Source organism: Pseudomonadota bacterium, from assembly GCA_018817425.1.
In the GTDB taxonomy this organism is placed as follows: domain Bacteria; phylum Desulfobacterota; class Desulfobacteria; order Desulfobacterales; family RPRI01; genus RPRI01.
Window position 1 is genome coordinate 1 of record JAHITX010000099.1, and the last position, 49,793, is coordinate 49,793.

At 38.9% G+C, this 49,793-nt stretch carries 46 protein-coding genes and 1 pseudogene; 20 read left to right on the forward strand and 27 right to left on the reverse strand.

All coding sequences use genetic code 11. The features are described from left to right. Window positions 1-683: 683 nt before the first annotated feature. Window positions 684-2,648, reverse strand: a pseudogene (locus KKC46_17250) (HAD-IC family P-type ATPase). A gap of 87 nt (window positions 2,649-2,735) precedes the next feature. Here KKC46_17250 and KKC46_17255 point away from each other — a divergent pair. Continuing rightward, on the forward strand, window positions 2,736-2,978 hold the full coding sequence (locus KKC46_17255; protein ID MBU1055547.1) for an NAD(P)/FAD-dependent oxidoreductase: 243 nt from the start codon (window positions 2,736-2,738) through the stop codon (window positions 2,976-2,978). Between the two features lie 112 nt (window positions 2,979-3,090). On the opposite strand, the gene KKC46_17260 is transcribed toward KKC46_17255, so the two are convergent. The 3 genes from KKC46_17260 to KKC46_17270 all read right to left on the reverse strand — a co-directional run bounded on the left by KKC46_17260 (window position 3,091) and on the right by KKC46_17270 (window position 4,817). Next, window positions 3,091-3,321: a hypothetical protein gene (locus KKC46_17260; protein ID MBU1055548.1), complete on the reverse strand. Its 231-nt coding sequence runs from the start codon at window positions 3,319-3,321 to the stop codon at window positions 3,091-3,093. A gap of 94 nt (window positions 3,322-3,415) precedes the next feature. Beyond that, on the reverse strand, window positions 3,416-3,706 hold the full coding sequence (locus KKC46_17265; GenBank protein ID MBU1055549.1) for a hypothetical protein: 291 nt from the start codon (window positions 3,704-3,706) through the stop codon (window positions 3,416-3,418). 304 nt (window positions 3,707-4,010) lie between these two features. Next, the gene (locus KKC46_17270; GenBank protein ID MBU1055550.1) at window positions 4,011-4,817 is read right to left on the reverse strand and encodes a hypothetical protein; all 807 of its coding nucleotides are present in this window, start codon (window positions 4,815-4,817) and stop codon (window positions 4,011-4,013) included. Window positions 4,818-5,314: 497 nt separating this feature from the next. Here KKC46_17270 and KKC46_17275 point away from each other — a divergent pair, with 497 nt between their 5' ends. The 9 genes from KKC46_17275 (at window position 5,315) to KKC46_17315 (ending at window position 12,291) form a co-directional block, all read left to right on the forward strand. Then, window positions 5,315-6,568, forward strand: coding sequence for an NAD(P)/FAD-dependent oxidoreductase (locus KKC46_17275; protein ID MBU1055551.1), 1,254 nt, complete (start codon window positions 5,315-5,317; stop codon window positions 6,566-6,568). A 25-nt stretch (window positions 6,569-6,593) separates the two neighbouring features. Continuing rightward, the gene (locus KKC46_17280; protein ID MBU1055552.1) at window positions 6,594-7,001 is read left to right on the forward strand and encodes a threonyl-tRNA synthetase editing domain-containing protein; all 408 of its coding nucleotides are present in this window, start codon (window positions 6,594-6,596) and stop codon (window positions 6,999-7,001) included. Window positions 7,002-7,016: 15 nt separating this feature from the next. Continuing rightward, entirely contained in the window at window positions 7,017-7,730 is a 714-nt protein-coding gene (locus KKC46_17285; protein ID MBU1055553.1) for a class I SAM-dependent methyltransferase, read from the forward strand. Window positions 7,731-8,055: 325 nt separating this feature from the next. Next, entirely contained in the window at window positions 8,056-8,205 is a 150-nt protein-coding gene (locus KKC46_17290; GenBank protein MBU1055554.1) for a hypothetical protein, read from the forward strand. After that, window positions 8,202-8,606, forward strand: coding sequence for a hypothetical protein (locus KKC46_17295; protein MBU1055555.1), 405 nt, complete (start codon window positions 8,202-8,204; stop codon window positions 8,604-8,606). Before KKC46_17290 ends, KKC46_17295 begins: the two co-directional genes overlap by 4 nt. A 108-nt stretch (window positions 8,607-8,714) precedes the next feature. After that, window positions 8,715-9,041: a zinc ribbon domain-containing protein gene (locus KKC46_17300; protein MBU1055556.1), complete on the forward strand. Its 327-nt coding sequence runs from the start codon at window positions 8,715-8,717 to the stop codon at window positions 9,039-9,041. A gap of 17 nt (window positions 9,042-9,058) precedes the next feature. Further along, window positions 9,059-10,303 (forward strand): DUF4153 domain-containing protein, encoded by a 1,245-nt coding sequence (locus tag KKC46_17305; protein ID MBU1055557.1) that lies wholly within the window; start codon window positions 9,059-9,061, stop codon window positions 10,301-10,303. A gap of 120 nt (window positions 10,304-10,423) precedes the next feature. After that, on the forward strand, window positions 10,424-10,948 hold the full coding sequence (locus KKC46_17310) for a hypothetical protein (protein MBU1055558.1): 525 nt from the start codon (window positions 10,424-10,426) through the stop codon (window positions 10,946-10,948). 17 nt (window positions 10,949-10,965) lie between these two features. Beyond that, on the forward strand, window positions 10,966-12,291 hold the full coding sequence (locus KKC46_17315) for a class II D-tagatose-bisphosphate aldolase, non-catalytic subunit (protein ID MBU1055559.1): 1,326 nt from the start codon (window positions 10,966-10,968) through the stop codon (window positions 12,289-12,291). Here the strand turns inward: KKC46_17315 and KKC46_17320 are convergent. The 3 genes from KKC46_17320 to KKC46_17330 form a co-directional block, all read right to left on the reverse strand. Further along, window positions 12,275-13,042: a Sir2 family NAD-dependent protein deacetylase gene (locus KKC46_17320; GenBank protein ID MBU1055560.1), complete on the reverse strand. Its 768-nt coding sequence runs from the start codon at window positions 13,040-13,042 to the stop codon at window positions 12,275-12,277. The genes KKC46_17315 and KKC46_17320 overlap by 17 nt on opposite strands. Window positions 13,043-13,293: 251 nt before the next feature. Next, window positions 13,294-14,193 (reverse strand): quinolinate synthase NadA, encoded by a 900-nt coding sequence (gene nadA, locus KKC46_17325; GenBank protein ID MBU1055561.1) that lies wholly within the window; start codon window positions 14,191-14,193, stop codon window positions 13,294-13,296. A gap of 13 nt (window positions 14,194-14,206) precedes the next feature. Then, on the reverse strand, window positions 14,207-14,869 hold the full coding sequence (locus KKC46_17330) for an outer membrane lipoprotein carrier protein LolA (GenBank protein MBU1055562.1): 663 nt from the start codon (window positions 14,867-14,869) through the stop codon (window positions 14,207-14,209). 265 nt (window positions 14,870-15,134) lie between these two features. Between KKC46_17330 and KKC46_17335 the strand changes: the two genes are divergently transcribed. Next, entirely contained in the window at window positions 15,135-16,097 is a 963-nt protein-coding gene (locus KKC46_17335; protein ID MBU1055563.1) for a sulfite exporter TauE/SafE family protein, read from the forward strand. 205 nt (window positions 16,098-16,302) lie between these two features. After that, entirely contained in the window at window positions 16,303-18,882 is a 2,580-nt protein-coding gene (locus tag KKC46_17340) for a PAS domain S-box protein (GenBank protein MBU1055564.1), read from the forward strand. Window positions 18,883-18,926: 44 nt separating this feature from the next. On the opposite strand, the gene KKC46_17345 is transcribed toward KKC46_17340, so the two are convergent. The 8 genes from KKC46_17345 to KKC46_17380 all read right to left on the reverse strand — a co-directional run bounded on the left by KKC46_17345 (window position 18,927) and on the right by KKC46_17380 (window position 30,200). After that, window positions 18,927-22,148, reverse strand: coding sequence for a tetratricopeptide repeat protein (locus KKC46_17345; protein MBU1055565.1), 3,222 nt, complete (start codon window positions 22,146-22,148; stop codon window positions 18,927-18,929). Window positions 22,149-22,464: 316 nt separating this feature from the next. Continuing rightward, a complete protein-coding gene (gene trxC, locus KKC46_17350) occupies window positions 22,465-22,926 on the reverse strand; it encodes a thioredoxin TrxC (protein ID MBU1055566.1) in 462 nt (153 codons plus the stop codon). A 16-nt stretch (window positions 22,927-22,942) separates the two neighbouring features. Further along, a complete protein-coding gene (locus KKC46_17355) occupies window positions 22,943-24,304 on the reverse strand; it encodes a sigma-54 dependent transcriptional regulator (protein ID MBU1055567.1) in 1,362 nt (453 codons plus the stop codon). Between the two features lie 27 nt (window positions 24,305-24,331). After that, window positions 24,332-25,711 carry a GHKL domain-containing protein gene (locus KKC46_17360; protein MBU1055568.1) on the reverse strand — a complete coding sequence of 460 codons (1,380 nt, stop codon included), beginning with the start codon at window positions 25,709-25,711 and terminating at the stop codon, window positions 24,332-24,334. Between the two features lie 428 nt (window positions 25,712-26,139). Next, on the reverse strand, window positions 26,140-26,895 hold the full coding sequence (locus tag KKC46_17365) for a 3-oxoacyl-ACP reductase FabG (protein MBU1055569.1): 756 nt from the start codon (window positions 26,893-26,895) through the stop codon (window positions 26,140-26,142). A 230-nt stretch (window positions 26,896-27,125) separates the two neighbouring features. Further along, window positions 27,126-28,322 (reverse strand): transglycosylase SLT domain-containing protein, encoded by a 1,197-nt coding sequence (locus KKC46_17370; protein MBU1055570.1) that lies wholly within the window; start codon window positions 28,320-28,322, stop codon window positions 27,126-27,128. Next, entirely contained in the window at window positions 28,288-29,019 is a 732-nt protein-coding gene (locus KKC46_17375; protein MBU1055571.1) for a hypothetical protein, read from the reverse strand. Before KKC46_17375 ends, KKC46_17370 begins: the two co-directional genes overlap by 35 nt. Before the next feature lie 74 nt (window positions 29,020-29,093). Further along, window positions 29,094-30,200, reverse strand: a complete 1,107-nt coding sequence (locus KKC46_17380) for a DUF362 domain-containing protein (GenBank protein ID MBU1055572.1) — start codon at window positions 30,198-30,200, stop codon at window positions 29,094-29,096. Between the two features lie 249 nt (window positions 30,201-30,449). Between KKC46_17380 and KKC46_17385 the strand changes: the two genes are divergently transcribed. Further along, window positions 30,450-31,130 (forward strand): hypothetical protein, encoded by a 681-nt coding sequence (locus KKC46_17385; protein ID MBU1055573.1) that lies wholly within the window; start codon window positions 30,450-30,452, stop codon window positions 31,128-31,130. A 65-nt stretch (window positions 31,131-31,195) separates the two neighbouring features. On the opposite strand, the gene KKC46_17390 is transcribed toward KKC46_17385, so the two are convergent. The 3 genes from KKC46_17390 to gap all read right to left on the reverse strand — a co-directional run bounded on the left by KKC46_17390 (window position 31,196) and on the right by gap (window position 34,691). Beyond that, complete coding sequence (locus tag KKC46_17390) at window positions 31,196-32,596, reverse strand: hydroxylamine oxidoreductase (protein ID MBU1055574.1); 1,401 nt, start codon at window positions 32,594-32,596, stop codon at window positions 31,196-31,198. Window positions 32,597-32,781: 185 nt separating this feature from the next. After that, entirely contained in the window at window positions 32,782-33,333 is a 552-nt protein-coding gene (locus KKC46_17395) for a NapC/NirT family cytochrome c (protein ID MBU1055575.1), read from the reverse strand. A 347-nt stretch (window positions 33,334-33,680) separates the two neighbouring features. After that, window positions 33,681-34,691 carry a type I glyceraldehyde-3-phosphate dehydrogenase gene (gene gap, locus KKC46_17400; GenBank protein ID MBU1055576.1) on the reverse strand — a complete coding sequence of 337 codons (1,011 nt, stop codon included), beginning with the start codon at window positions 34,689-34,691 and terminating at the stop codon, window positions 33,681-33,683. Between the two features lie 400 nt (window positions 34,692-35,091). Here gap and KKC46_17405 point away from each other — a divergent pair, with 400 nt between their 5' ends. The 5 genes from KKC46_17405 to KKC46_17425 all read left to right on the forward strand — a co-directional run bounded on the left by KKC46_17405 (window position 35,092) and on the right by KKC46_17425 (window position 41,164). Further along, the gene (locus KKC46_17405; protein ID MBU1055577.1) at window positions 35,092-36,123 is read left to right on the forward strand and encodes an ABC transporter permease subunit; all 1,032 of its coding nucleotides are present in this window, start codon (window positions 35,092-35,094) and stop codon (window positions 36,121-36,123) included. A 4-nt stretch (window positions 36,124-36,127) separates the two neighbouring features. Continuing rightward, window positions 36,128-37,171 carry an ABC transporter permease subunit gene (locus KKC46_17410; protein MBU1055578.1) on the forward strand — a complete coding sequence of 348 codons (1,044 nt, stop codon included), beginning with the start codon at window positions 36,128-36,130 and terminating at the stop codon, window positions 37,169-37,171. A gap of 206 nt (window positions 37,172-37,377) precedes the next feature. After that, the gene (locus KKC46_17415; GenBank protein ID MBU1055579.1) at window positions 37,378-39,204 is read left to right on the forward strand and encodes an extracellular solute-binding protein; all 1,827 of its coding nucleotides are present in this window, start codon (window positions 37,378-37,380) and stop codon (window positions 39,202-39,204) included. 6 nt (window positions 39,205-39,210) lie between these two features. Next, window positions 39,211-40,188: an ABC transporter ATP-binding protein gene (locus KKC46_17420; protein ID MBU1055580.1), complete on the forward strand. Its 978-nt coding sequence runs from the start codon at window positions 39,211-39,213 to the stop codon at window positions 40,186-40,188. Then, complete coding sequence (locus KKC46_17425; protein ID MBU1055581.1) at window positions 40,181-41,164, forward strand: ATP-binding cassette domain-containing protein; 984 nt, start codon at window positions 40,181-40,183, stop codon at window positions 41,162-41,164. Before KKC46_17420 ends, KKC46_17425 begins: the two co-directional genes overlap by 8 nt. Window positions 41,165-41,248: 84 nt before the next feature. On the opposite strand, the gene KKC46_17430 is transcribed toward KKC46_17425, so the two are convergent. After that, window positions 41,249-41,959, reverse strand: coding sequence for a hypothetical protein (locus KKC46_17430; protein MBU1055582.1), 711 nt, complete (start codon window positions 41,957-41,959; stop codon window positions 41,249-41,251). A 272-nt stretch (window positions 41,960-42,231) separates the two neighbouring features. Between KKC46_17430 and larE the strand changes: the two genes are divergently transcribed. Next, on the forward strand, window positions 42,232-43,053 hold the full coding sequence (larE, locus tag KKC46_17435; protein MBU1055583.1) for an ATP-dependent sacrificial sulfur transferase LarE: 822 nt from the start codon (window positions 42,232-42,234) through the stop codon (window positions 43,051-43,053). Between the two features lie 226 nt (window positions 43,054-43,279). Here larE and KKC46_17440 read toward each other — a convergent pair whose 3' ends face one another. The 8 genes from KKC46_17440 to KKC46_17475 form a co-directional block, all read right to left on the reverse strand. Further along, window positions 43,280-43,729: a hypothetical protein gene (locus KKC46_17440; protein MBU1055584.1), complete on the reverse strand. Its 450-nt coding sequence runs from the start codon at window positions 43,727-43,729 to the stop codon at window positions 43,280-43,282. A gap of 225 nt (window positions 43,730-43,954) precedes the next feature. Continuing rightward, entirely contained in the window at window positions 43,955-45,316 is a 1,362-nt protein-coding gene (locus KKC46_17445; GenBank protein ID MBU1055585.1) for a sodium:solute symporter family protein, read from the reverse strand. A 315-nt stretch (window positions 45,317-45,631) separates the two neighbouring features. After that, a complete protein-coding gene (locus KKC46_17450) occupies window positions 45,632-45,766 on the reverse strand; it encodes a hypothetical protein (GenBank protein MBU1055586.1) in 135 nt (44 codons plus the stop codon). 125 nt (window positions 45,767-45,891) lie between these two features. After that, window positions 45,892-46,290: a type II toxin-antitoxin system VapC family toxin gene (locus KKC46_17455; protein MBU1055587.1), complete on the reverse strand. Its 399-nt coding sequence runs from the start codon at window positions 46,288-46,290 to the stop codon at window positions 45,892-45,894. Beyond that, window positions 46,287-46,493 (reverse strand): AbrB/MazE/SpoVT family DNA-binding domain-containing protein, encoded by a 207-nt coding sequence (locus tag KKC46_17460; protein MBU1055588.1) that lies wholly within the window; start codon window positions 46,491-46,493, stop codon window positions 46,287-46,289. Before KKC46_17460 ends, KKC46_17455 begins: the two co-directional genes overlap by 4 nt. Window positions 46,494-47,347: 854 nt before the next feature. Then, entirely contained in the window at window positions 47,348-48,076 is a 729-nt protein-coding gene (locus KKC46_17465; protein ID MBU1055589.1) for a hypothetical protein, read from the reverse strand. Between the two features lie 40 nt (window positions 48,077-48,116). Further along, window positions 48,117-48,656, reverse strand: coding sequence for an AhpC/TSA family protein (locus KKC46_17470; protein ID MBU1055590.1), 540 nt, complete (start codon window positions 48,654-48,656; stop codon window positions 48,117-48,119). 227 nt (window positions 48,657-48,883) lie between these two features. Then, the gene (locus KKC46_17475) at window positions 48,884-49,078 is read right to left on the reverse strand and encodes a hypothetical protein (GenBank protein ID MBU1055591.1); all 195 of its coding nucleotides are present in this window, start codon (window positions 49,076-49,078) and stop codon (window positions 48,884-48,886) included. 149 nt (window positions 49,079-49,227) lie between these two features. Here KKC46_17475 and KKC46_17480 point away from each other — a divergent pair, with 149 nt between their 5' ends. Then, entirely contained in the window at window positions 49,228-49,479 is a 252-nt protein-coding gene (locus tag KKC46_17480; GenBank protein ID MBU1055592.1) for a hypothetical protein, read from the forward strand. The last annotated feature ends 314 nt before the right edge of the window (window positions 49,480-49,793 follow it).

Here is a 49,793-nt window from a genome sequence, read left to right on the forward strand (position 1 = left end):
GCTGGTAGAGTTCGTTAAATCGATTTGTTTCAGTTTTATTCATGGTACACTCCTTTATAAATTGTGCCCTGAATTGGGCAGATAAGGGAGTATACACTAATTTTAATTTTTTCCTGCCGCATCAGCGGCTTCGTTCAACAATGATGCTTAGTGATTTTAAAAGAGAATGATTGTGGTTGGTATAAATAAGAGGTTCAACCTACAAGGTTGAACCAGCAAAGTGCTGGTAAATCACAGAGCATAAAGTTTTCCCCTGTATCGTCTTTCTGGCTTGTCCAGAATCTGTAACTGTTAGGTTTACTTGAACTGAATCATAACTGTTAGGTTCAAGATTCTGGACAAGCCAGAAAGACCGACTATTACTTTTTTGTTGTGTGTTGGTGATAACACCAATAGAGGACGAAAAGTCTACCAATGATGCTTAGTGATTTTAGAAGAGGATGATTGTGGTTGGTATAAATAAGAGGTTCAACCTACAAGGTTGAACCAGCAAGCGACTAGCAAAAAGCGAGGTCGCATGGATCCCCGCTTTCGCGGGAATGACACGAACACAAGCGCAAGCTACAAACACCCCCTGAATCCCCGATTAGTCGGGACAGGCTCCCCTCTGCTTTGCAGGGGGACTGCTCTAAACTACCTTCTACTTCTCTACCAACTACCAACTACCAACTACCAACTACCCTCTACCAACTACGAACTATCTTCCTCACTTCCTCAAAAACCAACACACTCAAACTCACTCCAATCACAATTGTCCAGTCTTTTAAGGAAAGAGCGGTGGTGTGCATTTTGTCTGTGAACCAGGGGATGTAAACCATCATTGCGACCATAATGGCGGAAATTGAAACGGCACCCCAAAGGAAAAGATTTCTCTTGAGTTTAAAGACGGAAAATTTAGCGGAACGGGCATTGAAGGCGTTGACCATTTGAATCAGCACCAAGGTCGCAAAAGCCATCGTGGAAGCATGCAGATGGATGTTGTCTTCATCGCTGAGAATTTCTCCCCATTGCCAACCGGCTTCAAAAAGGTCGTAAATATAGACACCGATTACGAGCAATCCCATCAAGATTCCAAGGAAAAGAAAATGCAGGACGAATTTTTTTTGCATAATATGTACATTTGAGTCGCGTGGAGGGTCTTCCATAATTTTCGGTTCGCGTCGGTCAATTCCCAGAGCAATCGCAGGTAAAACATCCGTTCCCAAGTCGATGGCTAAGATCAGGATTGCGGTTAAAGGCGCAGGAACCCCCAGTAAAATTGCAACAAAGATGGTAGTGAGTTCGCCGATATTGCAAGAAAAAATATACCAAACGAATTTTTTTAAATTCTGATAAATACGCCTTCCTTCTTCCACGGCTGTGATAATGGAAGCAAAACTGTCATCGGTTAAAATCATATTAGCGGCTTCTTTGGAAACATCCGTTCCCGTAATTCCCATCGCTATTCCGATATCGGCGCGTTTTAACGCGGGTGCGTCATTTACGCCGTCTCCCGTTACCGCCACAATTTCACCCAGTTCTTTCAAGGCGTTGACGATGCGTTTTTTATCTTCCGGAGCGACGCGCGCAAAAATAATGTCTCTATTTTTTTGCAGTTTTTTCTTGAGTTCACTTTCACTTAATTTTTCAAGTTCTTCTCCCGTGATTACAGGTGTGTCCTTTTGCGCCAGTTTGATTTTTTGGGCAATTGCTTTCGCGGTCAATCCGTAATCTCCGGTTATGATAATAACGCGAATACCGGCTTTATGACAAAGTTCAACGGCCGGTTTAACTTCGGGACGCGGAGGATCAATCATGCCAACCAGTCCTACGAAGATTAAATCTTTTTCCGCTGTGGCATTGTCTTTGAATTTGTCGGAAACATTTTTACGATAAGCGATTGCCAAAACACGCAAAGCTTCTTCCGCCATTTGGCTGTATTTCCCTTCAATCTTCTTTTTAAGTTCCGCGGTTAATTTAACAATTTTACCGTTTTCCTGAATGTGTGTGCAAAGCTTAAGAATTGAATCGGGCGCGCCTTTGACCAAAAGTTCTTGATTGACCAAAACACTCATACGCTTTCTGAAGCTGTCAAAAGGAAATATTTTTAGCTTTTCGGAAGGATTATTTTTTAAATCAAAACCGCCTTTTTGCGCGGCAACCAAAAGCGAGCCTTCAGTCGGGTCGCCCAAGATTTGCCATTTATTTTTGACTTGAACCAGTTTTGCTTCATTACAAAGCGCGGAGATAAAGAGTAGTTTTTGAAAATCATCTTGATTGTAATTTTTTGGGAAAATGATTTTTCCTTCCGGTTTATAACCGACACCTTCGATTTTAATTTCCTTCTCAGAACCAAGTAGAATTTGCGTAACGGTCATTTCATTTTTGGTCAGCGTGCCTGTCTTATCACTGCAAATAACCGTGGTGCTTCCCAATGTTTCGACGGAAGAAAGTTGTTTGATAATCGCATTCTTTTTGGCCAGACGTTGTACGCCCAGCGCCAAAGCGATGGTGATTGTAGCAGGCAAACCTTCCGGGACGGCGGCAACGGCGACAGCAACGCTGAATAAAAGCGAGTCTTTCTTTTTAACGTCAATTTTATTAAAATCGTAAGTTTCAAGTCTTGAGTCTACTTCTTTTTGAGAAAGACCTTCTTCAGAGGTTTGGAAGTTGGGGCGTCTGTATTATTATGTTTTGTTTTTAATACTGCATATGATAAGAGATAGTTATGCATAGGAAAGCGAGGATAGATTTACATGATATACTTCATTGGGAGAATCAAACGCAAAAATATCTTTAGATCCGAAGGACTTATGGCTTCGGGACAGGCAGCACAAGCGGGACCTGGAATACTTCTACTTGAAAAAATGAGACGTACCGGACTCAAGCTTTGTATTACAGGAAAGGGCCGCTGCAACATCACAAATATCGTCGGGATATCCCATAATAGAAGGGAGAAGTTGAAAAAGAAAAGTGGTTTGTGGAAAACAGCCCGTTGATTATTGAATAAGAAGCCCAAACGTACAGCTGTTGGAGATTTCTTCTTTAAACGCTTTTATATTTGCCATGATAATACTTTCGAGATACAAGTTTTCTTGCTTAAATCACAATTCAAGGTTTGACCTCAAACGCCAGTAATGCACGGAGGCCGGCGTTTTGCATCCCCACTTCAATGGCCAGGGTTCGCTTTCTCTTTAAATCAAAACGATAGACTATAGCGGCCCCATATCCTAGTCGAATGCCAAGAAGATTATGTACAAATACGGCAAAAAATACGATTCCGGTTAGAGTCAGAAAGTAATCCCGGTTCATAGCAACCACCATGGCGCAGATTATAGCCACGAATGCGGCCGAAAAGGCAGGGGGGCATAGCTGAACCGATTGATCTGTTTTTTAAAAAAGTTCCTCAGGAGAAAATCGATGAATAGTGGGGCAATCAACGTAATGATCGTAAGAAACATCTTAAAAAACGGTCAAGCAATGTATGGGCATAAAAGAGCAACAGCGCAGGCGCAAGCACGGGCGAGATCAGGATTGCAATACTTGTCAGTGTAATGGAATAGGCCACATCTGTACGGGCAAGGTATGCGATGACATTGCTTACCATTGCCCCCGGTATGCAGCCCACAAGGATCGGACCCAGTTTCGGTGGGATTGAAAGATACAGGAGTTCACCGATCATAAACCCCAGGGCAGGCATGATTAAAATCTGGGAAAAGATGCCCAGACCAACGACATAGGGTCTTTTAAGGGTGGTTTCGAAATCGGAAAAATTTTAGACCGCGCCGATTCCCACCATTGTGCAAAAAACATCAGGTATAGGTAGGGCCATAATATGTGAAACCCGCCGGGATAAAAAAATCCTACTACCCCCAGCAAAACCTCCCAGAGGGGCGTGAGACGAGAAAAACCTTCAAATATTTTTTTGCCCTTGTCAGGATATTGCCTTTGAAGGAAATTTCGCTTTGGGCCAATAAAAAAAGCAAAGGCCGCTACAACCTTTGCTTTTTAAAATAGTATTTCGTACAGAGTTAATTGCTGCGCCTTCTTATGAAAGCGATCATTCCCAAAAAGCCTGAGCCCATCAACCATATGGCTCCTGGAATGGGAACGGTTGTAGCACCAAGCGCTAAATCCGTGGTGTCATCAAAGGTTAAATTAAGGGTGTTGTATGCATCAGCCGATGAATTGGAGCCGACGGCTGTGGCATTTAGAGTAGAAACTACGTAGAAAGACTGGCCTGGATCCAGGTCCAGAAAAATCGAGTTCGAAGTAGAACCATTCGTGATGGTATCTAAAAAACTAAGAGCCATTGATGAATTATCATAATCTTCATCATAAAACAATTTGGCCCCAAGCTCAAATAAAAGGGTTCCTGGATCATAACAGTAATCAAAATTAATCGGTTGATAAACATAAATTTCGGCACCTATAATAACGCTATCACTCGCAGCCGGGTCGTAAAGGCTTCCGGTTAGAATTGCGTTTAGGGTAAGTGTTGTTGAAGCAGCGCCGGTATAGGTATAGCCTTGAATGGTCCTTGCGTTGGCCCAGGCTCCGTTTATGCCATCAAAATGTTCTGCCTTGGCTTTAAGCGTAGATGCAATACCCAGAACAGATTCAGCATCTGCCGAGCCTCGTGAATCTGTAATACTACTTTGTGCGTAGGACACTCCTTGCCCGCCATCGTTAGTGGGATTAAAATCTGTATAATAACTAGGCGCATAGAATGTGGCGGCGGATGTTTCCGTGCCGTAAATGTTACTCCCCAATGCCGCAGATACATATGTCAGTTCCCCAAGAAACAGGGCGAAGACCCCCAAGAATAAAATACCCAAAACCCTTTTTTTCATTGTGCCTCCTTTTAATATTAATTGATTTTTCTGAATGATACCCCAAGCTCACCAAAATTACGGCTGGCGAGAGTTTCTCCCATAAATCCATAGATTATGTTGTATATAAAAAATAGGTACGCCGATATGGTTTAATTAATTGGAAATAATGTAATAATTTTCTATAAGAAAATAACTATAAAAATAATAGTGTGTCAAGAAAAATATTAAATATATTAAAAGATGTTAAAGGAGAAATAGGGCCAAACATAGAATGGGGCCGGAATGCTTATGTAATTATGCTTTATATTTAATACTGCATATGATAAGAGATAGTTATGCATAGGAAAGCGAGGATGGATTTGCATGATATACTTCATTAGGAGAATCAAACGCAAAAATATCTTTAGATCCGATAATAGATGGGATATGTTAAAAAAGAAAAAGTAATTAAAGGTCAAATATAGACCCCATTTTATAGGATTAAAGATGGCAAAGAATATATGAAGGCGCGAAAAATAATTGTTATAGGCGGTGGCCCTGCAGGACTTATGGCTGCGGGACAGGCAGCACAAGCGGGAGCTGAAACACTTCTACTGGAAAAAATGAGACATACCGGACTCAAGCTCTGTATTACAGGAAAGGGCCGCTGCAACATCACAAATATCGCCGGGATATCCGACTTTATTTCCCATTTCGGCAAAACCGGCTCTTTTCTTCGTCAAGCCTTTGCCAGGTTCTTCAATACCGATCTCATGGAATTCTTCAATGAGCTGGGTTTAGAGTTGGCAACAGAAAGAGGCGGCCGGGTTTTTCCTGCAAGCGGCAAAGCGCCGGATGTCCACAGAGTTCTTCTGCAATGGAATAAAAAAGCCGGAGTCGCTATAAAAAATTCCTCTTCTGTTGATAAAATACTGATACATAACAAACGCATCATTGGTGTTGTTGCTCAAGGCAGGGAAATCTCCTGTGATGCCGTTATCTTGGCATTGGGCGGAGCCTCCTATCCGGCTACAGGTTCAACCGGAGACGGCTACAGCCTTTCTGAATCCGCAGGACATACAGTAATACCGGTCCGCCAGGCGCTTGTTCCACTTGAAACCTCCGGAGATGAAGCAAAAAGGATGACTGGTCTTAATCTTCGCAATGTGAAAGCCAAAATGTTTGTAAACGGTAAGAAAAAAAGGGAAGAATTTGGTGAGATTGTTTTTGCCGAATTTGGATTGACAGGACCTGCAATTCTCACCCTGAGCGGTGAGGCGGTGGACAGCTTGCGCAATGGGCACAAAATCACCCTTTCACTTGATCTCAAACCTGCCCTTGATGAAAAAAAACTTGATGCACGTCTTTTGCGAGACATTGCTTCCAGGGGCAAGGAGCAAATCAGCAGTTTTCTGCGGGGGGTAATCCCGAGAGAAATGGTTCCTGTCTGCCTTGATTTCATCCAAATACCAGCCGATTATCAGGTTTGCAATATCTCAGCAAAACAACGCTTGCGCATTAGGACCTGGCTCAAGGATTTCCGGCTGGATGTCGTTGGATACAGACCGTTTGCTGAGGCAATTATTACAGCTGGTGGAATAGACACCCGCGAAATTGACCCCAGAACTATGGAATCCAAGAAAACAAAGGGTCTCTTTTTTGCCGGAGAGCTGATAGACATTCAGGCTGACACAGGTGGATACAATCTGCAGGCGGCATTCTCAACCGGCTGGATAGCGGGACGTAGTGCTGCGCAAATAACTAACGAATCTTAAAGTTGATAATAAACGAGGATAAATAATGCGCTTACTGTTCTGGTATTGCGACCGATTCGCCTGGAATCCGTCAATGAAAACCCTTGACAACGCTCCTGATGCATTTCCCATGGCTTACGAACAAACGGTAGTGGCCTTCATCCATGTGGAACCACCAGACGTGTTGGATAAAAGCTCAGCCGAAACCAAACTGGTAAAAAACGCCAAATGGATGGCCAGAAAATGGGAAACCCAAAAAATTGTTTTGCACTCGTTCACCCATCTGGGAGAACAAAAGGCGGACAATGAGGAGGCCGGAAAGCTTATCGACCGGGTGCAGAAGCGATTGGAAACGGCCGGGTATGCTGCGGTTCAGACACCTTACGGCTATTTCAATGACCTTTCCATGGATGCGCCGGGGCATCCGCTGGCAAGGATTTACAAGGAGTTTTAGCGTACAGGAGATACTATGAGCCAAAAACCTGACAATACTTTTCAAAAAGATAAAAACAATTCAAACGGCATATACTGCTTCATGGATGTGGTTGCCAAGGAAGCAGAGAAATATGCGGCGGTTCATACATCTCCCATGTCGCCTCTTCTTGAAGAGATTGAACAGTTCACCCTGACCAATACCACCTATCCCAGCATGCTTACCGGCCGGGTCGAAGGCCGGTTCCTGCAACTGATCGTTCAACTTTCCGGTGCCAAAAACATCGTCGATATCGGCACCTTTACCGGTTATTCCGCCCTCGCTATGGCCGAGGTGCTACCACAAGACGGCAGTATTATCACTATTGAACATAATCCGGAGCATGAGAAGTTAGCGCAGAGTTTCTTCGACCGGCACCCCGATAAAAATAAAATCACAATTCACCTGGGTGAAGCTCTGGAAATTCTAAAAACCCTGCCGGACGGTCAGACCGATTTGGTCTTTATCGATGCCGATAAGCAAAACTACATTGCATATTACGAAGAATCCATGCGGATTTTGCGAAACAGCGGTCTGATTCTTGCTGATAATACCCTGTGGTATGGGAGGATATTTGATCCACAGGACGATGACAGCCGGGCAATGGCAGACTTTAATGAAAGGGTGAACACAGACGAACGTGCCCAAAAGCTGTTTTTGACAATTCGTGACGGTATATACCTTATAAGGAAACACAGCAGTATGGTATGAAGAGTTATTATGGCGAAAGCAAGAGAGCCAGTTTCAAAACGCCCCATTTTGGCCGATCTCTGCGTTGGGCTCAAATTTCAATCCTCGAAATACTCTATGTATTTCTGTGGTTGAAATTTTCTCCCGCCTTGAGCTTGACCAAACTGAAACGTTTTGAAAGTGGCTCATTGGATAAATATTTTTATGGTACCTGGCTTTATAACTAGTGGCATTGTTATAGATAACATGGTATATATAATAAATCACTAGCGCATAATACATCGTACGATAAGGCAAAAATCCGCGGTACCTCATATCGGTTATTATCTAAAAGGAGGACATATCAATGAGCCAGTTTCAAAACGCCCCATTTTGGCCGATCTTGGCGTTGGGCTTAAATTTCAATCCTCGAAATACTCAATGTATTCCTGCGGTTGAAATTTTCTCCCGCCTTGAGCTTGAACAAACTGAAACGTTTTGGAAGTGGCTCCAATGAGAAGTTTAAAAACAGCTCTATGGATTTGTGCTTCAGGATGTCTGGCAGCCATTCCATTTGTTGTATTGCCATGGGAAATAATTCAAGATCTCTTTGTTTGGTTTGGGATAGAGCCAATTCCTGATACCCCGCTATTAATTTATTTCTTCAGAGGTGCTTGTGGTATAATTGGATTGATCGGAATTTATTTTATTATACTTGCAAGAAATCCTGTAAAGTATGGCCCAATGCTGAATTTGGGAGCTTATGGTTTAATGGCTTTTGGTTTGCTGAGTTTAATTCTTGGATTGAGTCTTCAAATGTCTCTGAAAATTTATTTGGGAGACGCTATTTTTGGGATAGCGCTTGGGCTTATCGTTGCTATTCTTTCTCGTAGAGCACAAGAAATCTCAAAGGTGTGAGAGCAAGTTGTTTTTTTACACACAACTTTTTGTTTAACCTGGGCTTACTCATAACTGTGTTTCTTCCCAATGTCCGGTAAGTATTATGTTCTGTCAAGGGAGATAATAATGAAAAAATGTCCATTCTGTGCTGAAGAAATTCAAGACGATGCTATAAAGTGTAAACATTGTGGTGAGTTTCTAAATTCCTTCTATCCTCCACGATCAACAGAGGAAAAGCTTCCATGGTATTTTCGAAAATCCTTTATTATAATTGCAGTCTGTAGTGTTGGGCCTCTGGCACTGCCTCTTATCTGGTGGCGTCCGCAAACGACTTTATCATGGAAGATCATACTTACAATAGCAATTATTGTTTTCAGTTGGGTTTTATTCCAAATGACTATGGAATCCATTCAAACTTTAAAGGAATATTACAAACTGATTGAAGGTCTATGAGAGGCGGGGCATCAAATATGAGCAACAACGAACTTTTAGAATTGATGGGAAGTCCGGAGAAGCTCGAATTGCTTTACCGTAACAAGCCGGAGCAATTTCGTAACTGGCTTAACGAAGCTATAATAAAGCACCCTGAATCAGAGACATTAAAAGTTTGGAATGCCCGTATTAATTTTACCAGGCTTTCATTTATTCCGGAAACTAAGGTACCTCTTTTCATTGTTGTTATTCTATCTCTGGCATCCGGTTTTTTGATGAAACTACCGGCCTTTTTACCAATAACAGAAAAATGGTTTTACCCCCGATTCGCACCATTGATTGTTATATGTGCTCTTATTTGTTACTTTCTGCCTGTAATCAACTCTTTTAAAATTAAAAGTATAATTATCGTAGGGCTTTTGCTGTGTACAGCAGTACTGTTGCTGCTACCTGATAACCCGATGTCTCCTTCTATAATAATGTCCCAGATTCATATGCCGTTAGTATTAGGCTCATTGTTAGCTCTGGCCTTTATGGCCGATGACTGGACAAAGCCGGACGCAAGATTGCTTTATGTTCGTTATGTGGGTGAAGTAATAATATATTCAATTCTTATACTTATTGGAGGTATAGTTTTAACCCTGTTGACATTCGGCTTGTTTGGTTTGATCGGACTGTCAATCCGGGAATGGTATATCAGTCATATCGTTGTTTTTGGTTTGGTAGCCATTCCTATAGTTGCTACCTTTTTATATGACTCGGCATTGAAAAGAGTCAGCAAGATCGCAATATTAATCTCTAATGTATTTTCACCTCTTTTATTAATTACTGTATTTGTTTACCTTTTGGCCATATTGTACCAGGGTAAAAGCCCGTATGCGGATCGTGATTTTTTTATATCGTTTAATGGTCTGTTAGTTATTGTTTTGGCGATTACTGTTTTTTCAATATCCGGAAAAAGCAAGCCGGAGACTTCGAGAGTGGTGGATAAAGTTAATATATCTCTTGTATCAGTTACATTGCTGATAAACACTGTTGCGCTTTCTGCAATTTTATTTCGACTTTCAGAGTATGGGATCACGCCCAATCGTGTAGCTGTAACAGGATCAAATATTTTAATTTTTATACACCTTGTGTTAATTCTTAAAGCATATATACATCAATATAAAAATTCAGATTCTCCGGACAAACTAAAAAAGGTTGTTGCAAATTATTTGCCAATTTATTCGACCTGGTCAGTTTTTATAGGGGTCATATTGCCTGTAATGTTTGCTTTCCGATAACATTACCTTATAATGTTTTATTGCGAATCTGCGCACTGATTAATTTTGCAAGCAAATATTTTGTTTACTTTTAACGATTGTAATAAGAAAAATATCTTAGCAGTATAAATAGAGGAAGTTGTGAAACAAAAAATCCATAGGTATAAAATGATTATTTTTATATCCATAGCCTTGCCGATTCTCCTGGTATTCATTTATAATTGTACTCCAGGTACTAAGCAAATAGCCTATGCCGAAACAAAGCATAGTGCTGTTATGAAGAAAATTGTTGCAGAAAAGGCTATGCTAAGAGAACAGGCCGAGCAAAGAATGAAGGCTGGTGAAATTATTCCGCCGCGAGTTAAAGATCCGGGATACCCGGTGGCCAACTGTATTCTTCCCGATAACTTTCCGTCGGACAATGGATTTGTTTCATTTGACACAGGCTTTTTAGGCAAAATACAGTACACTTGCTTCAATCAGAAAGCAGGCAAATTAATTGTTGCAAGGAGAGCTTGGTATTGTGAAGGAAGTAATAAAAGGAAATCTTGTATATTGGGTAAATGGGTAAACGGGGAACCAACTTTTAGGGACATGCTGGTAGGTACTCATGAAACCGGCCTTGGCAATATTACTTTTTATTTTAAAAGATGCAGTATTAAATGATAAGATAGTAAGTTGAAATGACAGATTATCTGCTAAAACTTTTGGCAGCACATAAACAAGGCGATCCGGTAGGGATCACTTCAATATGTTCGGCTAATAATTTTGTTGTCAGTGCTGCAATGGAATATGCCCGAAAACGGAATCGTTTAGTGTGCATAGAATCCACGGGGCGACAAGTAAATCAGTATGGTGGTTATGCCGGTATGCAGCCGGAGCAATTTGCTAAATACGTTAGAAGCATTTCTGAAGCGATGCGACTTGATGGTGATCAGGTTGTTTTAGGTGGTGATCACTTGGGACCAGACGCCTGGCGTTTCGAGAATTCAGATGTGGCTATGGCAAAAGCTAAGGATCTGATTCGTAATTGCGTTTATGCGGGTTACCAAAAGTTGCATTTGGATCCAAGTATGCCTTGTCAAGATGATATGCAAAACGGTCGCACACACCTTTCTATAACAACGATAGCGGATCGAACGGCATCTCTTTGCGAAATCGCCGAGCAAGCCGCAAAAGCACATACGGGAAACAAAGCTCAACTCGTGTATGTTGTGGGTGCTGAAGTACCAACACCTGGCGGAATGCTTGAAAGCGGAAGTGATGAGATACGTGTATCATTTGCCAGGGATGTTGAAGAGACGATAAGCATTATGCACCGGGCCTTTGTTAAAAGAGGGCTTGAATCTGCCTGGGATCGTTGTGTAGCACTTGTTGTGGAGACTGGCACATCATTTGGCCCGGAAACAGTGTGTGACTATGACAGCAAGAAAACAAAAGATCTTAAGTTGTTAATAGAGGGTGAGGCAAATATGGTTTTTGAAGCCCATTCCACCGATTTTCAGACCCTGCCATCACTTTCCAATATGATTTATGATCACTTCGCAATCCTTAAGGTAGGCCCGTGGCTTACATTTACCACACGAGAAGCACTTTATGCTTTGGCATACATCGAGCGGGAATGGCTGGCAGAAAGACGGGGAGTAACCCTTTCCAGACTTCCCGAACTGATGCAAGAACTTATGGATGCAGACAGTAAGCACTGGCAGGAGCACTACCAAGGTGATAAAGCATACTTGCGATATATTTCAGCCTACGGCTTTAGTGACCGTATCCGATATTACTGGTCAGACCACAGATGTTCGGAGGCTATAGAGCGTTTGTTTGAAAATCTGACAAAATATGGGATTCCATTGCCACTTCTTAGTCAATACATGCCCACTTTGTATGAAGCAGTAAGAGAAGGGCGTATTCAATGTATCCCGAGTCGTTTGGTTTATGGCAGAATTGAGGAAATACTGGATAAGTATGCAAAAGCCTGTGGTAATTATGCTACAGTCTCATCTTGACTTCTTCTACTATACGATTAAGAGTTTCACCGGTTTTTGCATGAATTACTACATCGGCAAGCCTGTCCATCGAAGTTTCGGTCATATTAATGATAATCAGCTTAGCTCCGGCCTGAGAAGCATACTGAGGCAGATAGGCTGCGGGATATACTACTAAAGAAGAACCGAGTGTTAACATTAAATCACAGGATTCTGCCCTGCGGTTAGATTCAGCCAGTTCTCTTTCCGGCATAGATTGGCCGAAAGAAATAGTGGCGTCTTTTAAAAATCCGTTACAATCAATACAATGGGGTACTTTGATAGACTCATCTGCTTCCAATTGTTGCTGAATCTCGTTTCTGGGATAAATCTTTTTGCATTTCAAGCAGATTGCAAAAGCATTGGTGCCGTGGATCTCAATGATTTTTTCATCGGAGTTGCCTGCTTTGTGATGCAAACGGTCTATGTTTTGAGTAACTATGCAATCAAGCTTTCCCATTTTCTCAAGTTCAAACAAAGACAGATGGGTAAGATTAGGTTTGGCGCTGCTTATAAGCGGATAAATTACTTTACTTCTTAACCAGTATTTCTCACGGGCTTCTTCACTTTCAACAAAATCCTGAAAATATACAGGTTCAAATTTATCCCAAATTCCACCTGGGCTTCGAAAATCCGGAATTCCGGATTCCGTGCTTACTCCTGCACCAGTGAAAACTACTATTTTTTTTGAGTTATGTATTAAATAGGCTGCACGGTTAATTAATTCTTCCATAGTGATTGCTCCCCTGATTATTTGCGGCTATTTTGAAAAAGGGGTCGAGGATTCGAGGGGTCGAGGGGTCGAGGGTTCAAGTGTTTATCTTCTCATTCCTATGCTCTCTGGGTCGGAATGCCCCGAAACGATGCTCTCAGTCCGTTATCCATAGTGTGAGACTCTGTATATGCATTTCACTTGAATCCTTGAATCCTGGAACCCTGGAATCCTAATAGGATTACCAACTCTTATGGAGGTGATCCTGTTTTTTATCCTAGTGAAAACTCTATCATCTTACTTACAGCTTCTTTTGCCTTTATCCTGATATCTTCAGGAACCTTTACTTCCCCTTCCATAAATTCCAGGCTTCTTGCTACATCTTCCAAAGTTATTTTCTTCATATCTTTGCATTCCATATCCTCTGAAACAGGATAAAATATTTTATCCGGGCAGGCTTTTTTCATTGGATGAAGTATTCCTATTTCAGTGCCTATAATAAAAGTCTTGTTTTCAGATTCTGCTGCATATTTTATCATTCCGGATGTGCTTAAAATAAGATCTGCAAGTTCAAGAACTTCCATGCGGCATTCGGGATGAGCCATAAAAAGTGCTTCAGGATGCTTGCTTTTTGCTTTTAGCACTTTTTCTGCTGTAAGGCTGTCATGTATAGGGCAATATCCTTCCCAAAGATGTAATTTCTTTTTTGTATGCAAAGCTGCATATTTTGCAAGATTTCTGTCCGGCACCATTAAGATCTCATCAGCGTCAAGGCTGTTAACAATACCTACTACATTAGCAGATGTACAGCATATGGTAGAAAGCGCCTTCACTGCCGCAGTTGAGTTCACATATGTAACAACCGGCATGGAAGGAATTTCTTTAAGCTTATTTGCAAGTGCTTCGGGTGTTACCATATCAGCCATAGGACAGCCTGCATCTTTTCCGGGAAGTAAAACTATTTTTTCAGGCGACATTATAGAGGCTGTTTCAGCCATAAAATGAACCCCGCAAAACACAATAACCTTAGCATCGGTTTGTGATGCCTTTATACTCAGCTCAAGAGAGTCTCCGCAAAGGTCGGCCACATCCTGTATTTCAGGCGGCTCATAATTATGTGCAAGCATAATCGCCTTTCTTTGTTTCAAAAGACTCCTGACTTTATCTTTCATTTAAATCCTCCAATTACTCACCCATTTTCAGGACTTCAGTACCTTTAGGTATCTTAAAACTAAAAACCGAATCCGGGTTGTCAACAAACTTTGAATCAATAAGTTCGATTTCGGTTTCATCATCATATAAATTATAAATTCCGATTTTTGCAATTTCAAAAGTTGTTTTTAAAATATAAAGATGTACATAAGCTAACTCGACCCTTTTTTCATTGGGTATTAATTTTAATGCAAAATATTTATCGTTGTCATTTTTTATTGTAACCGAAAAATTATGCCGGATAATACTTATATCCGATAAAAAACTTGCTCCCTTACCTGCACCAAAAAATTCCGGAGCTTTGCCTACCATAACCTGGTTGTCATCCGGTCTGTAAATCCAGATGCTTTCTCCGTCTGTAACAACAGTCTGTTTATCGGGTTTCTCGTATTCCCATCTCATCATACCGGGACGCTTAACCAGTATCCGGCCTTCTGCGACATCTGATATTCCCATAGCCTTTAATGTTGACATCTGGATAAACTTAGCAACAAAACCGGGAACTGAATATTTTTTTTCCAGCTTTACCATAATCTGATTGGCTGTTAATGAATCTTCTTTTACTTTAGCATAAGAAAAAAAACAGGTCAGACAGAATATAATGGCAAAGCTTATAATTATTGCTCTTAATTTCATATGATATGTTTAACCTTTACGAGTTAGTTTATAAACCGCCACATAATTTATTTACCATCTAGAAAATTATTTTATTTACTGATTCCTACAATAAAAAAAAGATGCTTGCAAGATATAAGGTTGGACGAAAATATTCAACAATATATGAATATAGCCGGAAACACAGCGTAAATTGGCTTGACACATATAAAGCCTGCTTATACGATAAGTAAAAAATTTATTATTATCTAATCTAAAACCTTAATGTTGCAACAGGAATTATGCAATGTTTTTCCAAACAGCAGGTATTGAAGTTTCTTTATGGGTTCCACCGCTTGTAGCTTTTGTTATCTCATTTTTCACTTCTATGGGTGGTGTGTCCGGTGCTTTTTTGCTGCTTCCTTTTCAGGTTTCCGTTTTAGGCTATTCAAATCCATCGGTAAGCGCAACCAATCAGTTGTTTAATATCGTAGCTATTCCAAGCGGAATCTATCGTTATTGCAAGGAAGGAAGAATGGTGTGGCCGCTTGCATGGGTTATAGTGGTCGGCACTCTTCCAGGGGTATTTATCGGCGCTGTTGTGCGGGTTGCATATCTTCCTGATCCGAAGAATTTCAAGCTGTTTGCGGCTTTTGTTTTGTTGTACATTGGTGCAAGGTTGATACGCGATCTTTTATCAAAAAACGCTAAAGGTGCAGACAAGACCTTGAGCGAAAACCGTTTTCAGGATATGGTTCGCAATCATCTATTAGAGGCCGCACAATCTGACAAGTCAGGCTGTGAAGCAATTCCGGCTGTAAAGGTTACGCATTTTAATTTAAAACGATTGGGGTATAAATTTTACGGCGAACAGTTTGATGTATCCTTCTGGGGGATATTTATTTTAAGCTTTGTCGTTGGCATAGTAGGTGGAATATACGGAATCGGCGGCGGAGCAATTATTGCACCCTTTTTAGTAACATATTTCGGATTGCCGGTTTACACCATAGCCGGGGCAGCACTTATGGGTACATTTGTCACCTCAATAGCAGGCGTTGCTTTCTATCAGGCTATTGCACCGTTTTATCCCAATATATCCGTTGCTCCGGATTGGTTTTTGGGAATTTTATTCGGGCTGGGAGGAATGGCCGGAATATATCTTGGTGCCCGCTGCCAGAAATTTGTTCCGGCTAAAGTTATCAAATGGATGCTTGCGGGTATAATTACGCTTACGGCATTGAAATATCTGGCAGGGTTTCTGGGATTCTGATTATAACAGTTTGTCTGGTTTTATACTCTTTCAACATCTCTGCGCTCCCATATTTCTTGGTTTAACTCTTGAGTATAACTAAAAAATATGGCATATTAATCAATAAAATATTTGCGTTCTTTTTATGTAACCAGATAATGATACATAACTTAGCATAATTACTTATATTAGATAGATATAACTTAACTGCACGGGAGTAATAATTATGGCGATGACAGCCGATAAAGCTGAAGAACTCCGCCGGATTGAAGTTTTACAGTATCGTGTCTTAGAGTTGGAAGAAACTCTACGTAAGTATGAATGCAGTACCCGTCATGAATTTAAAACCATAAATCCTCCGGTCCACCAGACAGATGAATTGCAACGAGGAAATGATGCTTTATTGCATCTTGCACAGTTCACCATCCATAATGCTATGGACGCAGCATACTGGATAGATTCAGATATGCAAATTCTGTATGTAAATGATTCTGCATGCAAGGCACTGGGCTATTCCCGTGAAGAACTGCTTACCATGTCCATAGCCGATATCGACCCTAATTATTCTGAAGAACTTTTGTCGGCTTTTCGGAAAGAGTTTAAAGAAAACAAATATTTTATTTCGGAATCAATTCATAAAAGAAAAGACGGGAGTGTTTTTCCGGTAGAAATTGCAATTAATGATATCCCGGTCGGGGACAGAAAATATCATTGTACCTTTGCCCGTGATATTACCGAGCGCAAGCAAGCCGAGCTTGAGCGATTGGCCAGTCTGAAGTTTTTTGAAAGCATGGATAAAATTAATCGGGCAATACAAGTGGCACAGGACCCCAACAGTATGATAAGCGGTGTGCTCGATATTATGCTGTCTGTATTTGATTGCGACCGGGCAATTCTACAGTATCCATGCGATCCCGAAGCCGAATCATGGGAAGCACCAATGATCAGCAATAAACCTGAATATCCCAGGATATCAACGCCGGGAATAATGATACCTATGGATACCGATATCGCAAAGATTCTTCGTACTACCCTGGATTCCAACGGTCCCTTTAGATTAGGCCCCGGGAGCACTTGCCCGGAATCGTCTTTGGTGCTGGAAGGTTTCGGATTAAAAAGTTTTATGATGAACGCTCTTTACCCGAAAGTTGGTAAACCCTGGCTGTTCGGCATACAGCAGTGTTCTCATGCAAGAGTCTGGACACCCGAAGAGGAAAAACTTTTTCAGGAAATCGGAAGACGCCTAACCGATGCACTTACCAGCCTGCTGACCTATCGCAATCTTGTAAAGAGTGAAGAATTTCTTAGTAATATATTGGAAAATATTCCATACATAGTAATAGTAAAAGATGCCTATGATTTGAGATATTTAAGAAGAAACAAGGCTAGTGAGCATTTTGCCGGACGTCCGAATAAAGAAGTGATAGGTAAAACCAATTATGACTTATTGCCGAAGGAAATAGCTGACGCTGTTACTGCAAATGACTACGACGTGCTTCGCAATAAAAAGCTTGTCGATATACCGGAAGTTATGTTTAGAAATAAAGATAATGAAAAACGGATATTGCATACAAAAAAAATCCCGCTTTTGGATAAAACCGGAACCCCGCAATATCTGTTAATTATAGCTGAGGACATTACGGATCATAAAAAGTTGGAAGCGCAGCTACGTCAAGCTCAGAAGATGGATGCCATAGGGCGTTTGGCTGGTGGTGTAGCACACGACTTCAACAATATGATAGGTGTTATTATAGGCCATGCGGATCTGTGTCTGGAGAAGCTGGATATTTCTCATCCATTCTTTGACAATTTGAAGGAAATACAAACAGCCGCCCAACGCTCCGCCAACCTGACCAGACAGCTTCTGGCTTTTGCACGCAAGCAGACTATTACCCCCAGGATTCTGGATTTGAATGAGACAGTGGAAGGTATGCTCAAAATGCTGCGGCGATTGATCGGCGAGGATATCGATCTTGCATGGCTGCCGGATACAGGAATTTGGCCGGTCAAGATGGATCCATCCCAGATAGATCAAATATTGGCTAACCTTTGCGTTAATGCCCGTGACTCAATTCCGGGTGTCGGAAAAATTACCATAAGTACAGAAAATATTACTATAGATAAAGCCTATTGCAATGAGCATGCCGGCTTTGTTCCGGGTGAGTTTGTGCTTCTGACGGTAAGTGATAACGGCAGCGGCATGGATAAAAAGATTTTAAGTAATTTGTTTGAACCATTCTTTACTACCAAAGCAAAAGGTAAAGGTACCGGCCTTGGATTGGCCACGGCATATGGTATTGTTAAGCAAAATAACGGCTTTATCAATGTTTATAGCGAACCGGGTCAGGGTTCGACTTTCAAAATTTATCTTCCCCGGCAAGCTGCCCATATCATGCAGACAAAAAAGAAACAAAAAACAGCTCCCGCATTGCAGGGCAACGAAACCGTCTTATTAGTGGAAGATGAGTCCGCGTTGCTGGATATGGGAAAGGAAATACTCGAGATATTAGGATATAAGGTTCTGGCTGCTTCGACACCGCAAGATGCCATTAGGATAGCTGAGGCCGACTCCGCCATAATCAACCTGATTATAACCGATGTCGTTCTGCCAAGTATGAATGGGCCTGATTTGGCAAGAAAGATAATGTCTATTCATCCTGACATCAAGTGCTTATTTACCTCCGGTTACACAAGCGACATAATCACTCATCATAGTGTACTGGACGAAGGTGTAAATTTCATTCAGAAACCGTTTTCATTAAATACTCTGGCCGCAAAGGTTCGCGAAGTAATAGATAATACATAGCGATTGTCAGAATACTACTTGTAATAGTATGAGCATAAAATATACTATAATAATCGGTTCAAATAAGCACTGATATCATCGGATACTTTTTTATGCCTGTTTGTTGTTCCCATATGTGCCCACCAGAACAACTCATCCGATGCCCAGTGATATTCCCCGTTATTAGAAAGCCCGGTTTCCAAACATATCTGGTACCAGTTGGCCGCCTCTCTGAAATTACCCTTCATTCGCTCTGAAAATCCGATATAATATAAAAACTCACAACGCTGTTTAGGGCTCTTGATAAGCCGCAAAAGATCAGAACGCGATATTAAACCCATCATGTATTTACCTATTGAATGGTAGTAGTCAGGTGAGTTGTTTTCATAATGGCGGGTAAATTCTGGAAGATCTTGTTCAGGCTGATTGCACGCCTGCCAAGCCATCAGCTTCATTAACCACATAAATTCTCTGAAGTCTTCTTGATAATCATTCGGATTCTTTAGTTCGGTCAAAATCAGATCGAATTGTCCTTCTTTAAACAAGATCATAGACAAGGGGCCCATTGATTGAGGAGTTAAATTCGGCGCTAAAAATTTTCCGGCTTGATCAACTCCTTTCCACTTACGTAATACTTTATAAATATTAACAGTATTTTCAAGTTGCTGCATTCGGGTTGCTGCCTTAACTTTTGTTAAAAGCCAGTATGCAATTTCAGGCCTTTTTACTTTTTCAAAATAAAAGGCAAGTGAACTTATCTCCCATACTCCTGCTCCTGCGGCAATGTGATCAAATGCCTTCATGATTCTTTCTTCAGTTGCCTGGGAAAAGATTTTCATATAGTCGTCAAAGTACCACCTTGAAAACTTACCGTTTAATAAACGTCCTTTCTCTATATATTCTGCGGCCTCTTTGTCCCGGCCAAAACGCCACATAAATGCTGCAGCACCTGAAAGTATATGACTTCCAGTCGGATATCGCGTCAGGGCTTTATGATAAATTTTTTCGGCTTCCTCAGGTTTTTTCAGATCTTCATATGTTCTTGCAAGACTCATCATAAAACCGCCCTGATAGGAATCTATTTCATCGGAAAGTACTTTAAACGCTATCTTTGGTTTACCCATATCCAGATATATGTTTGCCAGTTTCGATTTATAAATAGTTGTAACCAGGTCATTTCTGCCGTATTTTTTAAGCCATTTTTTTAAAACCTCTGCGGATTCTTCGTATCTTTTAAGATTTTGTAAAATCTTGGCTTTTTGTTTCCATAGACGATTTCTTGAGGGTGCCAATTTAAGCGCTTTGTCATAACAATCCAAAGCCTTGATTTTATAAACAGGTTCTTCGTGCCGGGCTAAATAATCTCCGGCCTTTTCTAAAAATAAAAAATTATAAGAAAAGTTTTCCAGATTGCAAGTAATGGGAACATGAGTACCCGCAACTTTTGCAAGAGACTGATAGTTGGAAAAATAAAACGGGTCTTTTTTAAGGGCAAGAGAATAAAAATCCCCGGCCATGTCATAATTGTATATCTGTTGAAAGACACGCCCCATGCGGGTAAGATTAACAGGCCTGCCATCAAGTTTTTTGAAAATGGCTGGAGCAAATTTCAATTTTACCTGATAATCATCGACACAAAGATATGCCTTCATTGCGAGTGATGCGCTGGTTTCAGGATGATTAACAATTTTTTCACAAATCGATTTTACCTGCTCAAAGTTGCCTAATTCATTATTTGCTTCTGCCAGCATAATCATTGCCACAAGAGATGTTTCATCACCTTCAGATATAGCCCTGACATAGTTTTCGGCCTTATCAACAGTATTCCATCTATTTAAAAGAATTTTAAACCTCAAATACACTGCACCGGAATAAAGCGACTTATATATATTTTTGATTTGCTGCTCATTAATAAAAAAACCGTACCCCTCATTGCCGTCAGGCAAATGCCAATTCGATAAAAGGTTTTCAAATTGTTGAATGGAAGTACTGCTCCCTGTTGATGGATCACCCGCAAAGGCATTTATCCGTTCACTCCATTTTTTGCGGATTTTCAAAGTGCCGGGTGATACCTTTTGCTCCATATCAGCCAGGATATCAAGAGGATATAATATGGTCAGTATCTTGGCAACACTCAAATCCGATGAATAAATTGCTTCCATAATAGTAGGATAATGGTCAGGAATTCTTTTAAGCAATCCCTTCGTCATCTCTTCGGCTTCTCTGTATAAACCGCTTTCACGGTAAAGGCGCGCCAGCAAATAATACGATAACACATTTGAGCCATCACCCTGAAGATCCTGTAAAACTTTAAAATCTTTTTTCATATAAGCGTCAATAATCTTGTCTGTCGGTTCGTCAGGTTTGTCGAAACTGCTTTTCAGTAAACGATCTGCATGAGCGGTATAACCCATATTCATAGCTATAAGCGCTTCCTCACGAAAAGAAGAAATGCCGGGATCAACATGCCTGGCCAGTGCCAAAAATCCAAGCGAATACGAGGCAAAATCATCGGCATATTGCATACGATCCGGATATAAACTCATATAAAGCAAAGCATACCCCTTTGCTGCTGCAAGAAGTAGTCTTGAATCAGGCCCTTCCTTTTGCCATAATCTTTCTATATCCGACAGGCCTTCGATAATACGCCGAGGGTCAATCCTGTGAAAATTACTGATAGCAGCTTCATATTCACTCATCCAATATATCCCTCTTTGAGGATTTGCTGTTACCCGTAAGTTCCCTTCATCTATTTTGCTCAAACACTGATCCAGCGTTTGAAGGACATCAGCAAAAGTCATATCCGCAGTCAATGCAATAGTAGTTACAACATTTTCGTCTTTGATGACGGGGATCGAAGCCATTTTACCATCATGTATGACATTGCCGATACTAAATGCCGGATCATTCTCAGAAAGGTTCCGATACTTCCCATAAAGTTTGGCTAAAATCTTAAACGAATTGATAAATCTGGTATCAGGCCTTACTGTATAGCGATCAAGAAATTCATGATAGATATCTTTTTGTTTGGCTGTCGGAATTGTATATTGGGTTCCGCTTATTTGTGTCAGGTTTTTTATATTACTTGTTATATTATAAACCCAATACGAGAGCCTGGTTTGGTTTGCCAGATAGGCAAGCAATATTATCGAGGTTGCAAGTACTATTATTATTGTCAGAAAGAGGCGCTTTTTTGAGGTGGGTTTCGTAAAAACATATCCACAAGAAGAACATTGAGTTTTATCTTTTTCCGATATAGTTAAACCACATTCGGGACACTTTTTCATATTGATTACGCTCCCTGTCTTTTATGGCAAGCGCCGGTGGAAGTAAATCTGTCATTGATGCTTTTAGACTGCTTGTTATGGTTAATCATACTTATAGAGCCAGTTTCAAAACGTCCCATTTTGGCCGATCTCTGCGTTGGGTGAAAATTATAATCCTCGAAATACTCCATGTATTCCTGCGGTTAAAATTTTCCCCCGCCTTGACCTTGACCAAACTGAAACGTTTTGAAAGTAGCTCTATAGTGCATGTTTTTCTCAGCAAAGCTTCAATGCTTTTTAGAAAGAACAATAAAAAGGGAATCATTGCAAATTTTTTCTATAAAATAAAAGGCGATATTTTACCAACTATCTGTTGTTTCGGAACTGCTCCCACGATTGTATCTTTCAGTTCTCCTTTATCAAATATCAGCATTGAAGGAATGCTTGATATCTGAAATCTTGAAGACGTTGCCGGGTTTTCATCCACATTAAGCTTACATACTCTTATTTTGCCGGAGTATTGAGTAGCAAGTTCTTCCATAACAGGCCCTATCATTTTGCATGGCCCGCACCAGGGAGCCCAGCAATCAAGCAGAACCGGAATGGGTGATTTTAAAACTTTTGTTCCAAAATCACTGTCCGTTACAATTACTGGCTTTCTGTTCGTAAGATCACTTGTGTCAAGCGGGGAAGAACATTTTCCGCATTTTGCAATAGCTCCGGCTTTATCCAACGGGACTCTGTTTTTAGCGCTGCATTTCGTACATCTTATTGTCCGTGTTTTATCCTGGTTAATCATCAATACCTCCAGGTCTTTATGGCATCACACCGTATTTTTTTAATTTCTTATGTAGAGTTCTTCTTGTTATACCAAGTCTTCTGGCTGCTTCACTTTTATTTTCTTTCGAAGACTCCAGTGTTTTTAGTATAGATGCTTTTTCAATTTCTTCAAGAGGCATATCGCAGGTATCAAAAGGTTGTGTTAATTCACTTTTTCCGGATTCAACCTGAATTGCTTCAAAATCATTTACATCCAGGTAATCTAAACGTGCAAGCACAACAGCTCTTTCAATAGCATTCATTAGTTCCCGTACATTTCCAGGCCAGTCATATTTTATAATTCCATCCATAGCTGCCGGAGTATACCCTTTTATATTTTTATGGTTTCTTTCTGAAAACATTTCAAGAAAATGTGCAGCAAGAAGAGAAATATCTTCTTTTCTCTCCCTTAAAGGAGGAACCACAATATTAACCACATTTAACCTGTAGTAAAGATCTTCACGAAAAGCTCCTGAAGCAACCATTTCCTGAATATCTTTGTTTGATGCGACAATTATTCTTACATCCACTTTTATGACATCATTTCCCCCGACTCTGGTTATCTCCCTTTCCTGAAGCACCCGCAGGAGTTTGACCTGCATTGTAAGCGGCATTTCAGTGATTTCATCAAGAAAAATGCTGCCTCCTGTTGCTTGAAGAAACCTCCCGTCTTTTTTTCTGTCTGCTCCTGTAAATGCTCCTTTTTCATGGCCGAATAATTCAGATTCGAGAAGAGTTTCAGGAATTGCAGCACAGTTGATTTTAACAAAAGGACCTTTTACTCTTGCACTGTTAAAATGGGTAGCACCAGCAATCAATTCTTTCCCTGTTCCGGATTCCCCTGTAATAAGCACAGTAGCTTCAGATGGAGCAACCAGGGAAATGGTATCGAATAATTTTGTGATAGCCAGACTTTGCCCTATTATATTCTGCCTGTCAAAACGCATTCCGAGATTTTCTTTAAGAAGACGGTTTTCCTCCTTAAGATGAATATGCTCCATAGCTCTTGCTATAGTCAGTTTTAACTTGTCAAAGTCGAGCGGTTTTGTAAGATAATCATAAGCGCCATATTTGATGGCCTTAACGGCCGATTCTACAGATGAGTAAGCGGTCATTATTATTACCGGAATTGCAGGGTTTAGTACTTTAATCTCTTTAAGCGCTTCAATACCTGACAGTTTTATCATTCTTACATCCATTAGAATAAGATCATAAGGCTTTATCTTTACTGCCTCAATCGCCGCTATGCCATCATCTGCTTCGGTCATTTCGTAGCCCCAACTGCCGATAAGCTTGGACAGCATGGTACGGTGTGCCATATCATCATCTACAACAAGAATTGTGTTTTTTTGTTTCATGTTTTTTAATCCCTTAAAATCATATTTCTACTTTGTTCCAGGCAGGAAAATCGTAAATACCGTTTCTTTCCCGGAAAGACTTTGCACTGTAATTTTACCGTCATGAGCCTCTATTATGTTATAAACTATCGCAAGCCCAAGTCCTGTTCCGCCTGATTTTGTTGTAAAATACGGGTCAAAAATTTGAGCAAGATCATCTTTGTCAATACCTGATCCTGTATCCGAAACTTTAATAAGGACTCCTTTATCTTTTTCTAAAACATCGATAGTGAGCTTGCCGCCTTTTTCCATTGACTCAATTGCATTGATAAAAAGATTTAATAAAACCTGTGTTATTCTGTCTTTATCAATTGCTATTTCAATTCTTGCTGAAGAAATATTTAATGCAATGCGTATGTTTTTTTCCAATGCTTCTCTTTCAAGAAGTTTCATTGAATTTTCTATTACGGATTTAAGCTGGGTGCGTTGCTTTGATATGGTTACCGGTCTTGCAAGTTCTACCAATTGACTTACAACTTTGTTAAGCCTGTCTACTTCGCTGATCATAATTTTCGCAACGTTTTTATCTTCCTCTTCTTCATTTCGTTCCATAAAATAGGTTGCAAGACCTTTAATGGAACTCAATGGATTTCTTATTTCATGCGCTACTCCTGCAGCAAGACTTCCAATAGATGCAAGGCGCTGGCTTCTTGCGATTTCTCTCGTTAAGGAGGCTTTGGTATTTTTATAGTTTTGAGTCATAAAAAGCAGGGCAACACCGGCAAAGCCCACAAGCAGCAATACTATACCCATAAATATATAATGCCTTGTATCAGCCTTTCTTGCCTGTTCAACAGCAGTCATATCAAGACCGACAAATATTATGAGTTCCGCCTGCCTGGGATTTTTTATGTCATACCTGGGATCAAATAATTTACGTATCATCTCTTTACTGAAAAACTCACCTGCCGGATTAAATCTTTTATATACTTCAAATATCTTTTCATTGTCTGGCGTTTTAATAATATGCCACTGTATATCATCTGTCAGATAAGCCTTCTTGAGATCAATATGGGTTTTATAAAGTTCCCCTTCATAATCGGGGTTATCATGGGCAACGATCGTTTTTTCGGTGTCTGTAATAAGAATATATGATACATAAGGTTGTATTGCTATTTCGGTCAAAAGATTATGAAGATGAAAACTTCCTATGTAATCTCCCATTATTCCGGTTCTTGTGCCTGCTTCGAAAGAACGTATAAGCGATGTGCCTTTTTCAAGTAAAAGACGATTATTGTAGGTATTCCAGCGTTGTATATTTTGAGCCGTCGTGAAAGCAAAAATAGGAAGAAGTACTGCAAAAGCACCTATTAATAACCATGAAGGAAATCCGGTCCAGAATTTATTGTTTAGTATTTTTTTAAACATAATAGAGTTGAAAAAAGTTAGAATTTTAACGGCAAATTACCTGGATTAAGTAAGTTATAGAATACATTGGCTACAAAGCCATCATATTTGAATACTTAGTATCCGGCATATTTTATTTTATATCAAGAATTGTTTATTTTATATGAAAAAACATATAAAATTATGCGACATATTTCAGACATAATTTTTATTGAACTGTTGAATACGTGAAAATTGGAATTTTTAGCTGATATGTTGGATTATCGAAAGGAATTGGTTGTAAGCAAAACCATAATCGATAAGAAAGCAGGAACTTGATTTATGACATTTGCTATAATAGATGATTGTAAAATGGAAAAAGCTTGTTACCCCATAAAAATTAATCCCTAAGCAAAAAGTCTAAAACGACTTTTTGCTTAGGGATATATATTGTCTTTATCTGTAAGAAATTAACCTAAGCCTGCTATGCCTCCATCAACTGCAATAACCTGCCCCTGAATTATCTTGGCGGCATCCGATGCCAAAAATGAAAAAACTTTACCAACTTCTTCCGGTTCCATAGGTCTTTTCAGCAATGCTCTTGCAAGTGTGGCTTCCCTGAATTTAGGATCTGATAAAATTTTAGATGTCATATCGGTAGATACTATTCCTAAACTTACCGCATTGACAGTAACATTATAACGTGCAAGCTCTTTTGCTCCGCTTTTAATCAGACCAATAACACCGCCTTTAGAAGCCGCATAATTTGGTTGTCCTACCGAACCCTGAATACCTGCTACCGAAATAACACAAAGAATTGTTCCCTGTTGTTTTTCTATCATGTGTTTGGCTGCTTCTCTCATGCATAAAAATGTTCCCTTAAGATGAATATCCACTACGCTGTCCCATTTTTCCGTAGACATCTTATGAAACATTCCGGGAGCCGAATTGCCGGCATTGTTTACCAGTATATCAACCTTGCCGAAACCATCGATGGCGGCTTTAAACATATTGATTACATCTTCTTCTTTGGAAACATCAGCCTTAACAGCAATGCCTTTACGGCCCATTTTTTCTATTTCCTTCACAACTTCGTTAGCCGCTGCTTCGCTGCTGCTATAATTTACCAAGACATCAGCGCCTTCTCTTGCAAATTCCAAAGCAATTCCTCTTCCTACTCCTCTTCCGGCACCTGTTACGATTGCCGATTTACCTTCTAACATCATATTAACTTCCTCCCTTGATTGTTTTTATTATGAAATATTTGTTCCTAAAACAAAAATGTTCTTAAATTATTTATTCTAAGCCAGTTTCAAATTAAAGTTTTCGCTATTCAGACAAGTTTAAAACCTAATAGCAAAGCTTTCCGGTATTTTCAAGCAATTCTCAACAATATAAAACACTGATAAATAATATTTTGTACAACAAACTGTAATAATATAATATTCAGATTAGTTTATTCATCAGGCATTGTTTCTTTCGGGTAAATTATAAGACGATCTCCCTGTTTTATATGAAGTCCTTTATTTAGATTATTCCAGATAGCAATGGACAAAAGAGGAACATTATGCTTTCTGGCGATTGAATAAAGAGTATCTCCTCTTTTCACAATATATATATTATTATTCTTTTCAGACAGAAAATTTTCCAAAATCAAATTATAACAGCTTATAAAATCTTCCGAACCGGTTTTCGGGATATTTATGTTATGAGTGCCTTTTTCAAGAAAATGACCTTTGATTTCCGGATTAAGATTCTTTATCGTTTTAAAAGTAGTGTTTGCTGCCTTTGCTATAAGCATTAAAGGGATTTTATAAGAAGATTCAATAATAAAAGTATCAAAGGATATTGGCGGGTAATAGTCTTTGTCTTTAATATTGAATCCGTATTTAGCCGGATTTTCCATGATAAGTTTTATTGAAAGAATCCGAAAAATGTATCTTTGGGTTTCTTCCGGAAGATAGAGCCTGTAAAAATCATTTCTTTCCTGTTCATGGATTTCGGCAAGAAGGCCCTCTTCTCCCATATTATACGCAGCTGCCGCAAGAGTCCATGATCCCAGTATGCCATAAAGATCCTTTAAATAAGTAATAGCTGCCTGGGTTGATATGAAAAAATTACGTCTTTCATCTTTTTGCTGATTGACGGCTAATCCGTATCTTTTCCCTGTACTGGATATAAACTGCCAGTACCCTACAGCGCCCTGTTTTGACCTGACATTTGGTCTTAATGCACTTTCTGCAACAGCAATATATTTTAAATCATCCGGCATTCCGTTTTCTTTAAGGATTTCTTCGATATAAGGAAAGTATCTGCTTGAACGTTTTAGCCATAACATAACCTGCGGTCTGTCCCAGGATGAAAGAAGAATCTCTTTTTCAAATCTTTCTCTGACTTCCTGAAGTTCAAAAGGAACGGGTTCCCCGCAAAATGTTAGAGTTTCACTGGGTATTTCGGCAATATCTGTTTGAAAGAAGAAATCGGCTTGTTCTAAAGATTCGGCATAAACAGTTGAAGAAATAAAAAAAACGCAAAGAAGTAAAACCAGTTTTTTGCAGCTTGAATACATAATTTGCCACCAGTAATTCTTTAAGTTGAGGTTTGATTTTATTGTGAAATTAAAATGCAGTTTGTCCGGCTTTTTTTCTTTCATCTTCCTTTCTTTTAATTGCATTTTCTTCAATTGTAAGGAGATGTTTTATATTATTTGCGAAGTAAATCATTATAGTGTATTTAAAGCTTCCACCCCTTGAGATTGCAGAAAATATCAAAAAATCATTATTAATTTCCCAGGCTAAAGACATGCTTTCTCCATCATCCCAGTTGACCATGAGAGGTTCACCATATTTTTGTTTCAGAATATCAGCAATATCTCCTTCCTTTTTTTTTGAAGTAACAGAAAAAAGCAGGGGTTTTTTTGTGTAGTTTGAAAAAACCAGTTTAATACTGTCAAAAGGTGTGTATTCATTCTGAGGGTATCTGAAAATCAGGTTTGTGATATTATGTTCAACTCTTGCTCCCTTTTCATCATTTAATTTCATGTTTAGATTATAAAGATTGGGAAAGGTTTTTTTGAAAAAGATCTTGTTGCTTAAAGAAATATCAAGAGTTCCTTTTTTTTCAACAGCATAAGAGCCAAGCTGTTTTGAAAGTTTATTTATTACCGTTTCAGATAAAATGGTATTTGATCCCAGATCAAAAAAAGTAAAACTTTCAGGAAAATTTATTTTTGCAATTTCTGGATTTTTTTTCTCGGCATTTTCACTACAACCGGTAACAAGAAATGTTGAGAATAGAATAAAAAATATAATTCCTGAAAACAATATTACCCTATTACCCTGTAATTTCATAAAATATTTCATTCCTTTTCTTGATATAATTTTTTGTTATGAGTGTGTACGCAAATTGTAGAATTGAAACTTTTTTATACTTCTATAATTTTGTAGCTACGGGTTCCTAAACCTAACTTTTGCGCATAATCAAGTTGTAAGGGCCAGTCTACTTTTGGATGAACCGCCCTGAATTTATCTTCGCCAGGCCCAAGAACTGAGTTGATACAAGAACCCGGAAGAGAATATTCATTATTTACCAGATCTACCGAAGCCTGATCTATTGCAACCGGATCATTTGAAGCAACGATTCCGATATCCCTTACAATCGCAGTGTCATTGTAAGGAGCACAATCGCAATCAGGAGAAATATCTGTAATGAAATTGATAAAAAGAGACTTTCCGGCCTTGTTTTTTAATACACCCATTGTGTATTCAACCATTTTTTCGAGAAAAACCGGAATTACCGCATTCCATTTGATCTGGATGGCTTCATTTATACATATCAGAATACATTCTCCACAACCTATACATTTGGCCGAATCGATAGAAGCTTTATCGTTAATAAGGGAAATTGCCTCCTGTGAGCAATGAGCAATACATTCTCCACAACCTATACATTTTTTTTTCTTCACACCCGGGGCCATTTTTGAATGTTGCGCCATTTTGCCTCTCCTGGACGCACAGCCCATACCAAGATTTTTTATTGTTCCTCCAAACCCGGATAATTCGTGGCCCTTGAAATGAGCAACCGAAATAAGTGAATCAGCTTGGACAATTTCAGAACCAATATAAACCTCTTTGAAATGCTTCTGGTTAATCATAACAGATGTTACCGATTTTCCTCGCAATCCGTCCGCAATTACAATAGGTGCTTCAATGACAGAATATGCAAAGCCATTTTGTATAGCTGTTATTATATGATGAGGAGCATCGCTGCGGGTTCCGGCGTATAACGTATTTGCATCCGTTAAAAAAGGAGTGCCACCTTTTGCTTTAATTAATTCTACGATTTTTCTCAAATAAACCGGGCGTATATAGGCGGTATTCCCCATTTCCCCAAAATGAAGTTTTACAGCAACAAGGTCTCTTTTATTGATAGCATCAGAAATCCCGGCGGTATTAAGAAGCTTTTCAATCTTCTTCAACAGGTTTTCTTTGTGACTAGCTCTTAAATTCGTAAAATAGACTTGACTCTTCATCTATCCACCATACCTTGTATGAAATTATAAAAAATAAACATGTTGTTTTTAATGCCTTTATGAAAAGTCAAATAATGAATTTTTATGAGTTCATCTAGTTTGTATGGACTTTGAAATTAATACTTGCATGAATTGAAATTGTCTGCTTTTTAGAAAATAGCGGTAGGACTCACTTAAGTCAAGACGTTTAAATACAATTCCGATAATGCATAGCGATCTCTTTGGGATCTAATGGAGTAATAATATTAAATGAATCTAAATTCAAAACTTTTAGCGCTTGAAAAAATTTATAAAATTTACGATGATTTTATAGAAAGCATTGATACTGTCTGCAAGCAATATTGCTCCACATGCTGTACCAGAGATGTCATAATGACAAGCGTTGAAGGATATAAAATTATCCGGCATATTATATCGGAAGATAAAACTCATTTGTTTGAAAAAATAAAAGCTTCTTCAGCTAAGCAAAGGTTTAGGCCCCAAACAACCATAAATGCCTTGGCAGAGAATTGCAAAGAAGAAGATGATTTTTCCGAAGTAATTAAAACGCCAATGGGTAAATGCCCCTTGTTGATAAATAATGCATGTTCTGTATATCCGGTAAGACCTTTTGCATGCAGATGTTTTGTTTCAAAGGAAGATTGTGCAAAAAACGAATGTGCAATAATTGACGACTTTGTATTGGCAGTAAATAATATTTTTTTACAGGTAATCGAACATATAGACCAAGACAGATTTACAGGCAATCTGACAGATATATTACTTTTCCTTGAATCCGAACAAACTCGTGAAAATCTTTTGGCAGGTAGAAATATTACCCTGCCGTCTTACATTGTAAATAATCGTCCTTTGAAAATACTTATGATTCCTCCCGAACACAGAGAAAAAACACTGCCTATAATAAAATCTTTAAAAAATATTACTTTTTAATACATAGGGTTCTTCTCCCAATTAGTTGGGAAAAAGGGTTCAATTTATATAAGACCCAAATCACATTACTTGTCCGGGAAAATCTCTTTTGGTTTTACCTTATTTCCGGTGGCATTGGGGAAATTTATTGCCTTATAAGCTTTTTTGCCGCTATTTAAAAGTTCGTCTGCTTCTTCCTCGAAATTATTGAATCTTTTCTTGCATTCGTAAAATCCGTGCCACCACGAATAATCCGGGGCCATCATTGCTGTTCCCATTCTTGCTCTTCTTCCTTCGTGATGCCATAATTCATAAAACTCAACTTCAAGCCTTTCATCGAAATATCTGCTGTCATCCAAAAGTTTTTTAGCATACAGTTCATCCAAAAGTTTTCTGGCAGGTTTATAATATACTTCATTGTATTCACTTACTACTTTGTCCAGTTTGTAATAGTGATCATCAACCCACTTGTTGCCATGACATTGGATACAGGTTTCTTTCATTTTTTCTCTTTCTATCTTCCAGTTAGTTTTTGCAGGAAATGCTTTAAAATCCTGGGGACGAACTGTAAGGGGTGCCTGTAGTTCCCAGGACAAGCGTTCGGTAACATCATGTGAAGTTAAAACTTTGCCTGCACCTGAGATATGACATGATGCACAGGTTGGGCCTCTGAAATCAACGCCGGGAGTCCATGTGCCGGGTGCCGAATTCCAGTTATAATCATCGCCATGAGCAGTATAAATATCACCGTGTTTTGATTCCATAAAAATCTCAATCTGGGGATGATCGGGACCAAGATGGCATTGTCCGCAAGCTTCGGGTTTTCTTGCTTCCATAACAGAAAAGCGATGGCGTGTGTGGCAGCTGGTACAGCTTCCAATGCTTGAGTCAAGATTCACGCGACCCACCCCTACATTAGGCCATGTTTCCGGATCAAGGGCCCCGTCTTTGGTTTTAAGAACAGTGCCATGACAATGGAAGCAACCGGCATTTCTTTCAGTATCGCTGTTCATGCCTTTATTTAGCCATGGATCGATTTTCCAGATTATCTCAATTGTATTTGCGTGCTTGCTGCGAGCATACTGCTTTGCTTCATCAGGATGGCACCGCGAACAATCTTTAGGTGTTACAACTGCCGTAACAGGAACTTTAGTTTCCCTGCCACCGGAATATTCTTTTCCTTCATACTGCTTATAATGTGATTTGCTTACATCAGGGTCAGATTCTTGTGCTTTATGGCAATCATAACATGTAATATTGGCGCTGGCATGGCGGCTTTGAGCCCAATCGGCAAATAGACCCGGATTTTCTTTTTTATGACATTCTATACAGGCTACAGCCTCTTTAGGGGTGCTTCTTTCAATTCGAAATGCTTTTTCTTTTGGCATATTTACGGCATTTTGAGCATCTGCAATAATTGCCTTTAAAACAATAATACTGCTTATTGCTATAACAAAAGCTATGATTGTTAAAAGCCTTTTTTTCATCTGCGCCCCCTTTAATTATGCATATATTGTGAGCCAGTTTCAAAACGTCCCATTTTGGCCGATCTCTGCGTTGGGCGAAAATTTTAATTCTCGAAATACTACATGTATTCCTGCGGTTAAAATTTTCGCCCGCCTTGACCTTGACCAAACTGAAACGTTTTGAAAGTGGCTCATAAATTTATCTTTTACAATCCGGAGCCTATATATGGCTCTTTGTATTGTTTGTAATCATAAACCTGTTTTTTATTGTGAACCAGGTTTTTATGGCAGTCCACGCATTTTTTTTCATATCCTTCCCGTGGATATAAAACCGACCTATGGGCAAGCATTGCTCCGCGCTTATCGGGAATGTACAAAATATTCCTGTGGCATTTTTCACATTCCCTGTTTTTAAATGTCGCATAGGCTTTTGCACGGTTTTTTTCATGATCATATTCACTTATTGTAAAATGGGCGAAAACATCTTTTATGCCGTGAAAAGTTTTGGCAAAAAAGAAATTGAAGGTATCGTAAGGGGCCGGCAGGTGGCAATCCATGCAATCAGCAACAAATCCATGAGCATTGTTCACATGGCTGGATGTTTTCCAGGTATCAAAAGCATATTGAATTTCATGACAGGTCGCGCAAAACTGTGGAGTTGAGGTCCGAACCATTGTATAGTAAGTAATACTGAAAAGAGGAAAGGCTATAACAATGCCTATGAGGATAAGAATAAATTTTTTTGTATTCTTTTTCATACCTGACAAACCATTCTAAAGCTTTTAAGGCTATTAAGTTTGTTCCGGTCCCAAAGTTTTTTTTATTTTATCACAATTAAATTGAATGTACAGCGTAAACTGTAAGAAGCTTTCTGCCATCAGTTGTTAATGAAATCTCTACGCTGTAATCGCCGTAAAAATTTTCTTAGATAGCAGGTCTATATGCAAGATTAAAAACAAGACCGTCTATATAAATTCCTTCATCAGAATTTATTGCACAGGTTGTGGGAAAAATACGGGGTATTTTTGTTGGAATCTGGAATTTATAAAGCGAATAGCAAATGTATTTTTAGCACTATCTGCTATCCGCTTTAAATAGTAGGATTTTAGAGACCCTGATCCGCTATATATGCCGCAAGATCGGCTACTCTGCATGAATAGCCCCATTCATTATCGTACCATGTTACAACCTTTGCCATATTGCCACCAAGCACCTGGGTGAATTTGGCATCTATTATCGAAGAATGGGAATCACCTTTAAAGTCCATGGATACAAGAGATTGTTCCTCGAAAGCCATGATTCCTTTCAGATCTGTTTCGGCTGCTTTTTTAAGTGTGGCTCTTAATTCTTCCGTGTCTGTTTTTTTGTTTAGTGTTGCCACAAAGTCAACCACGGAAACAGTAGGTGTGGGAACCCTTAAGGAGTATCCGTCAAAACGTCCGGCAAGATCGGGAATAACAAGAGCTACAGCTTTTGCGGCTCCGGTTGTGGTTGGAATTATATTCAGAGCTGCTGCACGGGAGCGTCTTGGGTCTTTATGCGCAAGATCTAAAAGGCGCTGATCTCCGGTGTATGAATGAATTGTAGTCATCAAGCCTTTCTCAATGCCGAAGGCATTGTGAATTACAAGTGCCGGAGGGGCAAGGCAATTTGTAGTACAGGAAGCATTGGAAATAATATTATGTTTTTTCGGGTCATAGTTTTTATGGTTAACACCCATTACTACCGTAATATCTTCTTCTTTGGCCGGAGCTGATATGATAACTTTTTTGGCGCCTGCCTTAATGTGTGCTGCGGCTTTAGGGCCATTCGTAAAAAGACCGGTGCTTTCAACTACAAGATCAACCCCTTCGGCACCCCAAGGGATTTGTTCAGGATCACGTGATGCGAAATTCTTAATCAATTTTCCATTTACAAGTATACCGTCTTTGGCAGGCTCAACAGTTCCGGGAAAACGTCCGTAGTTTGAATCATACTTGAAAAGATGGGCATTTGTTTCTACGTCAAAAAGATCGTTAATTGCAACAACCTCAAGTTTATCTGCCTGTCTTTCTATCATTGCTTTTAGTACCTGGCGGCCTATTCGGCCAAAACCGTTTATTCCGATGCGAATCATACATCACCTCATTATGCAAATTGTTTATATCTGCATCATGAAATCTTTGGATAACACCCTTAAAAACAAAATCGGATGTTCTTCAAAGATCCCATCATGCAATCTTAACCTTTGATTTAAATGCAAAGTATTTTTTAAATAACAATCTAAATCACCGATGTAACAGTAATTACTATGAGATAGAATTTATGCTATCCTGTAACAAATAATCTTTTGCCTGTCAATAATTCCTGTAAGAGATAACAGGGGAATACCATTTGATATCATATAACAAAAGGCCTTTTTAAAATATATAGCCATTGCATTATGTTTTGAGTAAGGCTATAAATATGATATATATGGTAAAATATAAATTTTACAACAATTAAGACTATCTTACTGCAAGTTTATCAGGTTTTTTATGACCACATATATATTAAGACGTCTGTTATTAATAATTCCGACTTTTCTTGGAATTACAATAATGGTTTTTGTGATTACAAGGTTTGTGCCCGGAGGCCCTATCGAACGAATGATAGCTCAGGCCCAGCAAATGCAGAGCATGGGTGGAAATAGCGGAGCAAGACCTACTTCCAAGGAACAGAACCAACCCCTTTCTAAAGAGCAGATTAATGAGCTGAAAAAATATTACGGTTTTGATAAACCTGTTCTTGTAAGCTATTTTCTGTGGGTGAAAAAGGTGCTTAAAGGAGACCTGGGTGTTTCAACGCGTTATTATGATCCGGTCTGGACCATGATAAAAGAGCGGATACCCATATCCCTTTATTTTGGAATAATTACAATGATACTTGTGCACGGGATCTGTATTCCCCTTGGAATCTTAAAGGCTGTAAAACATAAAAGCTCTTTTGACAACGCAACCTCTGTAGTTGTTTTTGTCGGTTATGCAATTCCCGGATGGGTTATTGGAGTACTTTTGCTTATTTTACTTTCTTCACATTGGGATATATTTCCTTTGGGCGAATTTGTGAGCGAAAATTTTGAAGAACTCAATTATTTCCGAAAAATTACTGATATTTTGTGGCATACGGCTCTTCCTCTTGCGGCATATCTGGTCGGGTCATTTACCGTTATGACTTTTTTGATGAAAAATACACTTCTTGATAATCTTTGTGCAGATTATGTACGTACCGCAATTGCAAAGGGACTTTCTTTTAAAAAAGCCGTTTTCAGGCATGCTTTAAGAAACAGCCTTATTCCGATTGCAACTAATTTTGGTAACAATATTTCAATTATTCTGATGGGGTCTTTTTTGATTGAAAAAGTTTTTAATATAAACGGCATGGGGCTTTTGGGATATGAAGCAATTATAGAACGCGATTATCCTGTTGTTCTCGGAATACTTGTGATTTCATCTCTTTTGCTTCTTATAGGAAATATTTTTTCAGACATTTGCGTTGCAATTGTTGATCCGAGGGTTAAGTTCGAGTGAAGATATGCTTTTAAATCCTCTTACCAGAAAAAAAATACAGCGATTTAAATCCATAAAAAGAGGGTTCTATTCTTTTTTGCTGTTATCTGTCATGATTCTTATTTCTTTTTTAGCAGAAAGTTTTGTAAACAGCCGGGCTCTTGTAGTTTACTATAATAATCAATTCTATTTTCCTGTGTATGCCGATATGATTCCGGGCAGTAAATTCGGCCTTGATTATGATTATGAAACAAATTACAGGCAGTTAAAGAAAGTATTTGCAGAAGGGAAAAAAGGAAATTGGCTTATTATGCCTTTAGTGCCTTATAATGCTTATGAAAATGATCTTAAAAATGATTTGTTCCCTCCGTATCCGCCTTCATTTAAAGAGAGACACTATTTGGGTACCGATAATGTAGGAAGAGATATTCTTGCCCGCCTTGTGTATGGCTTTAGAATTGCTATATCCTTTTCTCTTCTTCTGCTTTTATTTAATTATGGGATCGGTATTAGTATCGGAAGCGCCATGGGCTATTTTGGGGGAAAATTCGATCTTTTTTTCCAGCGTATAATTGAAATATGGTCTAATGTCCCATTTCTTTATGTAATCATAATTATATCTTCTATTGTAGTACCCGGATTTATTACTCTGATAATGATCATGGCTTTTTTCGGATGGATTGGTATAACATGGATTATACGAACGGTAACATATAAAGAAAAAGCAAGGGAATATGTACTTGCAGCAAAGGCTATAGGTGCTTCAAACAGCCGCATAATTTTCAAACATATAATCCCAAACACAATATCAATTATAGTAACCTATGCTCCTTTTGCAGTTTCAGGCGGAATTGTCGCTCTTACATCACTTGATTATCTTGGCTTTGGTCTTCCTCCTCCAACACCAAGCTGGGGTGAACTGATACAGCAGGGTTGGATACATAAAGATTCATGGTGGATTGGCGGATCGGTTATAAGTGCAATGACTTTAACATTGCTTACGGTGACATTCATTGGAGAAGCAGTAAGAGAGGCTTTTGATCCTAAAATGTATTCAGTATATGAATAGGGGTAGGGGGCAGTAAATCAGGGATATAGGCTTTAAGTTAATTAATCTGTATCAACTAATATAATAGTAAATTGAATATCGAATATTGAACAAGGGGACAACCCCCTTAATCCCCCTTTTTAAAGGGGGAACGAATGTCGAAGGAAGATAAGAAGTAAAAAACTTCATAATTCGAAATTTAAACGGGTTTTAAAAGAAAAAGTATTATGAAAATATATATTAGATTTATCAAACTTTTTTTAGTTGCCGGGATATTATTAATTTGTACTCAGTCTTATGCTGCTCCTCAACTGCCAAAAGATATAAAATGGCTTACAAATAATTCCGACCCTGTATTTGCTTGTACTGATGCAAAAAAAGGAGGGATATTTCATACCGCTTTGATGAGTTTTCCTATGACTTTTCGCGTTGTAGGGCCTGATTCCAATAGCAGCTTCAGAAGTGCTATTTTGGGTAATCAGCTATCTCTTATAGGAATTCATCCGAATACTTTAAATATTATTCCCGAGATTGCAACTCACTGGGCTTTTGGTAAAGATAAAAAAACCATGTATTTCAAGCTTAACAAAAAAGCTCGCTGGTCGGACGGAGTACCTGTGACAGCAGCTGATTTTGCCTATACGCTTGATTTCATGCGCTCAAAACATATAGTTGCCCCCTGGTATAATGATTACTATGCCAAAGAGATAGACCGGGTTATTGTATATGATGACTATACCCTTGCAGTTGTTGCAACAAAAGCGGAACCGGATCTTTATCTAAAACTGGGAATAAGTCCCACCCCCCGTCATTATTATAAAAAGCTGGATAAGAATTTTGTCAGAAAATATAACTGGAAGATTGTGCCAAACACAGGGCCATATCAAATAAGTGATTTTGTCAAAGGAAAAACTGTAGCATTTAAACGCAAAATTAATTGGTGGGGAGAAAATCTTAAATATTTTAAAAATCGTTATAACGTGGACAAAATAATATTCAAGGTAATCAGGGACAGTAATATAATCTGGGAGTATTTTAAAAAAGGGAAAATAGATGAGTACAACATGACCATTCCGGAATACTGGCATGTGAAATCAAAGACACAGGTTATAGAAAACGGCTATGTTCACAAAATCTGGTTTTTTAATGATACCCAGCAGTCTGCAACGGGGCTGTGGCTTAATCAGGATAAGGAAATATTCAAGGATATATATGTTAGATATGCTTTTGCACATGCAATGAATGTAGAAAAAGTTATAGAAAAAGTATTACGAAACGATTATTTCAGACTCGAACATGGATTTATGGGTTATGGGCATTATTCCAATGAGAAGATAAGAGCAAGAAGGTTTGATCTTAATAAAGTTGACTTTTATATGAAAAAAGCAGGCTGGAAACGCGGCTCAGACGGCATATGGGAAAAAGGGAAAAATCGTTTTTCGGTAAATGTCGCTTACGGTCATGATGAACATACTCCACGGCTTGTAGTTTTAAAGGAAGAAGCAAAAAAAGCAGGGATTGAGCTTTTACTGCAAAAGCTTGACCCAACAGCCGTTTATAAAAAAGTTCTTGAAAAAAAGCATGATGTGGCATGGATGGGTTGGAGTACTTCCTTTAGGCCGCAATATTGGGAACATTTTCACTCGGCAAATGCTCACAAGCCTCAAACAAACAATATCACAAACACCGATAACCCTGAAATGGACAAACTCATAGATGCATACCGCAATTCGCTTGTAGAAAAAGAACGGATAAAACTATCACTTGAAATACAACAAAAAATACATGATCTTTGTGTTTTTGTGCCGACGTTCATGGTGCCTTACACCCGTGATGCTTATTGGAGATGGTGGAAATTTCCAAAAGTTTTTGGAACCAAAAATTCTACTGATTTATTTGATCCTTTCAGCAGTATGACAGGCGGTCTCTTCTGGTTTGACGCCAACAGCTATGATGAAACTAAAAAAGCCATGAAAAAGGGCGAAGAATTTGACCCTGTTTCTATGACAGATGAAACTTATAAAATGAAAACAATAACAATGAAAATTCAGTGATAAGTAATGGCTGAAAATGAAATATTAAAAGTTGAAAACCTTGTTACATCCTTTAATACGGAAGCAGGCAGAATCCGTGCAGTAGATGATGTCAGCTTTGCTGTAAACAAAGGAGAAGTTTTCGGTATAGTAGGAGAATCAGGATGCGGAAAAAGTGTTACGGCTCTTTCTATAATGAGGCTTCTCCCGAAACCGGCCGGACAAATTGATAGTGGGCGCATTATTTTTTCAGGAACCGATATAGTATCTTTGCCTGTAGAAAGCATGCATCAGATACGGGGAAATAAAATTTCCATGATCTTTCAGGAACCCATGACTGCCTTAAATCCGGTTCATACCATAGGCGATCAGATAAATGAAGTATATCTTCTTCGAAATCCGGGAAGGAAGATAAAAGATATCAGGGAAGATTCCATAGAAATGCTTAAAAAAGTAGGTATTTCAGATCCTGAAAAACGCATTAAAGATTATCCTCACAGCATATCAGGCGGCATGCGGCAAAGAGTAATGATTGCAATGGCTCTTGCCTGCAAGCCTGATGTCCTTATTGCGGATGAACCTACAACCGCTTTAGATGTAACGATACAGGCACAAATACTGGATCTGATGAAAAAACTTCAGGATGAAACCGGTATGGCAATAATATTTATAACCCATGCGCTTGGTGTGATAGCTGAAACAAGCAAAAGAGTACTTGTGATGTATGCAGGGAAAATAGCCGAAACAGCGCCGGTGGAAAGTCTTTTCAAAAAACCTATGCACCCTTATACAAAAGGACTTTTTTTATCCATTCCGCGTCTTGAAGGAAAAAGAAAAACAAGGCTTCATGTAATAAAAGGTGCAGTTCCTGCTCTTAACGAACTTCCCGAAGGTTGCAGGTTTAAAAATCGTTGCCCGGAAGCTATGGATATATGCGGAACAGTTTCTCCTCCTTCTGTTCGTATTGAAGATAACCATTTTGTGAGCTGCTATCTTTATGTCTGAATACCTCATTGAAACAAAAAACATTAAGGTACATTTTCCAGTTTATGGAGGCATATTACGTCGAAAAACAGGAAAAGTATATGCTGTAGACGGCGTATCCATTAAAGTGAAAAAAGGTGAGACAATAGGGCTTGTAGGTGAGTCAGGCTGCGGTAAAACAACAACAGGGCGTGCGATTATAAGACTTTATAATTTGACGAAAGGGGATATATTTTTTGAGGGAGAAAATATTTCCCGTTTAAGTGACAGGGAAATGAGGCCGCATAGAAGAAATATGCAGATGATTTTCCAGGACCCTTTCGAATCATTGGATGCAAGGCAAACTATCGGAGATATATTGGAAGAACCTTTACTAGTTCATAAATTGGGTTCATCACAAACAAGACTGGAAGAAGTGTTAAATCTCTTATCGCGGGTTGGGATACCGCAAAACGCAGTAAACCGTTTTCCGCATGAATTCAGTGGCGGGCAGCGCCAGAGAATAGGAATAGCAAGGTCTATCGCCTTAAAGCCCAAACTGATAGTGTGCGATGAACCGGTATCGGCTCTTGATGTTTCTATCCAATCGCAGATACTTAATCTTCTTATTGACCTTCAATCTGAGATGAATCTTACTTATATTTTTATCGCACATGATCTGTCGGTTGTTAAACATATTTCGGATAATATAGCAGTGATGTATTTAGGAAAAATCGTGGAATATACTGATGCCGACAGCATTTATGAAAATCCTCTGCATCCCTATACAAAGGCATTGATATCCGCAATTCCAGTTCCTGACCCTTCAATTAAAAATAAAAAAATTGTGCTTTACGGAGATGTCCCTTCTCCTTTAAATCCTCCATCAGGATGCCGTTTTCATACAAGGTGTCCTGTAGCTTTTGACAGATGCAGTATTGATGAGCCGGAGTTGCAGCCGGTTCCGGAAGCTCATGGCTTAGGGCATTTGGCGGCATGCCATCTTATAAATGGTTAATGGTGGATAAACAAAAAAGCGATTTCAAACTTTGATATTAAAACGCTGCCTTTAAATCGGAAATTATTTATTTGGCACGATATCCTATTGTGAGATATCAGGAGACGAGTTATCCGGGTATGATGGGGGAGTGATATCCTGTGACGTAGTCTCGGGTAACGTAGTATCAGATAACGGTATTTCCTGGGACGGTATATCCCGGTTTTCCGGACTTATTTCCAAACCCGCCTTGAGAAAGGCCATTCGACCTATTATAAAATCTATTTTTCGCTTTATCAGATCTGATTCTATCTCATCAGGGCCAAGTAACATTGCTCTTTTTAAATATTCATGAGCGGTTTTCAACTCAGTAAGTGTATCTTTATTTAAAGCTATATCCCCTTTATAAATAAGCACCATTCTGTCTATTTTATTTAAACGGGCATTGGCCTGCTGCATAAGATCGTCGTTAATTGCAAAAGATAAAGACTTGTTCAAATAAGTTCTCATTCCTTCAAAGTCGGGGAGACCCGGCACGTCCATTACTGCATCAGCCTTCTCAATGTAATATTTTGCTATTAACGGAAAAACTTCTTCACGTGTATACACCTCTTTTAAAGGGTTCGGGGCTTCCGCTCCGGGCATGACAATAAAAAGTTCTCTGCCGAGAGGAGAGAATCTTCCCTTCCATATTTCTATTGCTCCCTGCTTATATTCTATAAAGTAATTATCTGTGTTTAAACGGCTTGCCATTAAGGTTATAGAAATTAAGGCTGCAACGATTAAAGCTATAGTTAACATTGTTGTCTTTTTCATAAAAGATACACCTTTAGGATTAATTACCCTGCCCCGATATGATATTAGATCGGATATTATGCAAAGCTCCGGATTTTTGAGGGCTTATCTTAATTTATATTCCATATTTTGTAAACATCTTTCGGAAAGTTAAAAAAGCATAAAACATTATAGTTTTTAGAGTAACATACCGAATGAAGAAATAAAATAAGTTTGTTCATGATACTTATTGAGTTATAATACGAAATATATGAAAAACAAACATTATACCAGGTATGGAGAGCTATATAGCAATGACCAGTAAAACCCTTAATTGCGGTAATATCGAAGAAAAAAAAGAACGGCTGATTTCAATTTTAAAAAATTATGATTCACTTGCGATTGCCTTTTCAGGAGGTGTTGACAGCTCCTATTTGCTTGCTTTGTCACATAAAGTTATGGGTAAGAAAGTTTTTGCTATTACAGCCATATCACCGGTTCATCCGGCAAGAGAAATTAAATTTGCACAAAAATTTGCAGCAAGTCGTAAGATCAGGCATGTAATCATTAAATCGGACGAGATGAGTCTTCCGGAATTTATAGCAAACAACAGAAACAGATGTTATGTATGCAAGAAAATTCTTTTTCCGAAGATGCTTGAGTATGCGGTAAAATCAGGAGTAAAAGATCTGGTTCATGGTGCAAATGTTGATGATCTCAATGACTTCCGTCCCGGTTTTTCAGCCGCTTCAGAGTCAAAAATTGCAGCTCCCCTGATAGATGCCGGGCTTTCAAAAAAGGATATACGCCAGCTTTCAAAAAACATGAATCTTGAAACATGGAATAAACCTGCAATGGCATGTCTTGCTACAAGAATACCATATGGGACAAGTATTACAGCCGAAATTTTAAATAAGATTGAAGATGCAGAAAATGCTTTAATCGATCTTGGTTTTAGCACCTGCCGTGTCCGTCATCATGGCGATCTTGCAAGAATCGAGGTGCCTCCTAAAGATTTTAAAAAGATATTAAGCAAAGAAAATATGGAAGCAATCATCAAAACAATAAAAAAGGCAGGTTATTTATACGTTACAATGGATATTGAAGGCTATATTCAGGGAAGTATGAACAGGTGAGCCAGTTTCAAAACGTCCCATTTTGGCCGATCTCTACGTTGGGTGAAAATTTCGCACGAAGTGAAGCTTTAGCGCTATCCTCGAAATACTAAATGTATTCCTGTGGTTAAAATTTTCACCCGCCTTGACCTTGACCAAACTGAAACGTTTTGAAAGTGGCTCAAGTAGTAAAGATTTAAACAAACGGTAAATTATCAGGTAAATTTAGATTGTCGGGCGTTATAAATTATTGGGGGCAGTTATCCCCTTTAAATTTTATATTAATAATAATATTATCTTTGTTAACCTCGAAATATCCCGCGCATTCTGTTTTTTTGATTTGATGTTCAATCGTCAACCCCCCATCGGATGTGCTTGTACCGTAAGAGTATGCCCCTGTTTTGGTATTATAAATATCAATATCCTTGCGTTGGGGCTGTCTTAAAACCGGAACAGGATAAAATTTTTTAATGTTTTTAATGACAATATATACTGTATTTCCGTTTGGAGCAGTAATTGAACGGTCAGGATAACCATGCTTTTCAACAAGTTTGTTAATATTTACTCCTATCCACTTTTTCCGGACTTCATCTATTGTTTGCCCGGCAAAAGTCATATCTATTGCTGTAAATGATAAAAGAAACAGCAAAATAATGGTTAAATTAAAAATTATATTTGGATTTGTTTTGTATTTCATGAAATTCTCTTTTCAGGTTGTTGAGTTATATTTTGTTACGAATATACTAAAAAGAGTGTTTAATTGCAATATAAAAACCGGGAAGCTCATTTTCCACTCAATCTGTAGGATTTCTTTAGGTTGCAATGTGATAGTTAATCCTATTTTTTACAGGCTTTTACCGGCGCTTTCGGTCAGACCCCAAAGCCTATAACCCCTATGTCTGGATTTCGGGATGGCAAAATACTATTTTCTGGAAATATTATAATAGATAAGTATTACAATGAAGTTGCAGAACAGGCCTATAATAAGTCCGTCCAATCCTGCCGGATTATCCAAAATAAAATTCCAGACAATAACACCAATAACACCGGCTATGGCACCGGCTATAAAATGCTTTGTTTTTGTTTTATAACCAAGGATGGCAAGTGTCAGGGGCGCAAGCACTATGGGTGACCAGAAATTATATGAATAAAGAAGTATGTCAAGAACGCTTTTAATCTTTACCGCAAAAACAATTGCGATAATACCTGTCAGAACATTAACTGAGCGTACCTGTAGCAGTTCCGATGACGAATTGTGATTTTTACTTAAAGGTTTCACAATGTCATTAACAAAAGCAACTGCTGCGGCATTCAGAAACGAATCTGCAGAAGACATAACAATGGAAATAACTCCTGCAATTACAATCCCTTTAAGCCCGATTGGCAGAACGGTATTAATTACAAATGGCATGGAAAGATTAGGATCCAGATCAGGTTTTATAACCAATGCAACAATTCCAATTAAACCTGTAATCGCGAAAAAGGGAAAAGAAAATAGTCCGCTCCACAAAATACCTTTGGCTGTATGCTTTGATTCTTTTGAAAGAAAAAGCCTTTGCACATAAGGAGGCACCAGGGTTTCCCCAAAAAGAAAGGACATAAAAAGAACTGAAAGTTGTAAAAATGTCCTGCCTGTTCCAAGAAAAGAAAAGTGTGTTGCAGGAACAGCACTTTTAACCGCTGCCCAGCCGCCTGCATAGTGAATTCCGAAAATCAGTGTCAGGGGAATTCCAATTGACAGTATAATAAATTGAAAAACATCTGTAAAAACAACAGCACGCATTCCGCCAACAGTTGAATAGACAATAACAATACCGCACCCGATAAGTATACCGTACATACGCGGAATGCCCATAAAAACATTAAATATATAGCCCATTGCGCCTACCTGTGCCCCGAGAATCCCTGCGCACACTGCAACAGACATTATACCGGTTATTATTTTACCGCTTTTGCCATAGTTTTCATACATGATGTCGCCAACGGAAATCGCATCAGGATATTTTCCCATTTTTGGCGCGATCAGGGTCGCAACCAGGATTTCCTTGAGACTGAATCCCCACAAAGCAAAGATATTTACAATACCGAAAATGAATACTTTCTCAGCATTTCCCATGGAAAAGCCGCCGCCAATAAATGAGGCGGAAATGGTTGCGAAAATAACCCAGGTACCGAATGAACGATCAGACACAGAAAAATGTGTCAGGTTTTTTACGCCTTTTCCTGCCCAGACTCCGATCGCGAGGACACACAACAAATAAATAATGGTGATTGCCTGATCCATAAGCAATATCCTTTCGGTTAAAAAGGGGGTAAGTAAAAAAGAGGGACAGCCGTTACAATAAAAATCATACTTATGAGCCACTTTCAAAACGTTTCAGTTTGGTTAAGCTCAAGGCGGAAGAAAATTTCAACCGCAGGAATACATTTAGTATTTCGAGGATAGCGCTAATGGTTAGCGCTATGCTTCACTACGTGTCACTTCGTGCGAAATTTGAGCCCAACGCAGAGATCGGCTAAAATGGGGCGTTTTGAAACTGGCTCATCAGTTTCTATTTGGACTGACGGTATAGTTTAACTCCCCATGAAAGTCATTTTTCTACATTATCAGCGATTTCATTATTTTGTCAGACACCTTGATTCCCGTTGGATATTCTTTTAAATCTATTGCCGCCAGTATTTTCAGACACGCTTCGGTTGTCGTATTTGCTATAAATAAGTTTACAAGTTGCATACGTCCCCGATACTACCGTCATTTAAAAAAGAGCCCATCTTTTTTAATAGGGGGTGTTTTTTCTCTTGACGAACCCTTTAATGGGTGACCCCATTTCTTTATTTGAAAGGCGCGATACGAGCGTCCTACTCAACGCCCTTGTTGGCCTGGGCATGTTTTGGAAAATATTTTACTCCTGGTAGATCCTTAAAATGGGTGTCCAATGTCCATATGTCACATTGATATGATTTTGCAGTGGCAAAAATTATGCTATCCGCCATCGGCAATTTATGTATTAGACTCAGCTTGGCAGCACTTAAAGATAGGCTTATGCTAAGTTCGATTACTTTTCCTTTTTGCATTGCAGCTACTGATTGCAACGCCTCATTCTCTCCGGCTTCACGTAAAACGACTTTAAATACTTCATATATGGTAATGATAGGGACAATTAGGGATGAAACGTCTTCTAAAGGCATAGAAAATTGTGTTGCATTAGGCCCACCAGAAAAGTATTCCAGCCAACCAGACGAATCGACAATGTTCATAAGCGGTCACTTTCACGCTCGAATTCTGTATCAATTCCTTTTATAAATCCACGGAGATCTGAAATATCTTTGTCAGGAATTAATTCGATTCTTCCTTCATACTCAATGACTGTTAATTTTTGCCCAGGGCGTAGTCGCATAGTTTCACGGATTAACTTAGGAATAACCACCTGAAATTTTGGAGAAACTGTTACTGTTTGCATGATTGCACCTCGATCGGTTTGGTTTTTGTAATACATTATCATGATCGATAGGGTCTTGTCAATTTCAAGAGGCCAACAAGCAGTTGAGCAGCTCCCCTGCTCAACTGCCTTGTTGGATGATATGGTTTCAAAAATGGGGCAGTAAATTACCGTCTATTTGAGAAACGCATAAAAGCATAGACGTTACTACCCAGGCTTTTCTGGAAATTATTCTGGCGTTTGTCCTGTTAATATTTGTTGTAGGACTTTTGGTCTGGTTTTTTGAAAGGAAGAAAAACCAGGAACAATTCGGCGGCAGCTTTCTGGCAGGATATTTTATTTCGCTATCTGGGAGAACCGACTTCTTGATAAAGGAATAATAGGGCCTGCATGAAAATCCTTAAGCGAGATCTACTTCTAAATCATTTGGGGTTAAAGAGTTACACCTGATTCTTACCTTATTTGGAAAGCATATTTTCAGAAAGTTCCTTTTGCCTTGATTCATAAACGGCCTCGCTTATGAGACCTTGATTATAAGTTCCTCAAAGCTTATTGAGGCTTTTCTTCAAGATCAAGACCGATATTAAGTGCTGGTGCAACATAGGCGCCAGGAACCGCCTTTTCCAGAGTTAAAAAAAATCCTGAAAGCAAGCATAATTCGCCTGTCTCTTTTTCTTCATGTTCAAGATAATGCCCTGAGTCAATGGTGGGCAGGTATCAGTTTGCTCGATATAAGCAAGGCATGAATAATTTTAACTGCAATACCTTTTTATAACCGCTGTGCCCCTGACCAACCAAGTGCACTCAGTTGATAGGACAAATAGTGTCTGATACTTTTTGACGAGAAACTTTCGACATCTTTATATTGTCCTATACTAATCAACTCGATTTCTTTGAGTACGTTTGATAATCAATCCAATTATAATCGAAGGTATTGATAGCAGTGGGCAAAAAATGATTAAACTATAAAGAATCCACCATCCTCCTTCTGAATTGTATGTTTTTCCAGAAATAAGCAGTATAATATGAGATATGATTATCAAAAGGGGAAGTTTCGCAAGGTCATAAAATATCTTTGGTCTATTTTTAATGTTATCATTAATATTTCTGTATACAATGAATAAAAAGGAAGAAGCTATAAAGAGGCTGAGAACAAACCTAACTGAAGCGGTTGTTTCACTATATGGGTACATGAAATGGGATTGAATGAGCCACAATATTAGGAGAATTGCGAATGGTATCCAAGGAGGATTTATTTTAATCCAAAACTTGATCTTTGATGGTAATCCGTCGAACCCTTTCCTTTTAAACAGGCAATGAGATGACACCAAGAAACCAAATACACAGCCGATAGGAACCAGGGCAATGAGGCTTGCATATTCCTCAGCATAAGCAGGCTGTATAAATAATGATGGGCCAAGAATTAATAAAGGCACCAATGCTCCTTGAATAGAGCCAATTAGTGGAGAGCATAGCTTTATACTTTCAAAAACAACAAAAATAACCCCTATTAAAAACATGATAATTCCAAACGGATATTGCTGTTTCGCCCATTCAATCCAAAGACCTAACGGGATGTAGGTAACAATAAGAGTAAGCGTCAAAACAATATCTATCTTGGCGAGTCGATTCTGCATATTTTAATTAGGAAATTATCTTCAACAGAGTAGAATTTTCAGGTACATCACCCACATTTTTCCCATAGTAGGCATAGCGGATGATTCTATCGGTATCCACCAGAAAAACCGCTGGCAACTGTTTCTCCCGACCTTCGTATTTACCATGCCCATATCCCAGTTTATTAGAAGCCAGCCCTTTTCTAATAACACTTGGTGTTAAATAACGAAAAATAGACCCAACCTTGACACCGTATTGTTCAAAAATCTCCGCTTTAGGATCACAGACGACGGTTAATGGTATTTCTTTCTGCTCTTTCTGATCTCTCATTACTTCCGGTGCGCTCTGCAAAACAGCTACAGGCCTTACTCCGTGTGCTTCAAACTGATCCAAATCCCGGATCAGCTCATCGATTTTTATCCGGCATAGTGGACAGCCGATATATCTTAGAAACAATAAAAAAACTTTGCTTTGTTCAAGCATATTGTAAAAACTATTATTTCCATTCCAAAGGGTCTCAAAAGAAAAATCCGGGGCTGTATCTCCGATCGAAAACAAGCCGTTCATAGCGTTCTCCCTATATAGTGGAAAAAGTATTGATAAGAATTTAGGCAATATTAATCTGCTATCAATGTAACCATATCAGACATCTGGAAATTATATCCTTAGCGTTCCAGATATATTTTCATCTTACATCCTAACTTAAAAAATGAAGAAGAACCATCTTTGCCCTTTTTTATATTTAAAATTATCTTCTGTAATCTCCTGAATATATTTAACACCGGAAATAGTATTTAAAGACCCCAATGCCCCTTTCTATCAAAAGCCATGTAAATTTGATCAGCTTCTCCTGCAATCGCTTCAATGGCGCGATAATCAGTAGAATTTTTACCATCCCATAATGCCATTGTAGCACATCCATTTAGAAAGAGACTTATTAAAATGGTGCTGGCTTTCTTTTTCAAGTATTTATTTATAATGTCTCGCATTGTTGTCCTTATAGGAGGTAAGATTATGAAGTTCAATGAGTTAGCAGAAAAAAACCTCAATCCAATTCCAGCAACATCAATATTTATAGAAACTCAATAGCTTGCGATACCCGATATGATTTATTTGCATTGCCCATAATTTAATATAGATGTTTGAAGAATACCTCAAACAAGAAGGCGCTGAAAATAAAATTGAAAATAACAGACGTAAAAAGAGGCTTGAAGAAACCCTGGCCAAAGTCAAAATCAAGAAAGACAAATTACCGTTCTTTCTCACAACGGCCAGAGGACCAACTCAACAGTCAGTAGAATTTATCCGATGGATACGCAACAACTTATTCTCAAGCACTTCATGGGTAGAGGCTATGGGCTCGTTAAAGCAGATTTATGCTGTCTTTTGATCGGAAATTTTGGACACCGTTGTTTCCTACTGTCCCTTTATTTTCCTATTGTAAAAAAGCGCTAACAAATTAACTGGCGGGCGTTCAAAGTGGGTAAAGCCAGTTAACATGATTGATTAATAAAACCCCAACTGAAAATTCAGCGGCAATGTAACGCCCGTCCACGTTGAATTAATTGTGTACGCCCGGCATGGGCGTGAATTTATGGGGTGTAAGTTATATATTAAAATAACAATAGAACATATCCCCACACGTAGTATAAAAATAATTTATTATCGCGCAGATAAACAAATAACCTCCTGATAAGATAAATA

What these genes read in the sequence shown, in the direction of transcription:
- KKC46_17390 (MBU1055574.1), bottom strand. Translation starts at nt 32,596, where the DNA reads ATGAAAAAAAGGCTTTTAACAATCATAGCTTTTGTTATAGCAATAAGC.
- KKC46_17430 (MBU1055582.1), bottom strand. Translation starts at nt 41,959, where the DNA reads ATGAAAAAGACAACAATGTTAACTATAGCTTTAATCGTTGCAGCCTTA.
- KKC46_17475 (MBU1055591.1), bottom strand. Translation starts at nt 49,078, where the DNA reads ATGCGAGACATTATAAATAAATACTTGAAAAAGAAAGCCAGCACCATT.
- KKC46_17470 (MBU1055590.1), bottom strand. Translation starts at nt 48,656, where the DNA reads ATGAACGGCTTGTTTTCGATCGGAGATACAGCCCCGGATTTTTCTTTT.
- KKC46_17295 (MBU1055555.1), top strand. Translation starts at nt 8,202, where the DNA reads ATGAGAAGTTTAAAAACAGCTCTATGGATTTGTGCTTCAGGATGTCTG.
- KKC46_17450 (MBU1055586.1), bottom strand. Translation starts at nt 45,766, where the DNA reads ATGCAACTTGTAAACTTATTTATAGCAAATACGACAACCGAAGCGTGT.
- KKC46_17285 (MBU1055553.1), top strand. Translation starts at nt 7,017, where the DNA reads ATGAGCCAAAAACCTGACAATACTTTTCAAAAAGATAAAAACAATTCA.
- KKC46_17405 (MBU1055577.1), top strand. Translation starts at nt 35,092, where the DNA reads ATGACCACATATATATTAAGACGTCTGTTATTAATAATTCCGACTTTT.
- KKC46_17280 (MBU1055552.1), top strand. Translation starts at nt 6,594, where the DNA reads ATGCGCTTACTGTTCTGGTATTGCGACCGATTCGCCTGGAATCCGTCA.
- KKC46_17395 (MBU1055575.1), bottom strand. Translation starts at nt 33,333, where the DNA reads ATGAAAAAGAATACAAAAAAATTTATTCTTATCCTCATAGGCATTGTT.
- KKC46_17340 (MBU1055564.1), top strand. Translation starts at nt 16,303, where the DNA reads ATGGCGATGACAGCCGATAAAGCTGAAGAACTCCGCCGGATTGAAGTT.
- larE (MBU1055583.1), top strand. Translation starts at nt 42,232, where the DNA reads ATGACCAGTAAAACCCTTAATTGCGGTAATATCGAAGAAAAAAAAGAA.
- KKC46_17355 (MBU1055567.1), bottom strand. Translation starts at nt 24,304, where the DNA reads ATGAAACAAAAAAACACAATTCTTGTTGTAGATGATGATATGGCACAC.
- KKC46_17380 (MBU1055572.1), bottom strand. Translation starts at nt 30,200, where the DNA reads ATGAAGAGTCAAGTCTATTTTACGAATTTAAGAGCTAGTCACAAAGAA.
- KKC46_17345 (MBU1055565.1), bottom strand. Translation starts at nt 22,148, where the DNA reads ATGAAAAAGTGTCCCGAATGTGGTTTAACTATATCGGAAAAAGATAAA.
- KKC46_17460 (MBU1055588.1), bottom strand. Translation starts at nt 46,493, where the DNA reads ATGCAAACAGTAACAGTTTCTCCAAAATTTCAGGTGGTTATTCCTAAG.
- KKC46_17375 (MBU1055571.1), bottom strand. Translation starts at nt 29,019, where the DNA reads ATGAAATTACAGGGTAATAGGGTAATATTGTTTTCAGGAATTATATTT.
- KKC46_17440 (MBU1055584.1), bottom strand. Translation starts at nt 43,729, where the DNA reads ATGAAATACAAAACAAATCCAAATATAATTTTTAATTTAACCATTATT.
- nadA (MBU1055561.1), bottom strand. Translation starts at nt 14,193, where the DNA reads ATGAAAGATAAAGTCAGGAGTCTTTTGAAACAAAGAAAGGCGATTATG.
- KKC46_17315 (MBU1055559.1), top strand. Translation starts at nt 10,966, where the DNA reads ATGACAGATTATCTGCTAAAACTTTTGGCAGCACATAAACAAGGCGAT.
- KKC46_17455 (MBU1055587.1), bottom strand. Translation starts at nt 46,290, where the DNA reads ATGAACATTGTCGATTCGTCTGGTTGGCTGGAATACTTTTCTGGTGGG.
- KKC46_17365 (MBU1055569.1), bottom strand. Translation starts at nt 26,895, where the DNA reads ATGATGTTAGAAGGTAAATCGGCAATCGTAACAGGTGCCGGAAGAGGA.
- KKC46_17425 (MBU1055581.1), top strand. Translation starts at nt 40,181, where the DNA reads ATGTCTGAATACCTCATTGAAACAAAAAACATTAAGGTACATTTTCCA.
- KKC46_17415 (MBU1055579.1), top strand. Translation starts at nt 37,378, where the DNA reads ATGAAAATATATATTAGATTTATCAAACTTTTTTTAGTTGCCGGGATA.
- KKC46_17385 (MBU1055573.1), top strand. Translation starts at nt 30,450, where the DNA reads ATGAATCTAAATTCAAAACTTTTAGCGCTTGAAAAAATTTATAAAATT.
- trxC (MBU1055566.1), bottom strand. Translation starts at nt 22,926, where the DNA reads ATGATTAACCAGGATAAAACACGGACAATAAGATGTACGAAATGCAGC.
- KKC46_17275 (MBU1055551.1), top strand. Translation starts at nt 5,315, where the DNA reads ATGAAGGCGCGAAAAATAATTGTTATAGGCGGTGGCCCTGCAGGACTT.
- KKC46_17370 (MBU1055570.1), bottom strand. Translation starts at nt 28,322, where the DNA reads ATGAAAGAAAAAAAGCCGGACAAACTGCATTTTAATTTCACAATAAAA.
- KKC46_17290 (MBU1055554.1), top strand. Translation starts at nt 8,056, where the DNA reads ATGAGCCAGTTTCAAAACGCCCCATTTTGGCCGATCTTGGCGTTGGGC.
- KKC46_17420 (MBU1055580.1), top strand. Translation starts at nt 39,211, where the DNA reads ATGGCTGAAAATGAAATATTAAAAGTTGAAAACCTTGTTACATCCTTT.
- gap (MBU1055576.1), bottom strand. Translation starts at nt 34,691, where the DNA reads ATGATTCGCATCGGAATAAACGGTTTTGGCCGAATAGGCCGCCAGGTA.
- KKC46_17255 (MBU1055547.1), top strand. Translation starts at nt 2,736, where the DNA reads ATGATATACTTCATTGGGAGAATCAAACGCAAAAATATCTTTAGATCC.
- KKC46_17360 (MBU1055568.1), bottom strand. Translation starts at nt 25,711, where the DNA reads ATGTTTAAAAAAATACTAAACAATAAATTCTGGACCGGATTTCCTTCA.
- KKC46_17480 (MBU1055592.1), top strand. Translation starts at nt 49,228, where the DNA reads ATGTTTGAAGAATACCTCAAACAAGAAGGCGCTGAAAATAAAATTGAA.
- KKC46_17445 (MBU1055585.1), bottom strand. Translation starts at nt 45,316, where the DNA reads ATGGATCAGGCAATCACCATTATTTATTTGTTGTGTGTCCTCGCGATC.
- KKC46_17410 (MBU1055578.1), top strand. Translation starts at nt 36,128, where the DNA reads ATGCTTTTAAATCCTCTTACCAGAAAAAAAATACAGCGATTTAAATCC.
- KKC46_17330 (MBU1055562.1), bottom strand. Translation starts at nt 14,869, where the DNA reads ATGAAATTAAGAGCAATAATTATAAGCTTTGCCATTATATTCTGTCTG.
- KKC46_17335 (MBU1055563.1), top strand. Translation starts at nt 15,135, where the DNA reads ATGTTTTTCCAAACAGCAGGTATTGAAGTTTCTTTATGGGTTCCACCG.
- KKC46_17320 (MBU1055560.1), bottom strand. Translation starts at nt 13,042, where the DNA reads ATGGAAGAATTAATTAACCGTGCAGCCTATTTAATACATAACTCAAAA.
- KKC46_17300 (MBU1055556.1), top strand. Translation starts at nt 8,715, where the DNA reads ATGAAAAAATGTCCATTCTGTGCTGAAGAAATTCAAGACGATGCTATA.
- KKC46_17305 (MBU1055557.1), top strand. Translation starts at nt 9,059, where the DNA reads ATGAGCAACAACGAACTTTTAGAATTGATGGGAAGTCCGGAGAAGCTC.